We start from the raw sequence: 57,671 nt of genomic DNA, 5'->3' as shown, positions 1-57,671 counted from the left end.
AATATCTGCCCTTCCGGTATCCCGACCGCTTTTCGGTTGTCCTGATAAAGCGGGTTATTATACGGAATCACAGTATTTAGATAATCATTCCCGCCAGTGAGCTGAAGCACCACCAGAACAGGGTCTTTCTGCCCCATCGCCATGACATCGTTCTCCTTTAAGCAAATTGAAATTCTCGAGTTGCCACGATCAGTTGCATCATTTCCGTTGCCCGTCTGGCGGCGGTCTGAGCGTTCTGATCACTATCCCAATTCAACTGACCCCATTGCTTGGCCTGGTCGGTCAGCTCCTTGCGCGTGCCGCTGTTGACTTCGACAGGCCCAAGCAAATCGAGACATCCGGCCACCAACTGCTCAGGCGAAAGCGCGCCGCGATCCTTCAATCGATCGATGATGGCCCGCACCCCCGGTAGTGACTGATTTCCCATCTGCTCAGCCACGAAGTTTATCCGAGCCATCAACGAGCCACTATTGATCCATTCGGAACCCGTGTGCCAGCCTTCGACCGATGGCGGGTTGAGCAAATCCTGACCCATATAGGAAGGCTGCATCGACAGCTCGCCATAGCCCGGCTTCGGCACTTCGTGGCCACCCACAAGGCGCAAGGTGCCGACGACCACCTCGGCCGGCGACTTCAGATGCTTGTTGCGGGCGTTCTTGAAGAAATCGGAGTTGAACAGCATCCGCAGCACCGGTGTAATCTCGTAGTTCGATTCCCGGAACGTCTTCGCCATCGCATCCAGGGCCGCGGGATCGCGCGGCGGTTCAAACGACCAGGCCGGAACTTGCGGCTCGTCGGCAACAAAGAAATTGTATAGATGCCGGCAGATGAAGCGTGCGCATGCGGGTTGCTGGACCACGATATCGATAATGTCCTCGCCGTTTAAATGACCGCGATGACCCAGGAATTCCTTGATCCCGTCGTCATGGTCCTCAGGCCGGTACTCAAACTTCCACGGGAACCTGCCATACGGCAGCCGCGGAATCTTGGTCTCGAACGTCCAGCCGGTGAACGCGCGCGACGCCTCGCGAACGTCCGTCTCAGTATAGTTTCCCGCCCCAAGGCTGAACAGTTCCAGCAACTCACGGCCCCAGTTTTCATTGACTGCGGTGCCGTGATTCTGATTGTTATCAAGCCAAAATATCATCGTCGGATTTCGCGCCATCTTCAGCAAAAGATCGCGATAGTTGCCCATGCCATTGGTGCGGAAAATCTCGATCTGCTCCAGCAACTGATCATAGTTGTCGACTTTAGAGTTGCCGGTGGCAAATACATGATGCCAGAACAGCGCCATTTTTTCCTGCAGCGGTCGCTGCGTGGTCACCAGGTAATACATGTAATTGACGTTGCCCATCGGCGGCTGGCCGCCCGGCAACAGCGCGGCCGGCTGATAACGCAACAGTTCATAAGGGTCGACTGGCGGCCGGCTTTGAGGATCCAGCAGTTCTTCGACGGTCTCCTCGTACCCTGTGGCTGCCCGTGATTCCAACTCATCACGCGAAGCGCCAAAACCGGCGCGGCGCATCAGGTGCGCCATTAAAGCGATATCGTTTGCCATGCTCGGATCTCCCCTTGACACCTATGGTCCTCGGATGAATTAGCTGAGTGTAGCAATGCTAGGCGCGCGGTCGCGTCGAAGGCTGCCGGAGAAGACATAGACTACGACGGACTTGGTCGGCGCCGAGAAACATACGTTTCCAAAGCCGCACATCGACGTTTCCTGTGTCAGAACACATGTGGCAGCTATCAGACGGTGTGCCAGGAAACCCCGTCCGTCAAGTCCATCGGATCACGCCAACGCATCGAGAATCGCTGGATTGCCTCCTCGACATTGGACATCGCCAGGATCTCGCAGACTTACACGAGATGTTGAACCCAAGCCGACGAAGTCACCCCGCGCTCCAAATTCACCCTGAGACCGGTTGCAAAAGGAACCAATCTGGCAGACCGGCAAACCTTGCCCACCGTCCGCTGAAGGATAAACTCGCGGCCAACGACACCAGCAAGGGATATCCGCCATGACCCGCAACCTCAACGTCTCCGGCGTCGCTCTGGAGGTCGAGGAATTGGGCCACGGACGCCCCCTCCTCTTCCTGCATCCGGGCGAAGGGTTGCAGCCGAACCGCCTCTGGCTCGACCTGCTGGCACGGGATTATCGCGTGATCGCTCCGCATCATCCCGGCTTCGGTGGGTCGGCGTTGCCCGACTGGATGGGCACTGTCGAAGACCTGGCCTACATGTATCTTGATCTTGCATCGCAACTGAATCTGCAAGACGTCGTCCTGGCCGGAAATTGCTTCGGCGGTTGGGTCGCCGCCGAGATGGCCGTGCGCAATACGAACCGCTTCGCCGGCCTGGTGCTCGCCGCTCCACTCGGGATCAAGGTCGGCGGCGTGCTTGACCGTGACATCGTCGACATGCACGCCATCTCCCGAGCTGAATTTTTGCGCCTGGCTTGGGCCGATCCTGCCAGCGGCGAGATCGATACCACCAAGCTACCCGACAGCGAACTGGCCGGCATCGCCCGCGGCCGGGAAGCACTCGTCGTGTTCGGCTGGAAACCCTACATGCACAACCCGCGTCTGAAGCGCTGGCTGCATCGCATCGACATCCCCACCCATCTGATCTGGGGTGAGCAGGATGGTATCGTATCTACAGCCTACGGCGAGGCTTGGAAGGCCGAAATCCCAGCTTCCACCATGGAAACGATCCCTGCTGCTGGTCATTTTCCGCACTGGGAGCAGCCCCAAACTTTCGCCTCTCTTGTCCGCGCCTTCACCGCTCGGCTTTAAGGATAATCGTTATGCGCACCTGGTATTTCTCCGAAATGGCATACCACCCAGCGTGGGAGAAAGGCCTCGCCCGCGGTTCGCTGCGGGTCAATTTTCCCAGCGAGAATCTGGACCCGACCGAAGCTGGCAGGTTGCTTAACCGCTATCTTGACGAATTCGCCCTCTGCGATGACGTCGGCCTCGACATCATGGTGAATGAACACCACAGCACCGCAACCTGCATGACCATTTCGGTCCCGATGGCGCTCTCGATCATTGCGCGCGAAACCAAAAACGCACGCTTGCTCAGCCTTGGCAATCCGATCGCGAACCGGCCGGACCCAGTGCGGGTCGCCGAAGAAATGGCCTGGCTGGACTGCCTGTCCGGCGGCCGGATCGAGATGGGCTTGGTTAAGGGCGCGCCGTACGAGATCGCGCCGGCCAACTCCAATCCCGGACAACTGATGCGCCGCTACTGGGAGGCGCATGACCTGATTCTAAAGGCGCTTTCCACGACCACCGGTCCATTCTCTTGGGAGGGAGAGTTCTACCAGTATCGCGCCGTCAACATCTGGCCGCGACCAATCCAGCAGCCAACCCCTCCGATCTGGATGACCGGCATGAGCGTCGGTACCGGCATCGCCGCTGCCGAACGTGGCCACGTCGTCGGCACGCTGCTGTCCGGCGGCCTCGCGAAGCCGATGTTCGAAGCATACCGCAAGCGAGCCCGCGAGCTTGGATGGCAGGCCGGCCCCGACCGCATGGCCTACGCCGCGATCGTCGGCGTGGGCGCCACCCGAGAAGAAGGATTACGTCGCGCCGATATCATCGCCGACTATGTGCGCACCGCGCCGGTGGTTGCGGAACCGTTCACCAATCCACCCGGCTACAATTCGATCGGCGCCAATGTCGCCATGCTGAGGGCCGGCCCGCGCGCCCATCGGATGGTAACCGACCGCAACGGTGTCCCGATCGATCACCGCAAAGCGACAGTGGAACAGTTCATGGATACCGAAACGGTGTTTGCCGGCACGCCCGACGATGTGTTCAATCAGTTGAAGGCATTCAACCAACGCATGGGCGGCGTCGGACACCTGCTGTTCTTCGGCCAAGGCGGCCAACTGACGCATCAAGACGCGAAGTCGAACATCACCATGTTTGGAAAGGAGGTTGCGCCGCGCTTGAGGGAACTCGGCGTGCCTCAACAAGCCGCCGCGGCAGAATAGCTATGACAGATCGACCATTTGAAACAATCGAGACACAGTTCAGCAGCAGAAACCGACTATGCTACTCAGCATCGTAAGTTGCATGAGCAGGAGGTTTGCAATGATCATCACCAAGCGTCTCCGCAGCATGGCCGCGATCGCAGGCCTCGCCGCCATCCATCGCTGCCGCTCCTCACGATGCCAAGACGTGGTGGCGCGGCGGCTGGGGTGGCGGAGTTGCTGTGCCGCCCGTTGTCGCCGCTCCTCCGGTCTATGCCGCCCCCAGATACTACGTGCCGCCGGCGGTCGCCTACGCCCTAGCGCCCGGGCCGTACTATCAAGGTCTGCGCCGCGTATGGATCACGCCGCACTGGCAAGGACCCTACTGGGTCCGAGGAAATTGGTCCTGATTGCCGATCATCAGGGCAACAATTGACGAAGCGGCCAACAGGGTCCACCGCTAATACCCATGTTGCGCCGCTTCGAAGCTCTTCTCGATCCCACCGCCGGCAATCCGGAACCGCCGCCCAACGCCGGAATTAAGTGGTTCTACTGGTTCTACATTCGCCAGGTCACTGGCCTCACGCTGGCGCTGTTCCTATTCGGCGGCCTGGTTGCCATCCTGGACACCATGATCCCGGCCTTCATCGGTCGAGTAGTCAGCCTGGTCTCCGCCGATAGCCCCCAGACCCTGTTTCGCGATCACGGCATGATCTTGCTCGGCATGGCGTCGGTGCTGCTGATCGTCCGTCCGCTCAGTTTCGTGGCGCACAGCGTCCTGGTAAACCAGATCGTCAATCCCGGCTTCTCCAACATGATACGATGGCAAAATCACTGGCACGTGGTACGTCAAAGCTGGACATTCTTCCAGAATGACTTTGCCGGCCGCATCGCCAATCGAGTCCTGCAGACCGGCCCGTCACTCCGCGAAAGCCTGGTCATGGCGTTCGACGCGGCATGGTACATTCTCGTCTACGGCTCAAGCGCCGTCATCCTCTTGGGCCACCTCGACTGGCGCCTGACCCTGCCGATGCTGGTCTGGTTCGGCCTCTACGCGATCATGCTGCTCTACTTCGTGCCCCGCCTGCGTGATCGCTCTCGTCGGGTGTCGGAAATGCGCTCGGCGCTGACCGGGCGCGTGGTGGATAGCTACACCAACATCCTGACCGTCAAACTCTTCGCCCGCGCCGCCGACGAGGACGCCTTTGTTCGCGATGCGATCGACGACCATACCGGAGCCTTCCGCGATCAGACCCGCATGACCACGGCCTATACCTCCGCCCTCGTTCTGATGAACGCCAGCCTGATCGTTTCGATGGCCGCAGTCGCACTTTGGCAATGGTCGGCCGGAAACATCGCGATCGGAGCCGTCGCCACCGCCATTCCGCTGGCCTGGCAGTTGAACAACATCGCCGGCTGGGTCGCCCGCAGCATCACCTCGATTTTCGAAAACATCGGAACAGTGCTCGATGGCATGCGCTCCATCGACGTGCCTCGGCAGATGCCCGACCCGGCGACTGCCGTGGAACTTCAAGTCACCGGCGGTGGAATTCGCATCGAAGACCTACATTTCGATTACGGACGGGTCCGCGACGACGCCGGTTCGCGCTACCCCGCGGTGCTTCACGGCATCAATCTGACTATCGAACCCGGTGAGCGGGTCGGGCTCATCGGCCCGTCAGGTGCCGGCAAATCAACCCTGGTAAACCTGCTGCTGCATTTCTACGACCCAGCATCCGGCAGCATCCAGATCGACGGCCAGGACATCGCCGGCGTTACCCAAGAGAGCTTGCGCCGGCACATCGCGATGGTGACTCAGGACACCTCGTTGCTGCATCGGTCGATACGGGAAAACATCCGCTACGGCCAGCCGCAGGCCACAGAAGCGCAAATCGTTGCCGCCGCCAAACAGGCCCACGCCCACGACTTCATCCTCGGCCTCGAGGACTGGTTCGGTCGCCAGGGCTATGACGCCCATGTCGGCGAGCGGGGAGTAAAACTGTCCGGCGGCCAGCGCCAGCGCGTCGCCCTTGCCAGGGTGATCCTGAAGAACGCCCCGATCCTGGTGCTCGACGAAGCCACGTCGGCCCTCGATTCAGAAGTGGAAGCAGCCATTCAGGAGCAACTCGATGCGCTTATGGAAGGCCGAACCGTCATCGCCATCGCCCATCGGCTATCCACCATCGCTCGGATGGACCGCTTGATCGTGTTGAACGAAGGTCGCATCGTCGAGGCCGGTTCCCACCAGGAACTACTCGATCGCGACGGCGTCTACGCAAGGTTGTGGCGTCGCCAGTCAGGCGGCTTCGATGCGGTTGGCATCCGCGACAGCGTGATCGCCAAGTAGCGTCCTGACCGCCGCCGCGCCATCCGAACCGATCGGGATGACGTGGATCGTGCCGGGCGTCGTCGCGTTCAGCGCCGTAATCCCGTCCTTCGGGCAGACCCCGAGGCACGAGGTCTCCATCACTCGAACCCCTCGGCGCTGTCCAATGTTCCGCAGTTCCTGACGCAAAGTATCTTTGAGAGTCTGTTTCTGCCTCGGCCCAAAGCCGCCACGGCGCTTCTTGCCGCATTTACGGCACAAGATAATGACGTCATGCCAGGGCGTCGAACGCGACAGCGAAGCGGATTTTGAGAACATCGTGCGGATATGGGAGGCCCGCGCGGATTGATAAACCGTGACCGGTGCGGGATGGTGGCTGCACAAACCACGGAGGAACAAATGGTGGGACTGGTTGACGGAAAAGTCGCCCTGGTCACCGGCGGCGGCAACGGCATCGGGCGAGAAGCCGCGCTCGCGTTTGCCCGGGAAGGCGCCCGCGTTGCAGTCGCCGATTTCGAGGCCGAGGCGGCAGCCGAGACGGTTTCCCTGATCAACGCCGGCGGCGGCCAGGCCATTTCGCTATTAGTTGACGTCACCGTCTCGGCTCAGGTCCAGGCGATGCTTCAGGACGCGATCGCCGCCTATGGCCGGCTGGATTGTGCGTTCAACAACGCCGGTATCGCCGGACACCAGGTCGATGCGGCCGGTCAGTTGACCCACGAATGGTCCGAGGCCTCGTTCGATCGCATGATCGAGGTCAACCTTAAAGGCGTCTGGCTTTGTATGAAGCACGAGATATCACTGATGCTGGCGGCAGGTGGTGGCACGATCGTCAACACCGCCTCAATCGCAGGCCTGATCGGGTTGCGCACCTCCAGCGCTTATGTCGCCGCCAAGCATGGCGTGATCGGACTGACCAAAAGCGCTGCGGTGGAGTATGCCGAGGAGCACATCAGGGTGAATGCCGTCTGCCCCGGTTACATCGTCACTCGAATGACCGCTCTCCACCGCCAACAGCGCAGCGAGGCTATCATCGCCCGCACACCGATGCGCCGTTTCGGCGAGCCGCGGGAGATCGCCGAAACCGTGGTCTGGCTGTGCTCTGATCGGGCAAGCTATGTCACTGGCGCGTCCTATGAGGTGGACGGCGGCCTGACCGCCGCTTGACCACGCATCCGCAGATGCACGGTAACGCTGAAAGCAACCGCTCCCGAAGGCGTGACACGATCTGTTCTAAATCTGCCGCGCCAGCTTTCTCGCCAGCAGCCAGCCTGGGATCGCCGACACCGGTGCACCAGGTAGCAACAGCAGCCAGCCCCAGGGCTGATTGTTGACGATCAGATCCAGTCCGATACCCAGCATCATCCCGCCGATCAGACTGCCGGTAACCCCCGCGGAAACGCCGAGCCAGAGAATGTCGCCACGGTTGATCATCGAGTGGTTGCTAACCGCGCGGGGAATGTTTGACAAGCGAGCAGTGCGGCGCCTATACGCCCCGCTCTTCACGGCCGGGAACGTGGACGGATCCCCAGCAAGGCTGGCGTGACCCGCGCCCGTCCATCGGTATGAGACCGACGGGCCTACCGGTGCAACAATATGACGAAAGGGCCAACGCGCCCATGACCAAGCGTGCCGAAAGCAAATACAAGATCAACCGCCGCCTCGGGATCAACCTCTGGGGCCGCCCAAAATCACCCGTCAACAAGCGCGAATATGGCCCCGGCCAGCACGGCCAGCGCCGTAAGAAGCCCACCGATTTCGGCACTCAGTTGATGGCGAAGCAGAAGCTGAAGGGTTACTACGGCAACATCAGCGAAAAGCAGTTCCGGAAGTACTATGAAGAAGCCGTGCGCCGAAAAGGCGATACCTCAGAGAATCTGATTGAAATCTTGGAACGCCGGCTCGACGCAGTCACGTACCGGTTGAAGTTCGCTGTCACACCCTTCGCCGCCCGTCAATTCGTCTCCCATGGCCACCTCCTGGTCAACGGCCGACGCGTAAACATCCCATCATATTTGGTTAAGGACAACGACACGATCGAGGTAAAGGAGAAATCCAAGCAGCTCGCCGTGGTGTTGGATGCGACGCAGAGCAGCGAACGAGACGTTCCTGAATACCTCGAGGTGGATCACCGCGCCATGAAAGGCCGTTTCGCGCGCTCCCCGAAACTGTCTGACGTGCCATATCCGGTGCAGATGGAACCGAATCTCGTAGTCGAATTCTACTCGCGGTAGTTCCAAGCTCTCCTCGCGGTTCTCACCTTCCCAGCCGTCGGATCAATTTGCCACGCCGGCCAAATTTAAGCCTTTCCAACTGCGTCAGCTTGTGGGGCCACGTTACGTCATCTTACTCGGGTCAGGCGCAACCCAAGCACCCGTAGCTCTGTCAGAGCCGACAGCGGCGTCAGGTCACTGATCGGCGTGCCAGTCAGGAACAGCCGCTCCAAATCGATCAAGCGATGCAACGGCGGCAGGTCAGCCGGATCCATTCGCTCCAGCCGAATGTTCTCCGGACTCACTCCGCCGCCAGCAAACGCGGATCGATCAGGTCGGTGGCTCGAGCCAAATCGACCGACAGCAACCGGGACACCCCGCGCTCCTGCATAGTAACGCCATATAGCCGATCCATCCGCGCCATCGTTAGCGGATGGTGCGTCACCACCAGGAAGCGCGTGCCGGTATCCCGCACCATATCCTCAAGCAGCCGGCAAAATCGCTCGACATTGGCGTCATCCAGCGGCGCATCGACCTCGTCCAGCACGCAAATGGGTGCGGGATTGCAGCGGAACACAGCGAAGATCAGCGACAACGCGGTCAACGCTTGCTCGCCACCCGAAAGCAGTGAAAGCGTGGCCAGCTTTTTACCCGGGGGCTCGGCGTAAATCTCCAGCCCAGCCTGCAGCGGATCGTCGGACCCGACAAGCGCCAGATGCGCCCGCCCGCCACCGAACATCCGCGCGAAAAGCTGTTGGAAGTTCTTGTCCACCTCCTGAAAAACCGCTGTCAATCGTTCGCGCCCCTCGCGGTTGAGATGCCCGATCGACCCACGCAACTTGGCGATCGCCGTCGTGAGCTCTTCGCGCTCGGTTTCGATCGTGCCGATATGCTTTTCGACATCCTCGGCTTCTTGCTCGGCGCGCAGGTTGACCGGACCCATCTCCTCGCGCTCCTTCAGCAGGCGCTCCAGCCGCCGCCGCGCTTTATCCTCGCTGTCCTGACTGAGATCCACGGGCGGATCGGGCAGCGCAGGGTTCGCCCCCAAGCGTTCAAGGATCCGTTCGGCGACAACACCCCATGCGTGACTCGCCTGCTGTGCGACACTCTCGGCGCGAATCGCATCCTCTCTCCGACTGGCCAGAGCCGATTCGGCGGCGCGGCCCTCGCGATCAGCCCCAGACGCTCCGGTCATCGCGACCGACAGCGTCTCAGCTGCTCGAGAATGCTCGGCCTCGGCAACTGACAGCGCATCCAGCGCCTCCGCTCGTCTCCTGGCGATCTCCACTGGCCGCGCTTGCAGAACCTGGACAGCGTCGTCGGCCTCGGTCTGACGCGCTGCCAGATCGGTAATTCGGTCGGCGGCATCGCTTGATCGCTCGGTCCAACCGGCGCGTTCGGCAATGATTACTCGACGCCGGCTGACCCGCGCGGAATGTTCTCGGGCCAGTTCGTCCCGCTCGCCGCGCGTGGCGTTCTCCTGCACCCGCGCCGCCGACAGGGCTGTGCGAGCCCGATCGACTGCCGCCCGCAGTTCGGTAACATCGGCAAGCGCGAGGCGGCTTTCGCGGACCTGTGCCAAGGCATCCAGTGCCTCGTCCCGTTCGGCTGCGATCCGCGACAACTGGTCGTCGGCAGCAGCCAGTCGCGCCTTCGCGGTTGTGGCTTTGTTGCGCAAACCGCCAAGCTCGGCGCGAACCCGGTCCAGCGTCTGCTCTAACTCCCGCCGTTGGTTTCGGGCCGCTTGTTCCTCATTCAATGCCGCCTGCGACGCTGTCTCGGCCGCCGTCCGTTCGGTTCGCGCGATCGCCGCGTCTTGTTCGGCCATTGCCACCTGCGAAACCAAACTGGAAAGCCGATTGCGCTGCTGCAGTCGAACTGCCGCCTGCGTTGGGGTGCCAGACCGGATAGAATAGCCGTCCCATCGCCACATTGCGCCGGACCGTGAGACCAAAGACTGCCCGGGCCGCAAATCGGACTGATAAACCGAACCTTCGTCGTCATTCTCAACGAGACCGATTTGCGAGAGCGCGCGTGCCAGCGCCGGCGGTCCCTGCACCGATGCGGCCAACGGCGTTACGCCGGATGGCAAACCCGGCACGGGCTCGAATGCCGGCAATTCCCGCCAATACCGCGCTGCTTCCGGGTCCAACGCCGAGGTCAGTTCCTCGCCCAGAACCCCCCCGAGGGCTGCCTCCAGCCCATCGGCAACAGTCAGCGAATCGATCATGGGTGGCCATTGCTCACCGTCCTTGACCGCCAGCACTTCCCCAAGAGCCTGAGCCTCCGCCGCAAGTCGGGCGCGCACAGAATCCGCGGTCGCCTGACTATCCCGCGCCGAGGCCAGCGTCGCGGCAGCGGAGGTGCGCCCCAGTTCCGCCTGCTCCACCGCCATTCGGACTACGGCCAACGCCGCTTCGACCTGCCGCGCCGTATCCGCCGCGCGAGCAACTACCTCCCCGTCGACCTGCTGCGCGGCGATACGTTCTCGCTCCTCGCCAATGTTGCGGAACTGCTCGTTTAACCGATTTGATCGATGCTCCGCCTGTGCCAAAAGTTGCGACGCCGCCTGGGCACGCGCGTTCGCTTCGGCAGCGGCCTCCGTAGCCCGATTGGTGTCCGCTTCCGCCACACGCATAGCCTCGCTCGCCGCCGTGGCTGCTGCCTCGGCCGCCGCTGCCCGATCGTCATGCCCCGAATCGGCCTGGGCCAATTGGATTTCTTCCGTCGCCAGCCGTTGATCAGCCGCTGCTGCGTCGCGCTGCAGTTGCCTGGCATGACTAACGTCCTCGCGAAGCTGACCCAGCCGCCGCTGGGCTTCACCCAGCGCGATCCGAGCCTGTTCCTCCTCGCCAGAAATCTGCTCCTGCGACACGCGATGACGTTCCAGGGCTGTGCGGGCATTCGCTTCTATTTCCCGCAGCGGGGGAAGCACGGCCATCGCCGCGGTCGCCCGCGCGGTGGCTGCTGTCGCCGCATCGGTGGCCGACGCCACTGCCAACTCGGCGCCATGCAATGCCGCCGCCGCCTGTTCGCGCACCAAACCCACTCGCGCCCGCTGCAGGGACAGCAATTCGGCCTCCGCCGCTCGAATCGCCCCAGAAATGTTGCGATAGCGGCTGGCCTGCCGCGCCTGCCGCTTCAGACTGCCGAGCTGACCTTCAAGCTGAGCGCGCAGATCCTCTGCCCGCGCCAGATTGGCCTCCGCAGCACGTAATTTCAGCTCCGCCTCATGCCGACGAGCATGCAGTCCGGTAATGTTGGCGGCTTCCTCCAAGACAGCCCGGCGATCCTCCGGCTTAGCCCCGACCAATGCGCCAACGCGTCCCTGACTGACCATAGCGGAGGCTCGCGCCCCCGACGCCAGGTCCGCGAACAGCGTCTGCACGTCCCGAGCGCGCGCTTCCCGTCCGTTGATCCGATATGCCGATCCGGTGCCCCGCTCGATCCGGCGGACGATTTCCAGCTCCGCCTGCTCATGCAGCGGCGGCGGAGCGCGGCCCGCCGCTTCATCCAGAAAAACCGTCACCTCGGCGAGGTTGCGTGACGCACGGCCAGCGGTGCCGGCAAAGATGACGTCCTCCATCTCGCCACCACGTAAGCTGCGGGCGCTGCTTTCGCCCATCGCCCAGCGCAGGGCTTCAACGACATTGGACTTGCCGCACCCGTTCGGTCCGACGATGCCGGTCAGTCCAGGAAGAATATCCACGCTCGTCGGTTCAGCGAAACTTTTGAACCCGGAAATGCGAAGACGACGAAAACTGACCGGCAATGGCTGCTCCCAGAAGGTCTAAGCGGGAATCAGCTTGCGAAACGCGTCATAGCTCATTTCCCCAGCGTACTTCTGTCTGTTGATCACAAAGCTTGGAGTCGAGTCGATCTTCCACTCTTCGGTGTCGGCCTTCTGCTGCTGAACGATCCAGTCGCGCAAACCAGTATCGGCTATCGCCTTGTCGAAGGTCGCGCGACTCATCCCCGCGAGGCCGGCGATCTTCCACAATTCCTCGGTCGGGTCGTTACCGCGGCCAAATGCCCAGCGATCCTGGCTGGCAAACAGCGCATTGACGAACGGTTCATAGCGGTCGACCGGCAGGTAGCGTGCTACCATCGCGCCGGTCAGGGCGACCTGATCCAGCGGGTAGTCGTGGAACACCCAGCGCACATCGCCGGTATCAATCAGCTTCTTTTTCACCTCAGGGAACGTCCCCTGGGCGAATGCGGCGCAATGAGTGCAAGTTAGCGAAAAATATTCTCCAACAGTCACTTTAGCGTCGGGCTTGCCGATAAAGCGTTCCGACCTCGGGTCGCTCTCCTCGGCATTTGCCGCGCGTCCCTGCAGGACGAATGGCCCCAGCGCAAGACCGCTATTAGCAACAATTAGTAGCTGGCGGCGAGAAATCGTCATCTTAACCCCTACATCTGGTATTAACGCTTCTTCAAGCGTCGTGTCGAATGTTTGCTGCGGCCGATCACCACTCGGCCCAGCGCAGCCAAAGCGGACTTCAGCTCACTGTCCGGCAGGTCGGCCACCGCCGCCTCAGCCTCGACAATTGCCTCAGGCGGGGCCGGGTTAACCGCCGGCCCGACCTTTGGCATTCCGGCCTGAGTGAATTTCAGCGAATGGACCGGTCGCCCCCCCAGATGCGTATTGATCCGATTGATCACCTCGACACCCATGTAGTGCAAATCCATCGCGGCCGGCCCGGCGCAGGCGATCGTTAGAACCCCGCGGTCCAGCCGGCGCGGCATCGTCATCGAAGCCACCTTCGGACCGACGATGACCTCCCAGTCCGCGACGATCTGGGCCGATGCCGGGTTGTGTTTTCGAAAACTTCGGCGGGCGATGCCGGGCACCACACTTCCCAGGGCGCGTGGACCATAGACGAAGCGCCCTTGCCCGGTCATACCTGTGCGCGTGTCGTCGTCTGCCATCGCCTCAAGTGCCCCCGTTGCCCGTGCCGGTGACCTCCTGCGCTGGTATGACCGCCATCGGCGCCGACTACCTTGGCGCGCCGACCCAGGCGAGGCCGCCGATCCCTATCGCGTCTGGCTAAGCGAGGTCATGCTACAGCAGACCACCGTAACCGCAGTCATACCTTACTATGAGCGGTTCGTAAGCCGCTTCCCGACAATACAATCGCTGGCAGCCGCACCTTTGGACACGGTGATGTCGGCCTGGGCGGGACTTGGATACTACGCCCGAGCCAGAAACCTGCACGCCTGCGCCAACGTGGTAACAACTAGGGGTGGATTTCCCGCCGATTTGGCCGGTCTGCAGGCACTGCCGGGGATTGGCGCCTACACCGCGGCGGCAATCGGCGCGATTGCCTTCGGAATTCCCACCGTACCAGTCGATGGTAACGTCGAGCGTGTCGCCGCTCGCATTTTCGCCATCGATCAACCGATGCCGGCCGCGAAAACCGCCATCCGCCAAGCTGCCGCCCATCTTGGCGCCGATCCGGCCGCGCAGGCTCGTCCGTCCGATTTTGCCCAGGCAATGTTCGATCTCGGGGCAAGCGTCTGCGCACCGGCTGCCCCCGCGTGCGCGGTTTGTCCCTGGATCGCGGCCTGCGCCGCTTGCCGCCAGGGGACCCAGACCCTGCTGCCGCGCAAGACACCCAAAAAGCCCCGTCCGGTACGCTACGGAGTGCATTTCTGGCTGACCGACAATCGCAGGAACGTGCTGCTGCGCACTCGCCCGCGCAAAGGTCTGCTCGGCGGCATGACCGAACTGCCGGGCACCGCTTGGCGCGAGGCGCCCTGGACGCTGGACGAAGCCTTGACCCTCGCGCCCATGCCGCTGAACTGGCGCCCGGCGGGTCAAGTGCGCCACGGGTTCACCCACTTCGAACTCATCATCGATATTCTGGCCGCTCAGACAGCCAAGATCGACGCCGAGGGTTTTGCTCACGCTCTCGATGCCTTGGATGACGCGGCTCTGCCGTCGGTGATGCGCAAATGTGTCCGTATGGCCTCCGGTTGAAACTTGACAGTCTTGCGTTGCGCCGCTCGCGTCGACGCCATATGCATCAATGCGCACCCTGGTAAGAGAACTCGACCCCATGGACCACCCGATCCAACTGACCCGCCTTCGCTCTGGCCTCACCGTCGTTACCGAACGCATGGATCGCGTCGAGACAATTTCGATTGGCGCCTACGTCGCCTCTGGATCACGGAACGAGTCGGAACAAGAGAACGGTGTCTCCCATTTCCTCGAACATATGGCATTCAAAGGCACGACTTCGCGCAGCGCCGCCGCCATCGCCGAGGAAGTCGAGGCAGTCGGCGGCCATATCAACGCCTACACCGCCCGCGAACAAACCGCCTATTATGTCAAAATGTTGAAAGAGGATACCACGCTCGGTTTCGACATCATTGGCGACATCCTGACCCACTCGGTATTCGAGCCCGAGGAACTGGAGCGCGAGCGCAGCGTCATCCTGCAGGAGATCGGCCAAGCCAACGATACCCCCGACGACATTATCTTCGACCATTTCCAGACCACGGCCTACCCCAATCAATCCCTCGGCCGTGCCGTGCTGGGATCGGCCGATGCGATCCGCAACATGCCAAGGTCGGTGCTCACCAGCTACATGGCCCGAAACTACACCAACAACAACGTCGTGATCGCCGCGACAGGGAAGCTTCGCCACGAGGCCATTCTCGACCTTGTGCAAGAGCACTTCGCCGACTTGCCCGGCAACTTGCCACCGTGCTTCGACAACGCCACCTACGCGGGCGGTGAGTTCCGCGAGGAACGCGATCTTGACCAGGTGCATGTCGTCCTCGGGTTTCCCTCGGTCGGCTACGGCGATCCGAACTACTACCCGACGATCCTGCTCTCCACGTTGCTGGGCGGCGGGATGTCGTCCCGGTTGTTCCAGGAGATCCGCGAGAAGCGGGGGTTGGTTTATTCGATCTATTCGTTTGCCGCGCCATTCAAGGATGGCGGCTTGTTCGGGATCTATGCGGGCACCGGCGAGAGCGAAGTGGCGGAACTCATGCCCGTGATGCTCGAGGAGCTGGGCAAGGTCCAGGCTCATATCAGCGAGCCAGAGCTCAGTCGTGCCCGAGCCCAACTGAAAGCGAGCCTGCTGATGTCGCAAGAAAGCACTGGCAGTCGCTGCGAGCAACTCGCGCGGCAAATTCAAACCTTCGGCCGGGTAATCCCAACCGACGAGGTCCTGGGTAAGATCAACGCGGTGACCGAGGCGGATATCCGGCGCGCCGCAATCCTGCATTTCCGCGCGCCTCCCACCCTTGCGACCGTAGGGCCGTCAACGCAGGTGCCAAATTTAGCGAACATCGCCGAGACGCTTGCGGCCTGATCCAACAGGTGCAACCGGATGTGGCCGCCTGAAAAGTTGTCCCGACACGCCACGCCGACCGATTGCCGATAGCCCGCTACGCGAACGTATACACATTCAGCGCATTGTCGCGGAACAACATACGCTTCTCGTCCTCCGTCATTTGAAACTTGAATGCCAGATGAGGATTATCGAAGTCCCAGTGCGGATAATCGCTGGAATAAACCAGCCGATCCCAGCCGATCCACTCGAATACCTGTCGCAGATCGTCGGGGCGCTCCGGTTCCTCTGCCGGCTGCGTGGCAAACCACAGATTTGTCTTCATGTATTCCGACGGCTTGCACTTCAACGGCGCCTCGTCCCGCATCTTCGCCCAATGCGAGTCTAACCGCCACGCGAGCTGTGGCGCCCACGCAAACCCACCCTCGATCAGCACAACTTTCAGGCCGGGGAATGCATCGAACACCCCTTCCAGAATCAGGCTGGCGGCCTGATTTTGCATCGAGTGCACCAGACCATGATGGTCCTCGATATAAAACTGAGGCCATCCGCTGGAACTCGGCGCGCTAGTCTGAGTGCCGCCGATATGCACCCCAATGGACAGATTGCTCGCCTGCGCGGCGGCGAAAATAGGCCAGTAGCGTCGCCGCCCCAGCGGTTCGGATGTCTTCGATCCCAATTGAATTTGCGCGAACCGCCAATCCCCGGCCCGCTTCTCGATCTCGGCGATCGACGCATCCGGATCATCCGCCGGCACCAGGATGGATGCCCGCAATCTGGGCTCGGGATCGACGAATTCGTGCGCCTGCCAGTCGTTCATCGCCCCGCAAAGCGCGGCAGCTTCGTCCAGATTGCGCGAGGTATTGCCACCCAGCAACGGCTCGAGCACGCCGTAGGCAATATTATAAGGATCAAGTAGTTGGTCGCGAATGAAACCAACATCGGATCCAGGTAGACCGCCGCCCGGTGGCCATGCGTCCCGCCGCGAAGTATTTGGCGAGAACCGCGGGTATGTGCCCCGATCCGCGTAAGGTCCGGTGTTGAATTTACCGTAGGTCGCCAAGTGGTTCCGCCAACGCTCCGACAGATACGCGTTCAACGCCCCTGGTTTTGGATAAGGATGGATGTCGCAATCGATCATCCCCAGCCGGCTGTTCGCCGAACGAGCCAACGCTTCGACAGGAGCGTTCATTGCAGAGTTTCCTTCAGCCGGGGATAGGTTTCCAGCGCGTTGTCCACTCGCATTTTCCGTCGCTTTTCGTCGGACAGTCCGGGCGGCAGGATCGCCTCGCCGTCGAACTGCCAATGCGGGTAATCCGAGGCGAACAATAACATGTGGTCCGCGTCGATCTGCTCGACGATTCGCTCCACCGCCGCCTGATCAGGCGCATCGAATGGTTGCATTGTAATCCGAATATTTTCGCGAATGATTTCTGCGGGGGACCGATTGATCCACGGCACCTCCGCTCTCACACCGCGCCAAGTCTTGATCGCCCGCCAGATGAAGCCCGGCAGCCAACTGACGCCGGATCCAATCAGCACGAATTTCAGGTCTGGAAATTTGTTGAACACGCCATTCGAGACCAAGCTTAGCAATTGGTCCTCGAACACCTGTGAGTTTGCGACGTAGTCGTGCAGAAAGTGCGACGGCCACCCGGAGGAGGTCGGAGCGTATCGATACATGCTGCCGGCATGAATGCCGACCGGTAGCCCGTGCCGAGCCGCCGCCGCCCAGATCGGCCAGTAATACGACCGCCCTAACATCATCTCGCATGCGGCCGGCATCAGGACCTGCACAAAACGATTGTCCCTCGCGCAACGATCAATTTCGTCAGCCGCCAGCAACGGTGCCTGCGCAGGCACGACGATAGACGCCCGCAGCCGAGGCTCTCGGTCCAGCCAGTGCTCCTTGATCCAGTCATTGACCGCTGAGCATAGCGCCGCACCCATGCTCTCGCTCACCGCGGCCTGACCACCGGTCAAGGGATTGCAGATCGCAATGCTGATGTCGAACGCATCCAATGCGTGTCTGCGCATAGCTTCCAGGCTGCCGCCCGGCCGCTGGCCCTTCACGCGCCAATCCGGTCGGCAGGCGATTGGCGCATTTGGCGGGTAGGACATCATGTCAAACCCGTCCAGCCCCCGGTTCACAAAGGATTCCCGCCAGAACTCGTCCATGTAGGGCAGCAGGGACTTGATGTCAGGTACGCCCGGATGTATGTCGCAATCGATCGCGCCAGAGTGCATCGTTCTCTCCTGCATCGACTATGCGAGCCGCCCATTTGCGGTGTCAAATGCGCGATCGGGCGCGGATTAGGCAGCTGGTGCGAACAGTTCCTCAACATCGGCCGCAGTCATGCTGAGTGCCCCACCGTGCTCGGCATCCATCACACTCGCGACAATGCCGCGCTTCTTCTCTTTCAGCACTTCCATCTTTTCTTCGATCGTGCCCAGTGTCACCAACCGGTGCACGAACACGTTCCTGGTCTGCCCGATCCGATGCGCCCGGTCGGTTGCCTGGTCCTCCACCGCGGGGTTCCACCAAGGATCGTAGTGAATGACCGTATCCGCCGCGGTGAGATTCAGCCCGACGCCGCCGGCCTTTAGGCTGATCAGAAATAACGGCACGTCACCGCCTTGGAACCGCTTCACCGGCGTCGCGCGGTCCTTGGTGTCACCCGTCAGCTTCACGAAACCGACCCCATCGTCCTCCAGCCGGCCCTGGATCAACGCCAACATCTCGGTAAACTGAGAGAACAGCAATACCCGCCGCCCCTCGGCGAACATGATGCTAAGCATCTCCATCAGTCGATCCAACTTGGCCGAACCGGCCTTCGACTTAGCCACCGATTTCAATTTTAGTAACCGCGGGTCACAGCATGCTTGGCGCATCTTCAGCAGTGCGTCCAGTATGATGATTCCCGAACGGGCTAGACCCTTCTGCGCGATCGCCGCCTGCACCTTGGCGTGCATCGATAGCCTGATCGCTTCGTAGATCGCTCGCTGATTGGATTCCATCTCCACCGGCTCGACGATTTCCGTCTTCGGCGGCAACTCGGTGATGACCTGCTCCTTGGTTCGCCGCAGCATGAAAGGGCGGATGCGGCGCGTCAGCAGATCCTGCCGTTCGATGTCACCGTGTTTTTCGATCGGCGTTCTGAACCGGCTCTTGAAGGACTTCTGGCCTCCGAGAAAGCCCGGTGCTAGAAAGTCGAATAACGACCACAGCTCCCCAAGATGGTTCTGCAACGGCGTCCCCGACAGGCAAAGCCGCTGACGTGCCTTCAAACGCAATGCTTGGCGGGTCGTTTCGGCGTTCGGGTTTTTGATCGATTGTGCCTCGTCCAGAATGACCGCGTGCCAGTTCTGTTCGGAAAGAACTTCATGATCCCGGGTCAGCAGCGGATAGGTGGACAGCACCAGATCATAGTTCGGTATCGACGCAAAACTCGCCTTGCGCGCCGCACCGTGCAGCGCCAACACCGATAATTCCGGCGCGAAGCGACGTGCTTCCGCCGTCCAGTTCGGTATCACACTGGTCGGACAAACGATCAACGACGGCCGATCCATGCGCCCAGCCGCCTTGTCGATCATTAAATGAGCCAAAGTCTGCACCGTCTTGCCCAGTCCCATGTCATCGGCCAGAACGCCACCCAATCCGGCCGCCCCCAGGAATTGCAACCAATCGACGCCTTGTCCCTGATATGGCCGCAAGGTCGCCTGAAACGACTCCGGCACCACCGCTTTCGGCATCCCTCCCGACTGCCGCAACGTCCGACCAAGCTCTCGCAGCGCCTCGCCGCCGCGCCAGACCAGCCCGGCGCGCTCTTCCAGCCCAGCCAGATCGGCCGCATCAAGCCGAGAGAATCCGATCCGTTCCCTGTCAGCATCGACTCCGCCACCCGCCCACAATTCGAGCAGCGCCAGCAGTGTCGGGCGAATCCGCGACATCGGCAGCGACAGCAACCGGCCATCCGGCAACGGCAAAATGAACGGTTTGTCGTCGGATCCGTCTACCAAGGCGGCGGCTTCCGGGCGCGCGATCAGTCGAACCAAAGCCGGGACGAGATCGACTCGCTCCCCATCCACCACCACACCCAAATGGAGTTCCAGCCAGTCGATGCCCGAGCCTTCAATCAGATCCGCCTGGATCTCCGAATCGGCGGACAGAACCTGAACCGGGAACTCCTCATCGATATCGATCGTCCAGCCATCGCGCCGCAGCCGAGGCACCTCTTGTGTCACGATCTGCAGCCAGGTCGGATTCGGCCCGTACTCGCGCAGCACGAAATCATCGGTGTGGGCATGCTGATAATAGACCGGAACCACTTCGTGCACCGATCCAAATCCCAAGCCGGTCAGTTCAGCCAATGCCCTCGCCTCGGCCGCGCGGTCGCGCTCAACCTCATACAGCGTGCCGTCTTGAACCAAGATCCGAGGCATCGGCTTCAGGCTGCGCGGCACGGCAATCGGTCCGTATTGATAGGACGCGCGCGCCAGTGGCACGGCATAGAGCCCCCGCCCCAACAGCCGAGCTGACCCACGGCCGTAGCTCGGGTCGCTTGGCAGGGTCCCGCTGATCAGCCGCAGATGCGGCCGCATCGTCTCCCGGATCGGCTCAGGTGGCCGCAACTCCGCCGGTACCGGCACCTTTGCCGTAGGCATAAGCCGAGATAGCTGCGCCCGCACTTCAGCCGCGGACTCCGGTGGCACCGATGGCGCATTAAGCAGCCGGACGACCACCCGGTTAGGCAGATCGACGCTGACCGGGCCCATCGCTCCCGCGCCAGGATCGACATACCAAGGCGTCGGGACCCGCACCCCGATCAGCCCTTCGTCCAGCGCCAGTGTCGGTTGCTGCGACGCGTCCGCCCGGGTAATCCAGTTGATCTGCCCCTGCCGCTCGGGTCCTTCGGTCAGCACGGGCCCTTGCGCCGTTTCCCATCGCGCCCGCCCGGTCCCCAGGATGCGGCGCAGCGTGTCCAGAGGGTCGTCATCGGCCTGCGGTCCCCGGTAGCCGGTTCGGCGGGACAGCCGGGATAGGATGGTCAGGTCGGATGGTCGCAGATATTTGGCCGGAGTCTGGATCTGGTGCGGCGCATAACGTTTCACGGTACCGATACTATCGTCCTTCCGCAGCGTTACCGTCATCGGGTCGATCCGCACCTGCGGAACGGCCGTCGCCCCCGGGGCTGCATCGATCACGTAAAATACCCTGGTTCGCAGCGACGCAGGATAGTCTTCAGTCAGTTCCTCGTCGTCCCGACCGAACTCGGCCAGCCAAGACTGTATCTGGGTCGGAAGCGCCAAATCGTCGGGTGCTTTTGACGACTGCTGAACACCTAAGTCCTGTTGCCGCGACACCAGCAACTCCTTGCGCTGCGCCGCGATCAGCACCGCCGCGAGATGCTTGCAGCCACGCCCCACAGGGCAAGAACACGCACCCGCAATCCTGATTCCGTCGGCCGACGAGCGACTGATCTTCAAGCTTTGCGCGTAGGGATCGGGTCGGGTTCCCTGCGTCGTCGCAGTGATGATCGCTCCCCGATCGGCTATCTCAAGGTCTTGAACGCGGCCGCGTTGCTCGTACGACCGACCGGCCGTCAGCGTTCCCGGCGGAAAAAACCGCCGGATGTCGCTGTCTCGTATGACCAAACAGGGTTCGATGTCAGGAGCGATGGGCACTATATGCATATATATAAGATGCGTACGTCGTTCGAGTCGTGACCAGAGTCGCCTGCGCGTCTTGCTTACCAACGCTCTGAGAACCGCGGCCGGCCCTTGTCAACGCGGGATGGTCCGTACATGACGATCGACTCGTCGTTATTGCCGCGGGTCCCGGGCGGCGCGGAGTTCGCTATGACAACACAATCAACCCCCCGGCACGGATTGAACATGACAGTGTCATGACGCAACCCTTTCGAGCAGCCGAAGGCGGCCGGATCAATCGCGACCGACCGGTGAATTTCAGCTTCGATGGTCGCCGGTATCAAGGCTACGCTGGCGACACGCTTGCCTCGGCTTTGCTGGCGAACGGCGTTCATCTGGTCGGGCGCTCGTTCAAATACCACCGCCCGCGCGGTATCCTGTCCGCCGGGTCTGAGGAACCCAATGCGCTCGTGACCCTCGACAAAGGGCGGGGGCGGATTACACCGAACCTTCGCGCCACCCAGATCGAACTTTATGATGGGCTGTCGGCTAGCAGCCAGAACCGGTTTCCGTCTCTGCGTCTTGATCTGGCGGCATTGACCGGACTGGCCGCCCCCTTGTTGTCCGCCGGCTTCTACTACAAAAGCTTCATGTGGCCGTCATCGTTCTGGAAAGCGTTCTATGAGCCGGCCATCCGCCGGGCGGCGGGCCTTGGACAGGCACCAAACTTGCCAGATCCAGATCGATACCTGCATCAGCACGCCCATTGTGAACTGCTTATCATCGGTGGCGGCGCCGCCGGGTTGGCAGCGGCTCTGCACGCCTCCGGCTCCGGCGCCCGGATCATTCTGTGCGACGATCAGGCCGAGTTCGGCGGCTCATTGCTGGACGAACCTTGGGTAAAAATCGATGGCTGGACTGCCCCCGAATGGGTCCGCGAAGCGGTCGCCACGCTCACCAAATCAATCACGTTGCTGCCTCGCACCACCGCATTCGGTTGCTATTCGAACAACATGATCGGTCTGCTGCAGCGCGTAACCGACCATCTCGCAAACCCTGCATCAACACTGCCGAGGGAGCGGTTGTGGCGAGTCCGCGCCGAACGCATTGTCCTGGCCACAGGGGCTATCGAGCGACCGTTGATTTTTCCCGGCAACGACCGCCCCGGCATCATGCTTGCTAAAGCAGCAAGATCGTATCTACACAGGTATGGGGTGCAGGTCGGAAGGCGGGTTGTCGTAGCGACCGCCGACGACAGTGCCTACCGCGCCGCGGTCGATCTGCGGCAGGCCGGCGTCGACATCGCCGGAATCGTCGACCAACGTCCGATACCCCATGGCGAGGCCGTACAAGCGGCCCGCGAACAGGGCATCCCGATCCACTCCGGCATGACAGTCGCAAGCACCGAGGGTCGTACCCGGGTCCATTCTGCCAAGCTGGCCAACGGAACCGATATCATTCCATGCGATACCATTCTGACGTCCGGGGGCTGGACACCGTCATTGCATCTATTCAGCCAGTCGCGCCAAAATCTGTTGTTCGACGAGGCTTCGGGGAACTATCTGCCACCCCAGGGTGCAATCGGGGCCTGCGCCGGAATTTTCGACCTCGCCCGATGCCTGCAGGACGGCACCGCGGCAGGGGGCAGCGAATCCCGTACATTTGCCGTCGCCGGGATGCCGGCGATGACTGCACCGGTCCCGCCGATCCCCGCGCCTCCACATCGTTTGGCATTTGTGGATTTCCAGAACGATGTAACAACTAAAGATCTCGCCGTTGCGACCAAAGAAGGTTTTGTCTCAATCGAACATGTCAAACGCTACACCACAACGGGAATGGCGACGGACCAAGGAAAAACATCGAACTTCAACGCTCTCGGCGCCGTCGCTTCGCTGATCGGACGACCGGTCGAAACAATCGGTTTGACTACATTCCGTCCCCCTTACACACCAGTAACGTTCGGCGCCTTCGCTGGCTTGAACCGAGCGGGCCGGTTCGCCCCGGTTCGGTTGTCGTCGATAGCGGCTTCCGACGCCATACTGGAGGATGCCGGCGGCTGGAAGCGACCACGCTGCTTCCCCCGCGGCGGCGAAAGGATCAATGACGCGATCGTTCGCGAGTGTCTAGCTGTCCGCGGCAACGTCGGCATGATCGACGCCAGCATGCTTGGAAAAATCGAAGTCGTCGGACCCGACGCCGCGGCGTTCCTTTCTCGCATCTACACCGGCGACTTGACGACTCTCGCAACAGGGCGTTGCCGCTACGCCATTCTCCTGGGCGAGGATGGTTTCATACGTGACGATGGCGTCATCGCTCGGCTCGCCGCCGACCGTTTTCACGTCACCACCACGACTGGCGGCGCTGCATTCGTCCTGCATCACATGGAGGACTATCGGCAGACCGAGTTTTCCGCCTCGCGCGTGTGGCTCACTTCGGTGACCGAACAATGGGCGGTCATTTCGGTTCAAGGACCAAACGCCGCCCAGACGCTGGAACCTTTCCTGATGGATATCGATCTCGGCATAATGCCGCACATGAGCCTTTGTCAGGGCCATATCGGAGACATCCCGATCCGACTATTCCGGATCAGTTTTACCGGTGAGTCCGGCTTCGAAATCAACTTGCCGCCGCATCAGGCCCAACGCGTATGGAACACATTGCGACAACGCGATGTAACCCCGGTTGGCTCCGACGCGATGAACCGGCTTCGCGCCGAAAAGGGCTACATCATCATCGGGCAAGAAACCGACGGTACGGTCACTCCTGGCGACGTGGGCCTGAACTGGACGATCGGTGGCGGAGATTTTGTCGGCCGACGGTCGCTGTCGCTGCCTGATCTGAAACGACCGGATCGTAAGCAGCTCGTGGGGCTTTTGCCGGCCGACAGAACCGTTGTGCTCGAAGAAGGCGCTCAGGCGGTCGCATCACCCAGCCAATCGCCGCCCGAGCGCTCCGAACCCGGCGACGTCGCCTGCCTCGGACATGTCACCTCTTCTTACCACAGCCCCACGCTGGGCCGCTCGTTTGCCCTGGCGCTGATCTCAGGCGGCCGTTCGCGATTCGGTCAGGAACTGCGCGTGCTGACACGCATCGGCTTCACCGCTGTCGCTATCACCGACCCGACTTTGGTCGACAAATCGGGCGAGCGGCTCCGTACCGGCCCGCCACCGCACCGCTCGATCGATTCACTTGAACCGGCACAAAACCAGACTGCTGTGGTCGCCCGCCCCAGCGGCTCCGTCAACCTGACCTTGCTTGCTCCCACCACGAGACTATCCGTCAAAGCCGCCTCCGCCGCCGCTACCGCGATCGGTCTCGCACTCGGTGTGCTGCTGCCAACCGTCCCCTGCCGATCCGTCATTGCCCGCGACCGTGCCGCGCTGTGGTTGGGACCCGCCGAATGGCTGATTGTCGCCCCGGAAACCGCGTTAGACCTGGCGGCCACAGCGATCAAAGCAGCCGGCAGCCATCCGGCCAGCATCGTCGATGTCTCCCATCAATCGGCGGTGCTGGAACTGACCGGCCCCAAGGCAGCATGGTGCTTGAACACATTTTGCGCCCTGGACCTGGGCATGAACGCGTTTCCGGTCGGGATGTGCACTCGCACGTTACTCGGCCAGGTCGAGATCATGCTGTGGCGGATCGCATCCCAGGTCTTCCAACTCGATGTTGCTCGCTCCTTGGTGGCTTACGTCTGGGAATGCTTGGAGCAGGCGCGGCTAGAATTTACCGAGGCCACCATGATTGATCCTGAGGTTTCTCCGGTACGATGAAAAAAACCGCTGTCCAATCTCGGCCAGGTTCTGTATAACGGTTGAACGGCTGAACTTTTCAGCCGGGGCAAGATCCCTATTTCGCGCCGTTCTGCCTCACCTTAGGGCATTCGGCGCGCCGTTCTCTCCCCAATTGAAAAGTAAGATATCCCGCATGTGCGCGGGATTTGGCCAGTTGCGGAGACTTCACGTGGCTTCAGGTACTGTAAAATGGTTTAACCCGCAAAAGGGTTTTGGCTTCATTCAGCCGGCAGATGGCTCCAAGGACGTTTTCGTCCATATCTCTGCGGTCGAACGCGCTGGGCTCAAGACCCTGAACGAGGGTCAGACGGTCAGCTTTGAATTGGAGCGTGGACAGCAAGGCAAAACCTCCGCCGTCAATCTCCAGGCAAGCTGACAGACCGGGCGGCGCTTCGTGCGCCGCCCTTGATGCCGACGGAGGGACGCTTTTGATCGAATACAAGTTCGCGGCCGGCGATAAGGTCGCTCTGGTTGCTAACGGCTCCAATGTTAACGTTCGACCGGGGATCTACACCATCACCCGGCGGTTGCCGATAACCCAGATTGGCTGCCAATACCGCGCGAAAAGTGCGCTCGATAACCACGAGCGTGTGGTCGACGAAGCGCAACTGCGACGAACCTGAATTTCGCCGCTAACTACGCCCGGATCCACACACCAGCACGCTCGATCCAGGCACGCTCCGGCCGATGGTAGAATTTCCGTTCTCGGCCAATTGGTGTAGCCTTTCTCGCAACGCGAATAATGCAGCGAGGAAGCGATGAATTTTCACGACAAGGTCGCACTCATTACCGGCGCCGGTAACGGAATTGGCCGAGCCACCGCTTCCGGTTTCGCCAGTCGGGGCGCCAGGGTCATCGTCGTCGATCGCGACCAAGCCGCCGGTGAGGCCACTGCCGGTATCCTCCGCCAGCAGGGCGGAGACGCGACCTTTATTTCCGCCGACGTCACCAAATCCGCGGACGTCCAGAACTACGTGAAATTGGCACTCGAAAAATACGGCGCGATCGACTGTTTCCACAACAATGCCGGCATCGAGGGCAGCATCGCCCCAACCCACCAATATGACGAGGACATGTTCGATCGCGTCATGGCGGTGAACGTGAAAGGTGTCTTCCTTGGCCTTCGTCATGTGCTGCCCGTGATGCTCAAGCAGGGCCGCGGCGCCGTTGTCAACACCGCTTCGGTTGCCGGTCTCGTTGCATCACCAGGGATGCCCGCCTACGTTGCCTCCAAACACGCCGTCATTGGCCTCACAAAAACCGCCGCCGGAGAAGTTGCCAGGTCCGGCGTCCGGGTCAATTGCATCTGTCCCGGTCCGATCGATACAAGAATGATCCATTCGCTCGAGTCGATGATCAGCGCCGACGATCCGGCCAGCGTCGGCACCCGATACCAATCCAACATACCAATCGGACGCTATGGCACCGCCGACGAGGTGGCGAACTTGGTAATCTTCCTGAGCTCCGACCTCGCTTCCAACATCACGGGTGCGCAATATGTCGTTGACGGGGGACGGACCGCGACCGGCGGTGCCGTCACCAGTAACCTGGTGCTTTAAGATGCTGCGCCAAACAGCAGGCGGCGGATCCCTGATCGGCGAGAGCATCATCCGCGTGGATCCGCCCGCGGATGGCGACTTTGCATAATGACGCCGCGAAGCATACGCACCCCGGTGCTCGACATCGGCTTCCTGGAATCCGGGCCGGCCTTGGGTCCGACCGTGATTCTGCTGCATGGCTGGCCGTCGGATATCCACGACTATGATGACGTCGCTCCGCCGTTGGCCGAGGCAGGGTTTCGGGTTTTGGTTCCGTGGCTGCGCGGCTTCGGGTCGACCCACTTCCTGAACGCCGGAATCCCCCGAAGCGGGCAGCAGGCCGCGCTGGGCGCGGATCTCCGGGACTTCATCGACGCGCTGTCGATCAAGGCGGCCATCCTGGTCGGTTACGACTGGGGCGGACGAGCCGCCTGCGTCACCGCGGCTCTATGGCCCGAACGCGTCAACGCGCTTGTCGCCATCACCGGCTACGGCATACAGGATATCGTCGGTGCCGCTCATCCGGGTCCAGCGGAACAGGAGTATCGTCATTGGTATCAGTGGTATTTTCACACTAACCGAGGCCGTAGCGGTCTGACAGAAAACCGCGCTGGGATAGCCAGGCTGCTATGGCATCTATGGTCGCCAAACTGGGCGTTCGATGACGCGACGTTCAAGACGACAGCAGCCAGCTTCGATAATCGGGATTTTGTCGGCGTAACAATCCAATCCTATCGACACCGATACGGAAACGCCCCCGGCGATCCCGCCTACGACGTCCTGGAAGCCGCACTCGCCAAACAACCGCCCATCGGCGTGCCAACAATCGTCCTGCATGGCGAGGCCGATGGCGTTGGCCCCCCAGCCGGCTCGATCCCGCGAGATCGCCTGTTTACCGGCCCGATGGAACGTCGGCTAATCCCGCGCGCGGGACACTTCCTGCCGCGCGAGAACCCGCAAGACGTCGTAGCCGCTGTCAAACGTCTCGCCGTTGTCGACTAATACAATCCTTCTGACTCAAGGTCAGGGAGATACGACCATGCAAATCATCCCAAGCGGCCAGACACTCGGCGCCCGTATTGAAGACATCGACCTTGCCGCCGCACTATCTGACGGCGCTCTACGCACAGTACTGACCGCGCTCGGCAAGTACGGCGTTCTCTGCTTCCCCAATCAGACCTTCGACACCGCGGCCTTCGCCGCGTTTGCTAGGCGATTCGGCGACCTGGAGGTCAACGTCGCCAACCGGTTCCACGAGCCCGATTTCCCCGAGGTCATGATCCTCTCCAACCAGATCGGTCCCGACGGCAAGCCGATCGGCCTGAACGACGCGGGGCAGGGCTGGCATACCGACATGTCATACAGCCAGGACATCGCGCTCGCCAACGTACTGCACGCGCAAGCCGTGCCGATGCGCAACGGAAAACCGGTCGGCGAGACCCAGTTCCGCAACATGCACGCCGCCTATGATGAATTGCCCGATCAGGTGAAGCACAAGATCGAAGGGCACACCGCCACCCACGACTTCGAGAAATTCTGGGAAGTCATGCGCCTCCGACCCGGTTCTCATCGCGACAAGCTGACGGACGAACAGAGGCGCAAGAAACCGCCGGTCTCGCAGCCTTTGGTGCGCACCCACCCGCTGACCACGCGCAAGGTGCTGTACGCCAACCCCGGCTACACCATGTGGATAGATGACATGGACCGAAAGGAAAGCGACACCATCCTGGATTACCTGTTCCGTCACCAAGAGCGTGCCGATTTTCTTTATGCCCATCATTGGGCGGTTGGCGACCTGCTGATGTGGGACAACATCGGCACCGTCCATAACGCCGTTGCCGACTACATGGCGAACGAACCGCGCTACATGCGCCGAGCGCAGGTGATGGCGACGCTGGACTACACGTCGCTGCTGGAGCCTGGCCGCGCTGAGCGGTTCGTTTACAGCGCGTGAATCGTGCGATCAAACAAGGAGTTAGGCCATGTCCGGCATGCACTGTCATGCTGAAATTGGCCTAGCCTGATATGACGTCGGCTTTCACCGGCAAACGCATCGTCGTCACCGGCGGGGCGGGCGGCATCGGCATCGAAACGGTGCGCGCCTTCATGGACCATGGCGGCCACGTGATCATGGCCGATGTCGACGAAGCCGCCCTGTCGCGCGCCCAGCAAACACTCGGTCGCGTGCGCCTCGGCACCATCGCCTCGGCCTTGGAAACGCCGGCGGAATGCGCGCGGGTCATACAGGCCGCCGGCGCGCCGGTTTACGCACTGGTGCACCTCGCCGGCCTGTTCGAGCAAGATCAACTCGACCCCGACGACCACAACGTTTGGAACCGCGCGATCGCCGCCAACCTTACCAACGCCTACGACATGGCAGTGGCATTCTCCAGGCGGTTCGACCAGCGTGAACCGGCGCGCATCGTGCTGACCAGTTCCGTCGCTTACCGCCGCGGCAGCGCCGACCGCGTGCCCTATGCCGCGGCCAAGGCCGGCATCGTTGGCCTGACCCGGGCCCTGTCGCGGAAGCTGGCGCCGGACGTGCTGGTGAACGCGATCGCACCAGGCGTCATTGAGACCAAGATGGCGGACCCGGTCATCGCCGAACGCGGAGAGGCGTATCGAATGGAGATCCCGTTGCGGCGCTTCGGCAAGCCGGCGGAAATCGCCTCGGTGATCCGCTTCCTCTGCTCACCGGACGCGTCCTACATAACCGGGCAGACCATCACGATCGATGGGGGAATTACCAACGCCTGATCGCCGATCGACGAGTCCGCCTGCGCATCCTGGGCTGATTGGTCTATCCGACGCGGGCGATTTTGCCGGTATGCGGGTCCATCGTAAATTTTGCCACTACCGAACCATTTTGCGTTGCCAGGTTGAAGCCGATCGGACCATCTGTCGTCGGTGCGACATCAGTTACTTTCCAGTCGTGATTACCGTTCCACAGCAAGAACCCCTCGACGATTTTCTGCACGTCGGCAGGCGAAAGTTCACGGTCCGGCTGACGATAGATCAGCGCGAACGGCCGCATGCCACCATGATGGTGCATCCAGGGGCGTCCGTCCGGACCGGGATGCTCCCAACGGCCCGGCCCGCGATCCTGGGACGCCGAAACTCGATCCAGTTGCTGCGTCGGCGGCGGAGTCGGCTGTGCTTGCGACAACACCGCCCCTGTGGCGATGCCGCCTGAAATAAACGCCGCCGCGGCGACTAGAATGGTTCGGCGCATCCGATAACTCCATGATTGCGACCACCGCTACTTGGAGCGCCCATCCGCGTCATATCCGCGACAAATTGCAATAAATTGCAACGGTCGTTTCGGACCGGCCGTACACGGCGTATGTAACAGAACATGGACCAGACCCCACACATCCTCGTCATCGACGATGATCGAGAAATTCGCGATCTCCTGGGCCGATTCCTGGAAAAGCAACGCATCCGCGTGACCGCCGTCCGCGACGGCAAGGAGGCGCGCCGAGCTTGGCTCAACGGCCACTACCAACTCGTAGTGCTCGATCTGATGCTGCCCGGCGAATCAGGACTAGATCTTGCGCGCTGGCTGCGCGGGCAGTCGGACATCCCGATCGTGATGCTTACCGCGATGGGTGAGGAAACCGACCGAATCATCGGTCTGGAACTTGGCGCCGACGACTACATGCCGAAACCGTTCAACCCGCGCGAACTGCTGGCTCGCATCCGCGCTGTGTTGCGCCGCTCCGGCGACCAGGCTGAGACCCGCCATGACCCCTCCGTCCGCGGCTATCGATTCAACGATTGGACCCTGGACCCCGCCCGCCGTCGGCTGCTCAACCCCGAGGGGGTCGAGGTCGCGCTGACCGGGGGCGAATACGACCTGCTACAGGCACTGGTCGAGCGAGCCAATCGCGTGCTGACCCGCGACATGCTGCTCGACTTGCTGCGCGGACGCCAGGCAGGTCCGTTTGATCGGGCGATCGACGTCGCCGTGTCCCGTCTTCGCCGCAAGCTGGAGGATGACGGACGAAACGCACAGCTTATCAAGACCGTCCGCGGCGGCGGCTATGTCCTTGCTGCCACGGTAGAGCGGGCATAGGCGCTCAAGCATGATCGAACGACGCCACGTCCAAGTCCCGTGAATCATGCTTGAAAACAGAGAGTTAAAGGCTGTCCAGCCAGCCCGCCAAAGCTCTGGCGCCGAGCGGCATTCCCGATCTACCATTAAACCGAAGGCATGCATCCACGCCACGGAGCGCGCATGAGATTTCGCCCCTGGCCCGGCAGTCTGGCTGCCCGCACGGCGTTTGTGCTGTTGCTGGGCCTGATCATCGTGCAGATTGCTGGGCTGACCATTCATGCGCTCGATCGGCTGGACGTGCAGCGGCTAAGTCAGGCCCGCGACATCGCCGTTCGCGTCGTCAGCCTCTATCGCACCATCGCGTTGACCGACCCGCCAAACCGCGCCGCCGTCCTGGCCGAACTGCATCGCGGCAACGATCTGTCACCCACGCTGAGCGCCTCGCCGCCCGAGGTGGATTTGCCGGAGATGCCAATCCCCGAGCAGCGCCTCATACGGGTAAACATGAACCTTGTCCCGCTCGGAGGTCCGAGGCTTCGCTGGCAGCAGATCGCGATCTACGGCGGCCATTCCTGGCATCAGGCGGTTATCGGGATGCGCCTGCCGGACGGCGAATGGCTTAACGTCAAGGCGGCGCTGGAACCACTGCGACCCTGGCATTCGCCGACCTTCTTGGCGGCGTTTGTGCTGATGACGGTCACCGCGGCGGCGCTGACCCTGTGGGCGGTGCGGCGCCTGACCGCGCCAGTCCGCACCCTTGCCGAAGCCGCCGAAGCGCTTGGCCGGGATGTCAATGCATCCCCATTGCCCGAGAATGGACCAACCGAGGTTGCCATCGCCGCCGTGGCGTTCAATACCATGGCCGCGCGTATCCGGCGCTTCGTCCAGGATCGGACCGAGTTGCTGACCGCCATCGGGCACGATCTGCGCACACCGATCACCCGCCTGAAGCTGCGAGCCGAGTTCGTCGAGGACGACGAGCAGCGCGCCAAGATCCTCGCCGACCTCGAGGAACTGGAGGCCATGGTGTCCGCCACGCTCGCGTTCGGGCGGGACGCGCGTACCACCGAACCCGTCAGCCAACTCGACCTGGCCGAGTTGTTGCGAACTATCCTGGATGAGGCAGGGGACGCCCACCCCGATGTGCTGGACAGGTTGAACTACGAGGGGCCGCCCCACCTGACGGTGCAGGCGAGATCGCTGGCGTTGAAGCGAGTGTTCGTCAATCTTGTTGCCAATGCGGTCAATTATGGCGGCTCGGCAAGGGTGCGCCTGCTCCAGGCCGAACACCGGGTTGTCATGGTGGAGGTCGAGGATGACGGTCCGGGCATACCGAGCGGCGATCTCGACCGGGTGTTCGAACCGTTCCATCGCGGCGAACCGAGCCGTAACCGGGAAACCGGCGGCGTTGGTCTGGGACTGCCGATCGCACGAAATATCATGCGCGCCCACGGCGGGGATGTGACCATCACCAACCGTCCGTCCGGCGGTGTCAAGGCGATCGTGACCTTGCCGGTTTAGCGAGCTTTTCAAGCATGCATCGCCACCAACCCCGTCATCAATCCGACGCCTTCCGTTTAGCCAGCCATGCCTCAGCCGCGTCATCCGCGCCGGATGGCAGAGCCGCATCCGGATGGTTGATCCACGCCAGGATATCGTCGATCGGAGTCCCACGATCCTTGTCGCGCAGCAGCAGGTGATAGCCCGCCGGATAGAAAGCCAGTACAGCACCACCCTTGCCGACACGCGGCAGGGCCCGCCACATGGCGGCGGTTGCCTTCGGCGGCACCAGTTCGTCATGGCCGCCATACAAGAACAAAGCCGGCGCGCTGAAATGCGCTGCCGCGGCCAACGCCTGATCCATCAGGTCCACCAGCCCCTTGATCGCATCCACCCGGGTTGCCCGCAGTGTCAGCGGATCGGTTGACAGCCTGACCAGCGCCGCCCGGTTGTCGCTGGCGGTAACCTTGACAACGCCTCCCCCGGTCACCTTCATGCCCGGCACGGTATGATCAGCCAGCCACAACGACCCCCGCAGCAGGATGTTCATCTTCGACCGTCCCCATACCGCGGGTGCGATCAGCACATAACCATCAACCGGCGGCGGGTCCGGTTCGGTCGCCATGACCATCATCGCCGCGGCCCCCATGCTTTCCGCCATCAGGATCAGTTTGGCCCGCGGATAGCGTGACCGCAGCAGGCGGACCATGACCCGGGCGTCATCGATCAGGCCGGCGGTGCCCGGCCAAAGACCGCGCGTCCGGGTCGCGCCGAAGCCGCGCTGATCCGGCGAAAATACCGCCATTCCGGCGGCCGCGAAGTCGGGCGCCGGACACTCCCACGCATCGCGGCTGTCGTTCATGCCGTGCAGCGCCAGCACGACAGTACTGGGGAAACCTTTTGGCAGCCACACCCGGTAGGGCAGGACGGTGCCGTCCGGCATTACGAACACATCATTTGTCTCCGTCGGTTTCTCCACCGCCGGCCCAGGCGGGGCGATCCGGCCGACGCATCCGGTCAGCACCGTCGCCAGCAGCACCAGGACCAGCAGCATGCCGGCGCGCAGCGGTTTCAAGGGAGACTGGTTGAAAGCATTCGCCGCATCGCTATCATCACCCCGCGTTCCAGACCAGACAGAGGATCAACATGCCGGACGGCGCCGCCCCGAATACTGCCCTCCCAGCGACCCCGACCGAGATCATCCATGTCGACTCCCGCACCGCGGCCTGCGACGGTGGCGACGGCGCCCTGGGCCACCCAAGGGTCTTCCTGCGCATCCCAGGTGAGCAGGTGATGTGCCCCTATTGCTCACGTCTCTATGTCCTGAACCCAGGAGCGGATCACGCCAGCGGACATTGACATCGCCGTCCCGGCGGAGACCGAGGTCGCAACCCGAAAACTGCACCTGATCCTGATCGACGGATCCGGCTTCATCTTCCGCGCCTTCCACGCCCTGCCGCCGATGACCAGACAGGACGGCACGCCGGTGAACGCGGTGTTCGGCTTCACCAACATGCTGGCCAAACTGCTGAAGGAGCACGTCGGCACCCACATAGCCGTCATATTCGACGCCGGGCGTCTGACCTTCCGCAACCGCCTGTATGACGCCTACAAGGCGCACCGGCCGCCCCCACCCGACGAGCTGATTCCGCAGTTTGCCTTGGTCCGGGAAGCCACCGAGGCGTTTGGCGTCCCGGCCGTCGAGCTCCCCGATTGGGAGGCCGACGACCTGATCGCCGCCTACGCCCAATCGGCCGTCACCGCCGGCGGCCAAGTCACCATCGTCTCCTCCGACAAGGACCTGATGCAATTGATCCGGCCCGGCGTGGACATGCTGGACCCGATCAAGCAGAAGCCGATCGGTCCGGCCGAGGTAATGGAAAAATTCGGCGTCACACCGGACAAGATGATCGAGGTGCAGGCGCTGATCGGTGATTCGACCGACAATGTGCCCGGCGTGCCGGGCATCGGCCCCAAGGGCGCGGCGCAACTGATAAACGAGTACGGCGACGTCGAAGCGGTTCTGACAGCGGCACCCACCATGAAACCGTCCAAACGGCGCGATATGCTGATAGAGCACGCCGACAAGGCCCGTATCTCGCGCGACCTGGTCCGACTAAGGCTGGACACCCCACTCCCCGTGCCGGTCGAGGCCCTGGCCCAACGTGACGCCGACAGGATGGCGCTGTCCGCATGGCTAACCCGCCAAGGCTTTCGCAGCGTCGCCGCTCGGCTAGGTTTGGATGCCGAGACTGGCGCCAAACCAACCGCTGACCTGCCGCAATCATCGTCCGAGACAGCGCAGTTTCCCACCCCCTCAACTCGACCGGCCGGATTGCAGCCCGACCTGGGTCTCACCCCGCCGCCCACCGAGAGCGGGTTTGGCCCTTACGACAGCGTCACCACCGCCGACACTCTGCGTGAGTGGGTCGGTGACGCCCAAGCTGCCGGTCAGGTCGCGATCGCCATCGCAACCGACCGCTCGGACGCAATGCGTGCTCACCTGATCGGGCTGTCGCTGGCCGTGACACCGGGACGCGCTTGCTACGTCCCCCTGGCACACGAGGTGTTGGGCGAGCAGATCGGAATAAACCAGGCAATCGAACTGCTGGGGCCGCTGCTAACCGATGTTTCGGTGCTGAAGATCTTCCCGGACGCCAAGTTCGCCATGATGGCGTTGTCGCGAGCCGGCTTCCCGATACCTGTTCCGATCGACGACACGATGCTGATCTCTTACGCACAGGACGCCGGTCTGCACGGGCATGCGCTGGACGATCTCTCCAGGCTGCACCTGGGTCACACGCCGCTGAGCTTTGACGACGCGACCGGCACCGGCCGCAACCGGGTGCCGCTGGCGCAGGTTCAAATCGATCGGGCAACTGCCCCGGCGGCCGAAAATGCCGATGTCACGCTGCGTCTGTGGCAGACCTTGCGGCCTCGGCTGCGATTGAACGGTGGCCTCGCGCTCTACGAACAGACCGAACGCCGCCTGGTGCCGGTGCTGTTGGGGATGGAGCGGGCCGGCATCAAGGTCGATGCCGACGACCTGCGACGCATGTCGGTCGACTTCGACGCCCGCATGGCGGTCATGGAGCAGGACTGCCACCGCCTGGCCGGCCACCCATTCAACGTCGGCAGCCCCAAACAACTGGGTGAGGTGCTGTTCGACGAACAGCAACTGCCAGGCGGAAAACGGATGAAGACCGGCGCCTGGGGAACCGATTCCTCGGTGCTGCAGAATTTGGCCGAACAGGGGTTGGAACTGCCCACACGCATCCTGGAGTGGCGGCAGTTGGCGAAGCTGAAGTCGACCTACGCCGACTCGCTGGTGAATGACATCAACCCCGACACCGGGCGGGTGCATACCTGTTTCGCGATGGCGGTCGCTTCGACCGGGCGGCTGTCATCCAACGATCCCAACCTGCAGAACATCCCGATCCGCACCGACGAAGGCAGCCGCATCCGTCACGCCTTCATCGCCGAACCGGGCCATGTGCTGGTCAGCGCCGACTACTCACAGATCGAACTCCGCCTGCTTGCCCATGTCGCTAATTTACCGGTGCTGCGAGACAGTTTTGCCAACGGCGAGGACATTCACGCCCGCACCGCCAGTGAGGTGTTCGGGGTGCCGATGGCCGGCATGGACCCGATGACCCGCCGACGCGCCAAGGCCATTAACTTCGGCATCATCTACGGCATCTCCGGCTTCGGCCTGGCTCGGCAGTTGGGTATCTCACCGGGCGAGGCCAGGCTCTATATCGGGCGTTATTTCGAGCGCTATCCGGGTATCCTCGCCTACATGGAAGAGACCAAGACACAGGCCAGGGCCAACGGCTACGTCGTATCGCCATTCGGGCGACGGTGCTGGGTCTCCGGCATAGCTGACAAAAACGCCGCCCGCCGCGCCTATGCCGAGCGTCAGGCGATCAATGCGCCGTTGCAGGGCGGAGCCGCGGATATCATCAAGCGGGCGATGGTGAGACTGCCCGCGGCCTTGCGTGAGAAGGGGCTTCGGTCCCGGATGCTGTTGCAGGTGCATGATGAGCTGCTATTCGAGGCGCCGGCGCACGAGGCCGAGGAATTGGCCGCGGTGGTTCGCAGGGTCATGGAAAGCGCCGCGGTTCTGTCCGTGCCCTTGGTGGTCGAGACCGGGGCAGGGCGCACCTGGGCGGCCGCCCATTGATGGTGGTCGGAGCCCAACAGCGTATCGGCACTAGCGATACTTCTCGCCTTTACAACTCATACACGACGAGCGCCCCGGGTTGCCCGGATTGGGCTTGCCGCGAGATCGTGTTGAGAGTTCACAGCCGTTATCTCGTCGGGATCGGCGCCGGCTCGACCGATCGTTTCCAGAAAGTAGTTCGACTTCGGTCTTTCTTGGCCGGATGCGGCATAGTCCGCCGCCATCAGAGCCACAATAGTGGCAATGCCGGTCGAAAGGTGCCTTTCCATTGCAACGTACTTCACTCAATGGATCGTTTCTGCTTCCGCCGTCGGCTCATCAAGCGCCGGATCCGTCGCGGGCGCTCGTCTTCTGCGGAAAAACATTCCCGCTTCACCCAACAGTCCTGCCAGATCCAACAGCGGATCGAGGGCGCCTGCCGCGCCTTCCGCCGAGAGTAGGGCCGCCCGTAACGCAGTCTCCGCCAGATGGTCATGACCGCTTTGCGCAAGACTAGCCGCATGCAGGAGGCGCTTTTCGTCGTTGGACAGATGCCGACAGCTCGGGCGGTGAATGCTCATCGGTTGCACGGCGCTGCCGGCAACAGCGGTCATCAACCGGCCAACGGAAAACGCAGCATCAGACACCCCGGCCGCGTCAAGACTCTGGCAAAGCCGGGGCATTGGATCTTCATCCTGACGATAGGCGTCGACCCACGAGCGGACGGCAATCAGCAAAACACTCTCCGCCGGGTCCAGAGCCCCCGAATTATCGGGATATCCTGCAAGACGGACGGGTAGCCGGATAATCTGGCCCATGCGAAGCGCTCCAAAGTTGACCGAGCACTGACTACTTCAGTTGAGAACGCGTCGCAATAGCGAGTAGGAGTGCGACCGTTAATCCGCTCTTCCGGCAACAGCAGAGCGACGCGGACCGCGGATCATCGGAGGCTGGAGGAAAACGCTGCCCAGACGATGTTCGTCTAGCCCAGTATGGGCATTAAGGCCTGGAGCATTTCATTTTTTAGCCGCAGCCGCAGCCGCAGCCGCTTTAGCGGAAACCTGCGTCAATACTTGGGGTCGAGGCACCGTCGTCGAGACAACTTATAGCTCAACCGCGCGGGACCTCCGGGGGAACAGGCAGGAAGTGCCGCGACCCAAACGCCACGGCCCGCCCGATCTTGAGCCTCGGAATCGCGCGATCCCGGACTACCCCACCTCCGACGCCAGTCTGTTCAGATAGTAAGCGGGATCCCCGAACAGCCGTTCGATAACCATGCACCGCCGGAAGTAGTGTCCCACCGCGTATTCCTCAGTCATCCCAATCCCGCCATGCATCTGCACCGCGCTCTGCGACACATACCGACCAGCCTGCCCGATCCCCACCTTCGCCAACGCGATATCCCGCGTCCTCGTCGCCTGATCCGGGTTGTCGATCGACATCGTCGCCAGCATCGCCATGCTGCGGCCTTGCTCCTGCGCCATGAACATGTCGGCCAACCGATGCTGCACCACCTGATATGACCCGATCGGGTTGCCGAACTGCACCCGGGTCTTGCTGTATTCCAGGGTTATTTCGTTCATCGCTTCCATCGCCCCGACCGTCTCGCCCGCACTGGCAGCGATCCCGGCTTCCACAATGCGCTGGATGATCGGCAACCCGTCGCCGACCGCGCCCAGCACGTCTTCATCGGAAACCTGAACGTTGGACAGGGAGATATCCGCTGCCCGCGTGTCGTCGCGGCTGACATAGCCACGCCGGGCAACCCCCGACGCACCGGCATCGATCAGAAACAGCGTGATTCCATCAGCATCATGACGATCCCCGCCGGTGCGCGCGCTAACGATGATGCGGTCCGCCGCCTCGCCATGCGCAACCACCGTCTTCGACCCATCCAGCACCCAGCCCGACCCGTTCCGCTTGGCAGTCGTCACCACATCCGTCAGGTCATAACGAGCCTGCCGCTCGCCATGAGCAAACGACATCTTCAAACGACCCTCGGCAATCGCCGGCAGCACAGAAGCCTTTTGCTCCGACGATCCGGCAACGTTCAACCCAGTCCCCGCCAGCACCACCGTCGAAAAATACGGCTCCAACACCAGCACCTGGCCAAACGCCTGCATCACCAGCATGACTTCCTGCGCGCCGCCGCCGAAGCCGCCATACTCCTCCGCGAAAGGCAAGCCCAGCAGCCCCTGCTCCGCAAACTGCGACCACACCGACGGAGAGTAACCCTCGGCCAACGACATGTAGCCCTTGCGTTGAGCGAAACTGTATGCCCCGCTCAACATCCGCGTGACGCTCTCGACCAGTAGGCGCTGGTCGTCGGATGGTTCGAAATCCATTACAGCCCCAATACCGCTTTGGTCAGGATATTCTTCTGGATCTCGTTAGTACCGCCGTAGATCGAGGCAGCACGCAGCATCAGGTACCCGCCGGTCCCGGCACTGCTGGCCTCCAGCATGTCGTCCGGCTCGTTCAACGCCTCTAGTTCCTGCGCCCAGATCGGCGTCGCCAACGGCCCGGCGACATCGACCGCCAATTCCGACGTCGCCTGCAGCAACTCGGTCCCCTTTACCTTCAGCACCGACGACAGCGGATCGGGTTTGCCGGCGCCCTTCGCCTTGTCATACGCCGACACAACCCGATACTGCGTAATTTCCAGCGCTTTCATATCCACCTGCAACTGAGCAATGCGTTGGCGGAACGTCTGGTCCTGGATCAGCGGCACGCCACCAAAATTCACCTCTTTCGCCATCTCGACGGCGGAGGTGACCCGTTCACGCGATTTGCCCAGGCGTGCAATGCCGGTGCGCTCGTTGCCGAGCAGGAACTTCGCCACGTCCCAGCCTTTGTTCTCCGCATGGATCCGCATTTCCACCGGAACCTTCACATCGTCGAAAAATACCTCGTTCAGGTGGTGTGCCCCATCGATCGAAATGATCGGCCGTACCGTGATACCCGGCGTCTTCATGTCCACCAGCAGAAAAGAGATGCCCTCTTGTCGCTTGCGCGCATTCGGATCGGTGCGAACCAGCAAGAAACACCAATCCGCGTTGTGTGCGGTCGAGGTCCAGATCTTCTGCCCGTTCACCACGTAATGATCGCCGTCACGCTTCGCCGCCGTTTTAAGCGACGCCAGGTCGGACCCCGCCCCCGGCTCAGAGAACCCCTGACACCACCAATCATCAAGATTGGCCGCCCGCAGCAAAAAGCGCTGCTTCTGTGCGTCGGTGCCAAACTGAATCAGCACCGGACCCAGCATGGTGATGTTGAAAGACAATAACTCCGGCGCCGGAGCCATCAGGTTCTCTTCCAAAAAGATCATCTTCTGGATCGCCGTCCAGCCTGGTCCACCCCATTCCTTCGGCCAAGACATCGCGGCCCAACCCTTCGCGTTGAGGATCCGCTGCCAGCGCACGGTGTCCTCCTTGCGTGGCGGATGCCCCAGCTTCATCCGGTCTCGGGTATCTGCCGGCAGACTTTTGCCAATGAAGGCGCGGACCTCCTCGCGGAAGGCGAGTTCTTCCGAAGTGAATCGAAGATCCATGGATTGTCCCTCCTACTGGCCGGTATGTTTAACCGTGCCTACGGCGCTGCGCAATCCGGGCAAACGGACCAATGCCGCCGTTCCGCGGCGCTGACCGTTATCCACCAGAACCGGACGCCGGGGTGATGCTGCATCGGTCCCCAGCCCGGACCAACAAGGTACCGGTTTTGCCGGCGTTCACCGGATCCGGAAAACTGATGACTGGACGACCGTTCACCGGATCTCCCAGAACGTCGACCGAACCGGCGCCAACCAGGACATCGCTTCCGCCGCAGCTTACCGAAAGCGTTGCGCCAGGTTTGTTGTTGCCGCCACATCCAGGCAGGAGAATTGGAAGGCATAGCCAGACAAGCTGCCAAAGCCGCATTCAGATCTCCATCTGGTCAGTCCCGCGGTCCAGCCGCGTGAGTCCGCCGGCAGAGACACATCGGAGTCACCGGCCTCGAAGCACCCGAAGCATTTCGCGATACTGCCGATCCCGCTTGTCGTCGTTGACCACGAGCACAGCCCAGATCGCCGCCGGAATCCATCCCAACACGGTGAGTTGCAGCCCCAGGCACAACAAGGCCTGAAAGAAACGCCTGCTTAGAAGCAGCGCAAGCCACGGCAGCAAGACGGCAACAGCAATCATCGACGATCCTTGTGGACGCCGTGGCAGCTCGAGGCAACCCACGGGGCATCTCGGCAAGATCATAACAGATCGGCCAACCCAGACGGAAACCCTCGACATCGTGAGCCCGATCCGATGTTGCAGCTCCCCACCGTCGCGCTTGACGCGAAAGGCGCGGCGAGTCACCGGCTGGAAAAGAGATTCGGTCGGCGCCCTATTTTTGACACAGCCCGAAAATCTTGCGACAAATCCCGGCGGTCAGCTTGGTATCATCGCCTCGCCTCGCCGGCCGCTTCTTCCGATCGCGGCAAGAATCGCAGGCGCCCGTCAAGGCCGCGCGTCGCCGAACCCCGTCTGCCGGCATGACTCACGGATCGACGCAATGACCCAGAATATCTACGACGAGTCAGCGTTCTTCGAGAATTATAGCCAACTCAGACGCTCGGTCGAAGGGTTGGCCGGCGCCCCGGAGTGGCCCGCTCTGCAATCGCTGCTTCCCAACCTCAATGGCCTGAAAATCGTCGACCTCGGATGTGGCTTCGGCTGGTTTTGCCGCTGGGCGCGCCAGCAGGGCGCCGCTCAAGTTCTCGGACTGGATATATCCGACAAAATGCTTGCGCGGGCCACCGCCGCCACATCCGACACGACCATCATCTACGCCAAAGCTGACATGGAAAAGCTTAACCTGCCGCGCGCGTCGTTTGATCTCGCCTACAGCTCACTTGCTCTCCATTACGTCGAGGATCTCGCTGGCCTTATGGCCAATGTGCACGACGCCATCCTTCCCGGTGGCCGGCTGATATTTTCGATCGAGCATCCGATCTATATGGCGCCCGAAAATCCGCGCTGGCTGGTGGGGTCCGATGGCCGGAAAATCTGGCCGCTCGACAGCTACCTGAACGAAGGCCGGCGCATCAGCGATTGGCTTGCCAAAGGGGTCATCAAGCAGCATCGCACCATCGGAACAACGCTCAATATGCTCATACACACCGGGTTCACGATTACTCATGTCGAGGAATGGGGCCCGACGGCCCGGCAAATCGACGCCATGCCGGAACTCGCCGAAGAACGGGAGCGGCCGATGTTCATGCTGATTGCGGCGCAACACTGAAACCGGATCCCGGCTTCGGCACAGTCAGCCGAAAACTTCGGCCCAGGGCTGCCGGCCCGCAACATTGTTGCCGTAACGTTGCTACGGCCACATCCGATGGCTCGGGCGGTAGGATTCGAACCTACGACCAATCGGTTAACAGCCGATTGCTCTACCGCTGAGCTACGCCCGATCAGACCCTCGGCAACGGCCACCGAGCGCGCCTTCTAGTGTCCCCGCCGGGCCGGGTCAACCGCGCAAAAGCGACGGACTTGCCGTCGCGTCAGACATTGCCGGCTCCCCCAATGGAGCTTCCGCGGATCAACCACCGATCAGCACGGTGAGACAGTAAGTTGTCCCGGCCATGCGATGCTGTATTATAGCTCCGTAAGCGAGAGTGGCGGAACGGTAGACGCAGTCGGCTCAAAATCGACCGCCCTTCGGGCATGGGGGTTCGAATCCCCCCTCTCGCACCATATCGACCGCAACAGCGGGCGCTTAACCTGCACCGTTGATCTGGTATTCGATCGTTATTTCGCCACATCCGCGAATTCGGCTCCAGTCAACCGCCCCAGGTCACTCGGCGTTAGCTCAAACACCGATTTCGTCGATCCTCCGGCAGCCCAGATCGTTGGAAACAGCTTCAGATCGCGATCCAGAAACACCACCGGCGCGACCGTATGCCCGACCGGCGGCACAGCCCCCACCGCAAAGCCCGTCTTCTCCAGCACGAAGCCCGGGTCCGCTCGGCTTATTTTCTGTCCGACCAGCCCAGCGACCTTCTTCTCATCGACCCGGTTGGCACCCGAAGCGACCACCAGCACCGGCCGTCCATCCGCCGTCTTGAACAGCATCGACTTGGCGATCCGCGCCAAGTCGCAGCCGACCGCCGCCGCCGCCTCGGCCGACGAGTGGGTGCTGTCCTCGAACTCCAGGACACGGAACGCTTCCCCCAGAACGCTCTGCACACGCATCGCGCCATCACTGCTGGCTGGCCGCATCATCGCCCTCGTATCTCCGGATCGCCAATTCCCGAACCGCTCATTCCCGAAACCTTGGTCCGAACGTCCGGTCGAACGAAGCCGTCCCACGCGAACGCCCACCCGCGGATCCGGGGACGCGCCCGCAGCACCGGATTCTCCACGAAGACGTGCAGTAGCCACGCCAGCGGTATTGTCACGCCGATCGAGGTTACCGCACGCGCGGCGATCATCAGGTATGGCGACATCGGCGGCAGCGAGTTCAGGAACGGCTCCACCTCCAGCAACCCGATCAGGTGCGTCAGGTAGAACGGGTAACTGATCGCCCCCAGGAACAGCGGCAAGCGCCAGCGCAGAAACGGCAGTTGCCCTTGACTGACGGCGCCCACCAACGCCGCTGCCGCACCCATCTCCACGCAGCGATCCACGCCGCCATGGCCCAGCAACACGTTGGTAAACAGTAGCGCAAGAATTGCGGCCGACAGCAGAGACCGGCTGTGCCAGACCCACTGCGGGATCGAGGTCACGCCGGCGCCAAGGATGAACGCCGGCAGGAACATGATCAGCGGATTGCCGCGGCAAAATGGCAGCGCCGCGATTGACACCGCAAGCCCCACCAGCATTTTCCAAGTGCTTCCCTTGGTCAGCCCCCAGAGCAGGAACAACATTCCACTGGCAACGACCTCGGCTTGTAGCGACCACAGCACGCCGTTCAGGCTGTGGCTGAACAACAGCATGTTCCGCGCCAGTTCATAGCCCGGGGCGCTGGTGAAGAATCCAAGCAGCAAGCCACTGGCGATCGTCAGGGGCAGCAGTCGGTAGAGCCGGGCGGCGGTATATTCCGGCAGATCGCGGAAAAACAGCATGTCCTTGCGGCGGAAGGATTCCCAGAGCACGTGGCCGCTCAGTGCGAAGAACACCATCACCGCGGCATCGCTCGGAAACAACGCTTCAAGGATACGCATGACGACCTGGGACGTCGGCCTGGTCGGGAAATTCTTTAGGCTGGTTCCCCACAGCCCGAGGCCGGTAACCTGCTCGTAGCAATGGCCCAGCGCGACCGACAGGGCGGCGATACCGCGCAGTCCATCAAGGTCTGGATTGCGGATTGCCCCGCTGGCACTTTTGCTCAAGACGGGCCGCCCGCCAACACTCGACGGGCAATCCCGATGATCCGATGCGCCTCCGACCATAAGCCATACGGCTCAAGCGCATCCAGCGGCGCCCAAACCGCGGCGGTCACGTCGGTCGCCGCCACCGGCTCGCCGGCCACCCAGCGTGCGGCGAAATCGAGGATTGTGTAATGGAACCGCACCCGGCCATCGGCATCCCGCCGGATCGTATCGACATGGGCACAGAAATGCAGCTCGCCCACAACCAGCCCGCACTCCTCCATTAGTTCGCGCCGGGCCGCTTCCTCGCACGTCTCGCCGACGTCCTGAGCACCCCCAGGCAGTGTCCAGCTACCCAGATTCGGTGGCTTGCCCCGCTGGCACAGCAGTACGTGGTCGGCCTTGATCACCACGATCCCGATGCCGACGAATGGTCGGGTCGGATACTCCCGGTTCACTTGCCGCCCGCATCGGGCGTCTTCGGACTGGCGATCCCTGAACTAGCCGTCCCTTGACCAGCATTCCCCGGACCAACCACCCCTGCGTTCGGCGCGCTCGAACTGGGCGCCCCCGAACCGGGCCCCGAACTGGGCGATGATGGCTTCGCCGGTTCCTCGGCCTTCAGGTCAGCCATCGAGGGCACCAGCGATTTCTCCTTCCAGGAACCAATCTCATACGACCATCCGGCCAGCCGCCCATTCATTCGGTCCGCCTCGACCTTCGTCTTGTCCGACGCAGCCGAGGCCGCAAAACGGGCCCAAACATGACTACCAGCGTGGAGCACCGTGACCTTCACCGCAAGCCCGTCGTCGGTCGTGAACACCGAGTGTCCGGCTTCCGACCCTGGCGCATCGGCATCTGCTTTGACCTCCTGGAACGTCAACAACTCCAGGCCGCGGGCAACGTCGTCCACTTTGTAGTCTTCCAGTTTCGGATGGTCCGCCGGCTGCGTCAGCGCGAATTTACCGTCCCGGCGCGTAAACGTCAGCGCCTGATCGCCGACTACGACCGAAGCGATCCGCTCGTGCGATATGTTCATCACATTTCGATCCAGCCAAAGCGACGCGTCGGCATCCACCTGCAGGCCGCCCTCGGCGAGCCACGACTGGTTCTCGCCCGGGCGACGAACGTAGACCTCCTCCGGTACGTCGGCCTGGCTGCGGATCCGCCGATGCCCAACAATAAGCGCCGCGACCGGTTTATTAGAAGCGTCCACCAGCCGTAGCAGATCGGCACTGGAAGACGCCCCATTCGGGTCATCCACGCCCAGCCTGCTGAACTCCGCCGGGTCACTCGTCCTCGGCTCCGCCAACCGTAGTTCGGTCAGTCCGGTCAACATGCCGCGCAACTTGGCTTCCTGCACTGGGTAATCGTGCATTGAAGCCACCCCCCAGCCTCCATCCGGCCGTTTCTCGATGACCGTCTGCTTCGCTTGATGGGTAATCTCGATCCGGGCGACCTGGCCTAGCTTGGGCGCCAGATCGGGAAACATCAGCTTGCCCCGAGCGACGGTGGTTTGTTCACCTGGCGTCAGGCGAGTGCCAAAATACCAGCCGCCTAGTACGGCGACGACACCCAGTATCACCAGTGTCCCGACGCCGCGCGCCCTCATCGCCGCGCCCTCGCGCGTCGGCGCCGTTGCACGATACCCATGCCGATCGCCAGCATGGTCATCAACGCCGGCACCAGAACGATGGTGAATATCCGCATCTCGTCCTCAAGTCGCGAGATGTCGCGGTTCAACTCCAACTGCACCGTCCGTAGCTTCTGCCTGGTCTGCAGTACGTCCTGCCGAGCCGCGCTGATAGCGGCCCGCTGGTCGGGCGTGATCACCGCCTCGGGCTTGGCATTCTCGCCGGCGCCGCCGGATCGCAGCGTGCGAAGATGCTTTTCCACATCGTCCAGATGCTGCTGCAACGCCTGCTGGGTCTGGCGGAACCGCGCCTCGGCGTCGCTCTGCATCGCGGCCACCAAGGTGAACGGCCGGTTGGTATCGCCGCGGGACCGCAGCCCGATCAGCGCGTCGCTGCCAGCCAGCGTTCCGATCAGGTTGGCGACGAACGGTCCGTTGTCCGAGAATGGCGTCGCGCTCTGCTGGCCGAAGAAATCCGAAGTCTGAACCCAGAACCGATCGGCAAGAATATCCGAGTCCGCCACCACCACCATGTTTGCCGGACCGTCGGTCCGCGCCTTGAACGGCGGAAACCCATTTGGTCGCTTCTGCCCGCTTGGCAGCGGGGGCGGCCCAGTGAAAGCCGATTTCAGCACTCCATGCACGCGCGCCGCGATCACCCGCGGACCGCCCTCGGGCTTGAAGCCGGCCAGCACCTTTGCCGGATCCGGGGTCTTGACCTCGTCCACCGGGATCAACCCGCTGTGGTCGCTGCTGCTCAGGATCGGCACGAAATCGATCGACGCGCTTGGCGCCTTCGAAAGGAACCCCGAAGACGCTACCGTCACCTGCTGCAGATCCGCCGTCGCCGGATCGTCGTGGTTGATACCGTCGCGAATGTTGAACCAGGCAACGTAGTTCACCGCCTGCGCCGCATCGTTTCCAGCCGCCCGCACCCGCCATGCGCCCGTCAGATCGCCGACAACCTGTTTGGGATCGAACACGATTCCCCACGCGTCGAACAGCTTCTTCAGGTCCGAGTGGGCATCCCGCGGCGGCATCCCCGAAGGCGACGGCGTCGCTGCCATCGCCTCGCTCCACGGATCGACCATCGCCATCAGCTTGCCGCCCCGCATCACGAACTGGTCGATCGCATACAGCGTGGCCGGCGACAGATTCTGCGCTTCTGCCACCAGCAACACCTTGATGTCCGGATCGATCACCTGCGCATCCGTCGGCACGGTCTTCACCGTGTTGGTCTGCCGCAATAATACTGCGGATGCATAAGGCTGCCCCTCCGGCCCACGTCCCTGGGTCATCATCATCGTGTGCGGATCACCATCCAGCGGCAGCGACGACATCACGCCGACCACCGGACGCTTAGGGTTGGACAGCTCATAGATCAGCTTGGTCAGGTCATATTCCAGAAATCGCTCGCGCTCCGCCTGAAAGAACGGGATGGTCCGCTCGTCGTCCTCCATGTTGCTGCCGGCCAGACCGAAATAAATCTTTGACCCGCCCTGATCCAGCGGCACCCCCTGCAGGCCATATGCCATAGCTCGGTCCTCGGTCTCGCTGAACGGTTCGGGATCGTAAAACTCCAGTCGGACTTTGCCGTTCGACTCCGACGCATAGTCCCGCAGAATCTCCCGCACATGGTCGGCATAGCTGCCATAGGCCGGCACGGTAGTGCCCAACTGCCGCGAGTAGAACAGCCGCAGCGTTACCGGCTCCTTCAGCCCCGCCAGGATCTGCTTCGTCCCCGGCGAGAGTGTGTAGATATGACCCTGCGTCAAGTCGATCTGCGTGTTCGCCAATCGAGCGTCGGCGAACATGTTGATACCGATGGCGATCGCCGCGGCGGCGATGACGCCGATGATAGAAAAAGACAGTCGGCGCATAGAGCTCAGTCCGCTTTTCGCTGATCGACCAGGACAGTATTCAAGAATAGAAAGAAGCCGATGAATGTGGCGAAATAGATCAGGTCGCGCAGTTCGATAACGCCGCGGGTGAAATCGGTGAAGCGATCGATCACCGCGATTCGCCGGGTGAATTCTCCCAGTGCCGGCACGTTATGGGCCAGAAAATCGTTTACGATCGGGTTGGATGCGACGGCGAAAATAAAACAGATCGCCACAGCCAGCACGAAGGCGATCACCTGATTCCGCGTCACCGCCGACATCGCCGCGCCAACCGACAGAAACGCCCCCGCCACCAACAGGCAACCGACGTACCCTGAAGCGATCACCCCATTATCCGGCGACCCCAGGATGTTGACGGCTATGACGAAAGGAAACGTCAGAACCAGGGCGATTGCGCAGAACGCCCAGGCGGCAAGGAATTTCCCCAACACTGCCTCGCCCTGCCTGATCGGCAAGGTCAGCAATAGTTCGATTGTCCCAAGTCGGCGTTCCTCGGCCCATAGCCGCATGGTGATCGCCGGGATCAGCAGCAGAAAGACCCACGGAATGAAGGTGAAGAACGGATTGAGATCTGCCTGCCCGCGGTCGAAGAATTGCCCGAGGTTGAACGTCAGCGCGCCTTGCAGGACTAGGAAGATAACGATGAACACGGTGGCCACCGGTGTGGCAAAATAGCCGCGCAATTCCCGGCCTGCGACAACCATCGTATTCGTCATGTCGGTTGCCTCGTTACTATGCCGGCCAGCGATGACACCGTTGGATCGTAATCGCCCGGCTCAGGAGAATGACGGCAAAATGTAAGCGTCACGATCACGCGGCCTCCGGCATCGTCAGCGCCCGGAACACCTCCTCCAACCGTCCCGAGGGAGCCCGCTGCGCTAATTCCGCAGGCGTCGCGTCGGCCACGATCCGGCCGTCGGCGATTATGATCGCCCGCGAGCACACCGCATCGACCTCTTCCAGAATATGGGTCGAGATGACGATCGCCTTGTCCGGCGCCATTCGCTCGATCAGGCCGCGCACCTCGTGCTTCTGGTTCGGGTCCAGACCGTCGGTCGGTTCGTCCAATACCAGCACCGGGGGGTCGTGCAGCAGCGCTTGCGCCAGTCCGACCCTGCGTTTGAAGCCCTTTGACAGGGTCTCCACCGGCTGCAGCCTCACACCTTGCAACGTTGTCAGCCCCAATGCGTGATCCACTCGGTCCGCAAGTTCAGAACCCGCATAGCCGCGCACCCGAGCGCAGAACCGCAAAAACCCCTCGACCGACATCTCCGGGTAGGTCGGCGCGCCTTCCGGCAGAAACCCCAACAAGCGCCGCGCCGCCACGCTGTCAGTCTGTACGTCATGGCCCCGAATCCGAGCGGTGCCCGCGGTCGGGATCATGAAGCCGGCCAGCATCCGCATCGTCGTCGATTTTCCCGCGCCGTTCGGGCCGAGGAACCCCAGCACCTCGCCGCGTCGCACCGCAAACGACACATCGTCCACCGCGGTGAACGCACCGAAACGCTTGGTCAATCGTTCGATCTCGATCAAGGCCGGTTGGCTCGATGCCTCCTCGATGCGAGTCGCCACGCTGCGTTCCCTTGCATTCCCCATTGAGCGGCGGACATACAAGAAATGCCAATCAATGCAACCAGGAAGCCGGATGTATGACGGGATATTAACTTAACGAAAAGTTAGGCTGTCGTTGCCTCCAGTCGTCGGCGACCCGGCCGCACGTTTGAGCAACAAACTGTCAGGTCCGGCATGGCGACTATATGTGGTGGCGCCAACCGCGATCGCGATCAGGCACAATCGAATAGCGAATCCACAGCGTCCTGCCCCAGGTCCGGATTGCACCGGTGATGCTCCGAGGTCAGTGCGCCAGCGTTATTGTACGGTGCACTGACCATGACGCGCTCAAACGCCGGCGCCTCTTCACCCGGCGCCAACTCGGTCAGCATACTTTCGACCTGCTGCAAGTGCTGGATCGCCCGCCGGATTCGCTGTCCGGTAACGTCTTGGAACGAACAAGCCTCGAAGATCGCATTGACCTTCTCGTTGACCACGCCCATCGAGGCGGAATCGTGTTTCCCCTCCCGCAGCCAATCGCCGATTGCCTCGGCGGCTTCCATGATTCGGTTGGCTGCTTCTTCGGTCGCCTGGACCACCGCCTCAAGTTCCAAACCACTGTTGCGGGTGGCGAACGTGGGTAGCGCGACTACACTCGCCACTTGCTCACGAATGTCCGACAATTGCCGTGACAAGTTGGTTTCGCTGAAATCCATCAAGTCCGAGGTCGCGTGAACCTCGGCGCTCAGTTCGGCGATGCGTCGGTCGACAAAGCTACGCAACGCGGCGATTTCAGTCCGGATCGTCGCGCACACAACCTGCTGGATCTGGTCTGCCTGGTTCGCCACTGTGCCCGCCCGCGTTGCGATCGACTTCTGGAAACGGGCATCTGAGCCTAGTGGGGTTAACATTCGGTAAATGGCACCACCATGCAGGGTGGTCCAGCCAGCCGGCTTCGTGCAGGTCAGGAGCCACGTATGGATTGGGCTCTTTATCAATGGTTTTCGTTGACGGTCGTACCGTGAGGGCGTCACCTCACCTGCCTTAAGTGCGGCTTTCGGCTTTGCGAAATCACTCGCGCCGCAAAACCGCGGTCTCGGGTCGCCCGACCGCCGGGCCTGTATGACGTCGCGGCGTCCCTATATATGGTCCCAGCCCAACTGAAACGGAGCGACATCGATGAGCACAACGCAGGAATCCGCCACCCTGGGTGGTGGCTGCTTCTGGTGCCTCGAGGCGGTTTTCAAGGACCTCCGCGGCGTCAACTCGGTCATGTCCGGCTACGCCGCCGGTCACCTTGCAAACCCAAGCTATAAAGCCGTCTGCGGCGGCCGCACCGGTCACGCCGAGGTGGTGCAGGTCAAGTTTGATCCAAGTCAACTGGCCTATGCCGACCTGTTGCGGGTGTTCTTTTCCATCCATGACCCAACCACAAAGGACCGCCAAGGCAATGATGTCGGCTCGCAATACCGCTCGATCATCTTGACCCAGTCCGATGCCCAGGTCGAAACCGCCCGCGCGGTCATGGAAGAGATCGCCGACGCCCGTATTTGGCCCGCCAAGCTGGTGACCGAGATCGAGCCGCTCACTCAGTTCTACGAAGCCGAACCGGAACACCACGATTACTTCGCTCGCAATCCGTGGAGCGGATATTGCCAGGTGGTCGTCGCTCCGAAAGTGGTGAAATTCCGCAAGCAGTTCGCCGACCGGGTGAAACGCGAGGCAGCCGAATAGGCTGTCTTCGCGGCTGCATCGGAGGTACGCGGGCGCTACCGACGGGCTCCCAAGCCGCCGGAACGGCGCTACGTTGTCGCCGGTTGCCGTAATTGACGAAGGCCACTCGCCGCTATAACGAATCGCAAGCAGGAGCGCGCCATGGACCTCAACTTCACCCCAGAAGAAATCGCCTTCCGCGACGAAGCTCGGCACTTCTTCCGCAGCGCGGTCCCAGAATCCATTCGAGCCAAGGTCGCGGAAGGCGAGGGTCTCACCCGCGACGATATGATCAACGCCCAGCGTACCCTGCACAAGCGCGGCTGGGCCACGGTGAACTGGCCGGTTGAATGGGGCGGCCAGGACTGGACCCCGATCCAGGTCTATCTTTATCAGGACGAGATGCAGCAGGCCAACGTGCCCGCGCCGATCGCTTTCAACGTCTCCATGGTCGGCCCGGTCATCGCCCAATTCGGCAATCAGGCGATGAAGCAGCGCTTCCTGCCCGCCACCGCCAATGTCGACATCTTCTGGTGCCAGGGCTTCTCCGAGCCCGGCTCCGGCTCCGATCTGGCGTCGCTGCGCACCAAGGCGGAGAAGCGCGGCGACAAATACGTGATCAATGGCCAAAAGACCTGGACCACGCTTGCCCAATACGCCGACTGGATATTCTGCCTCTGCCGCACCGATCCCGCCGCCAAGGCGCAGGAAGGGATTTCCTTCATTCTGATTGATATGAAGACCCCCGGCATCACCGTCCGCCCGATCATCACCATGGACGGTGGCCGCGAGGTGAACGAGGTGTTCTTCGACGACGTGGAAGTCCCAGTGGAGAATCTTGTCGGCCAGGAGAACAAGGGCTGGGACTACGCCAAGTTCCTGCTCGGCAACGAACGCACCGGCATCGCCCGCGTCGGCGCATCGAAGGCCAAGATCGCCCGCATCAAGCAACTCGCCGCGCTGGAATTCGCCGGTGAGCGCCCGCTGATCGAAACCCCGCGGTTTCAGGAAAAGCTCGCCGCCGTGGAGGTGGAGCTGAAAGCCTTGGAGATGACCCAACTCCGGGTCGTTTCGGACGAACGCAAACTGGCCAAGGGCCGACAAAACCCAGCCTCGTCGATCCTGAAGCTGAAAGGTTCGGTCATCCAGCAGCAACTGACCGAAATGCTGATGGAAGTCGTCGGCCCTTACGTCATGCCCTACCAGCGCGACTTCGAGGGCAACAACGAGCCCATCATCGGCCCCGATTACGCCTCTGAGGCCGCGCCGATGTATTTCAACTACCGGAAAGTCTCGATCTACGGCGGATCGAACGAAATCCAGCGCAATATCATCGCCAAAGCTATATTGGGGCTGTAGCAAAAATGGATTTCGATCTGTCCGACGATCAGCGTCTGCTGAAAGACAGCGTGGACCGCCTGGTCGCTGATCACTACCAGTTCGAGCAACGCAAGAAATACCTCAGCGAACCCGCTGGATACAGCTCAGCGATGTGGGATCGCATTGCTGAAATGGGTTTGCTCGGCCTGTCGTTCGACGAAACCCTGGGTGGCTTCGGCGGCGGCGCGGTCGAAACCGCCATCGTCATGGAGGCATTCGGTCGCGGCCTCGTGCTCGATCCGTACTTTGCCACCGTCATTCTCGGTGGCGGTCTGCTGCGCCGCGCCGCGCCAACTGCCTTGCTGACCGCCTTGGCGCCGAAGGTAGCCGCCGGCCAACTAAAACTGGCATTCGCTCATGTCGAACGACATTCCCGCTATAATCTCGCTGACGTCAGCACGTCGGCGCAAAAGGACGGCCACGGCTATATCCTGGACGGCGCCAAGAGCGTCGTCATTCACGGTGATAGCGCCGACCGTGTTTTTGTCACCGCCCGCATCGACGGCGAGCAGCGCGCCCGCAACGGCATCGGCCTGTTCCTGATCGACCCCGCCGCCCAAGGTGTGACCCGACGCGGCTACCCGACCCAAGACGGCCTCCGTGCCGCCGAACTGACCCTGACCAAGCTGCGAGTTTCCGTCGACGACCTGCTCAACGACAACGCCCTGCCCGTGATGGAGCACGTCATAGACGAAGCCATCGCTGCCCTCTGTGCCGAGGCGGTCGGTGCCCTGCAGTCGCTTCAGGACCTGACTTTGGAATATCTGAAAACCCGCAAGCAATTTGGTCGCCCGATCGGATCGTTTCAGGTCCTGCAGCATCGTTCGGTCGACATGCTGGTCGCGCTTGAACAGGCCCGCAGCATGGCCATGTTCGCCGCCGTAATGGCCGCCGAAGAAAATCCAATCGAGCGCCGCCGCGCGATCTCCGCCGCCAAGGTCCAAATCGGCCGATCCGCCCGTCACGTCGGTCAGGAGGCTATCCAACTTCACGGCGGTATTGGCATGACCAACGAATATGCCGCCGGCCACTATTTCAAGCGCGCGACAATGATCGATCAGCTCTACGGTGATGCCGACACCCACCTGGCCTATTTGGCCGCAAACGGCGGTTTGTTCGGCAGGGTCGCTTAAGTTTGGCGTGCGCCGGAGCGGTCCTGCTCGATCTCGACGGAACGCTATCAGACTCCCGTCCCGGCATTGCCGCGTGCTTCCTTCATATGCTGGCCGAACTCGGTCACGATCCGGCGGCGGTTGGAGACGTCACATGGGCGGTCGGGCCGCCGATCGCCGTTTCGATTCGGACGCTGTTGGCAAATTATGGCGACGATCGCGTCGATCTGGGCGTCACCACCTACCGGGCCTGCTACTCGAAGACCGGCCTTTACGGCTGTTCGGTCTACCCCGGCATTGTGGAAATGCTTACCGCGTTGTCCCACGCGGGCCGACCTCTCTGCGTCGCCACATCCAAACGCCGGGACTTCGCCGAACGCGTCGTCGAATACCTGAAACTCCGGTCTTTTTTGCCGAAAATCTACGGCGCGCTTCCCGGCGGTGGCCTCGATGACAAAGTGGATTTGCTGGCCGAGATCCTCAGAGCGGAGGGCTATGACCATTTCAACACCGTCATGGTCGGCGACCGTCTACACGATATCGCAGCCGCCAAGGCCAATAGCCTTCGCTCGATCGGCGTCCTATGGGGCTATGGCGGTCAGGCCGAACTTCAGACGGCCGGCGCTGACGTAATCGTCACCCGCCCTGCGGAGGTCATGAGCCACCTCTCCTGAGCGGTGCCGGCAGACCTACCCGTTTCAACCGGTTCATTTTTCCCACCAGCGCCGGGCCCGAGAACCCCTTGGCTAAGTTCCTGCCAGGGTCGGTTTCGCCCATGACGCCGAGGCTGCTCCGGTAGGCTGGTTGCCCCGCGCCAAAGCCCGCGCCAGATGCCTCGATATCCGCCGCGAGGCGAAGCCTGCACCGTAGGCGAACCGCATCATCGGCCCAAAACTGTTCGAGGCCGCGGTGCCGACGAAATACAGCCCAGGCACCGAACTCTCGAAGCAGCGCGACAACCGAGGCGTCTGGTTCACGCAATCCAGCCGATCCAGCACCTCCGGCCCAAGGAATGCCAGGCGCCGCATATCCACCCGATAGCCTGTTCCGGCGATGACGTGGTCCGCGGTCACGATCTGCTTCTTGCCACCGCGAAGATCCAATTCCAGGCGCACGCGACCACCCACCGCATCCGCGCGAGCGATCGTCGCGCCCACAACGACGGGAACAATGCCGTCCACCTGCGGCTGCAACGTCCAGCCGGGTGCCGCTGGCAGATGCTTGCGCACAATCATCAGCCGGAACGCCTCAGGCATGGCGTGGAACACCGACGGCATGGCACAGCATGCCCACGACCGCCAGCCTGTGCCCAGGCCGGACTCAGGCTCCTTAATGCGATCCAACAGGGTCCGCTCGGTCGGCGGTCCACAATAATCAATGACCGGGCGACGGGCGATCAGGGTTGGTTTTGCCCCTACCTGCATCAGCACCGGCGCCAGGTTGAGCGCCGAGGCACCCCCTCCAATGATCGCCACCTCACGCTCAGCGAATTGACCGACCTTCACGTGCCGCGCGCTGTGGGTGGCCAATTCGCTGGGAAGATCAGCAAGTTCCGGTGGGGTGTATTCGTAGGAGCGGATTCCCGCGGCAACGATCAGGCGGCGAGCCTGTGCCACCTCGCCATCATCCAAATAAATGTCGAACCCATACGATGTTGGCATCACATTGGTCACTTGGCGATCTTCCAGCCGCGGCACGAAGCGCTGCTGGAATGCGATGCCATAGGCGATAAAGGTCGAAAGCGGGATCGGGAAGCCAATGTCCTCGTAGGGCAACCCGCGGTCAGCACAGAACCGAGCCAGCGTCATCTCCTGCGCGGGATCGTAAATGTCCGATCCGTTGCCTTCCGATTTCAGCACCATCGATTCCGGCATCGATGTCCGCCAGGTGTGCATGGGGCTGCCGAAAATACGGAAGTCCACATTCTGACCGGCAAGGTGAGCGGCGATCGAGAGCCCATAAGGACCCGCGCCGATAATCGCGACATCGACGATCTCAGTCATGACACCCGCTACGTTAGGAACAATTATGTTGTCGGAAATTACATCCAAATCGACAACACAATTCAAAGAGAGGACGTTGGCTTATGAGAAAGGTAATCTCACGTTCCAACACACAAAATCGCTGTTTCATCGCCCTCGGCTGCTGCTTTTTGACAAACGTCTGATAGCCGAAACCATAGCCTACAGTGATTATGTCGGCGAAGCGCGGTCAAACGCCAATAAACTCTGAGTGGTGGCAAAAGCACCCTTATTTCCCGCTGTCACGGCAATCCCACGCCTTCGCTGAGATCGTTCCCACAGCCCACAAAAAAACTTCCGCAAATGGAAGTTGCGACCCGCAAAGCACCTCGCCCACGGACTTCGGTCAGGAACGCATCAAAAATCCCGTCGAACGACACGTTTACCCGGCCCGCCAGGCCGCCGACGCTAACGGTTGCCGCCCTCGCGCGAAACACGTCAATTTGCGCCGGTGCAGCAGCGCGTGAGCCTTACAAGCGCATGAACCCACAACGACCGATTATGCGAACGCGTACTCCTCCACGACGCAGTAACGAATTGATCAAAGAACCGAAACGCCGACATACCACTCAGGCCGAATGGCATCGGCCACCAATCAATCAAGCGGGCTCGGGACCACGCCAGTCTTGACCGGTCACCGTGGTGGCATACGCAACGCGCCGTCCAATCGGATCACCTCGCCGTTCAAGAATCTGTTGCGCACGATGTGCTCCACCAGTTCGGCATATTCCGACGGCCGCCCCAGCCGCGCGGGAAAAGGAATTCCAGCCGCCAGGGTCGTCTGCACGTCCAGCGGCAATCCGTCCACCATCGGCGTATGGAATAGCCCGGGCGCGATCGTCACCACCCGCACGCCGGTCCGAGCCAGTTCCCGCGCCGCCGGCAGCGTCATTCCCACCACGCCGCCCTTGGACGCGGCGTAAGCCGGCTGTCCGATCTGGCCCTCATAGGCCGCGATCGACGCAGTGTTGATGATCACCCCACGCTCGCTTTCGTCCAGCGGGTCCGAATCCGCCATCTGTGCCGCCGCCAGTCGCAGCATGTTGAAACTGCCGATCAGGTTGACGCGGATGACACGCTCGAATACGTCCAGCTTCAGCGGACCGTCGCGTCCAACGATCCGGCCCGAGGTGCCGATCCCGGCGCAATTGACAAGCACCCGTACCGGCCCATGCGTCGCGCGCGCCGCCGCGAATACCGCCTCGCCCGAGGCCGCGTTCGCAACGTCGCATGCGATGCCAATTCCGCCGATGCGCGCCGCGTGAGCCTCGGCCGCCGCCTGATTGATATCGGCCACCACCACCTTGGCACCCAAGCCGGCGAGATGGGCCGCCGTGGCTGCACCCAGGCCCGAACCGCCGCCCGTCACCACCGCTGCTAAACCATTGATCTGCATCAGGTTGCCCTCCACCGTCGCTGACCAACAACCACCTGCCGGCGGCGCATGCAAGCCTGTCCTGGGCACCACCAGGTCCCGGGCCGATCGACGCCAGTGACGCTTTCGCAGGGCCCCGGCGGGCCGAGGCAATCGGCCACCCTCACGACCAAGCAGTTGGCCCTATGGCATATCACTCAACACCACGCCGGATGCGATAGACATCGGCACATGCACCGCCGTGTCGAGGCTCCAACCCGGCCCAAGGTCGGCGACGATGTTCCAGCCGGTTGGCGGCGTGACCATTGAAAGATTGTCGGTGACCGAATTGCCGCGGCCCATCATTCCGGTGCCGTAGGGGTAGAACAGCCGACAAGACGCACTCGGATTCGCCAGCGGACGTGTCAGTGTGATGCGCAGTTGGGTGGTATTCAGCCGAACGCAGGCCGTCGCGGTAACGATCGTGCCGGGCATGGCCACCGAACCTCCGTCCATTACCGCCCATCCAACGCCAAGCGCCGCCTGCGTGGCCGGGACGATAAGGTCGGTGCCGCAATCGTGCCGCACCGTGATGACCAGGCTGGTATCACTCTGGCGATAAACGTTTGTCACCACCGGCCCCCCTGCACTGGGAATGCCCTGTGGGATAACGGCGAACGCATCTCCGCCCTCGGACGCCAGGACGGCGCGCGCCACCAGCGGCGCCGCCAGCATGCCGAAACGCCGATTGTCCGGAATGTCGCGATGCAGCGGGTCACCGCCGCTCCAGATCCCGGTCGTCGCATCGTAGACAAGCGCCGGTCCGCCGATGCTGCGCGGCAGGCTGTCCGAGGTTTGCGGCAGCACCACGGTCACGTTCTGCGTTCCATCCGCCGCCATGGCGGCGACAACTTCGCGTTGCATCTGTGTGCCAGGGTCGTTGCCATCGTAATCAAATGGTATCGCCGACCACCAGACCTGCGGCAGGCTCGCGACCGAGCGCGATAGTATGCCGCGCTCGAGGGACAGAAACCGCCGTGCCGCGGCCCCGTAGGTTGCCTTCTCGCTGTATTGGCGTGTGCTGTCGTCCTCCGACCACGGCCACAGGATCACCGCGATGTCGGCGGCATCCTCCGCCTTGG

The 57,671-nt window shown here is 62.1% G+C and carries 52 protein-coding genes and 2 tRNA genes (2 of these 54 running past the window's edge); 24 read left to right on the top strand and 30 right to left on the bottom strand.

The window, feature by feature from the left end; genetic code table 11:
• Positions 1-143, bottom strand: the start of a protein-coding gene (locus ACQY4Y_RS24540) for a DUF1501 domain-containing protein (RefSeq protein WP_428493192.1). Its footprint begins 988 nt before the window's first position; 143 of the gene's 1,131 nt are visible here — the first part of the coding sequence; the start codon lies at positions 141-143; its stop codon lies beyond the left edge, outside the window.
• Between the two features lie 14 nt (positions 144-157).
• Positions 158-1,558, bottom strand: coding sequence for a DUF1800 domain-containing protein (locus ACQY4Y_RS24535; RefSeq protein WP_428493191.1), 1,401 nt, complete (start codon positions 1,556-1,558; stop codon positions 158-160).
• 460 nt (positions 1,559-2,018) lie between these two features.
• Between ACQY4Y_RS24535 and ACQY4Y_RS24530 the strand changes: the two genes are divergently transcribed.
• The 3 genes from ACQY4Y_RS24530 to ACQY4Y_RS24520 all read left to right on the top strand — a co-directional run bounded on the left by ACQY4Y_RS24530 (position 2,019) and on the right by ACQY4Y_RS24520 (position 6,323).
• Positions 2,019-2,792, top strand: a complete 774-nt coding sequence (locus ACQY4Y_RS24530; RefSeq protein ID WP_428493190.1) for an alpha/beta fold hydrolase — start codon at positions 2,019-2,021, stop codon at positions 2,790-2,792.
• Between the two features lie 11 nt (positions 2,793-2,803).
• Entirely contained in the window at positions 2,804-3,997 is a 1,194-nt protein-coding gene (locus tag ACQY4Y_RS24525) for an LLM class flavin-dependent oxidoreductase (protein WP_428493189.1), read from the top strand.
• Positions 3,998-4,445: 448 nt separating this feature from the next.
• Positions 4,446-6,323 (top strand): ABC transporter ATP-binding protein, encoded by a 1,878-nt coding sequence (locus ACQY4Y_RS24520; RefSeq protein WP_428493188.1) that lies wholly within the window; start codon positions 4,446-4,448, stop codon positions 6,321-6,323.
• Here ACQY4Y_RS24520 and ACQY4Y_RS24515 read toward each other — a convergent pair.
• Complete coding sequence (locus ACQY4Y_RS24515) at positions 6,273-6,443, bottom strand: hypothetical protein (RefSeq protein WP_428493187.1); 171 nt, start codon at positions 6,441-6,443, stop codon at positions 6,273-6,275. The two genes, ACQY4Y_RS24520 and ACQY4Y_RS24515, sit on opposite strands and share 51 nt — an antisense overlap.
• A gap of 258 nt (positions 6,444-6,701) precedes the next feature.
• Between ACQY4Y_RS24515 and ACQY4Y_RS24510 the strand changes: the two genes are divergently transcribed.
• A complete protein-coding gene (locus tag ACQY4Y_RS24510) occupies positions 6,702-7,469 on the top strand; it encodes a glucose 1-dehydrogenase (RefSeq protein WP_428493186.1) in 768 nt (255 codons plus the stop codon).
• A gap of 66 nt (positions 7,470-7,535) precedes the next feature.
• On the opposite strand, the gene ACQY4Y_RS24505 is transcribed toward ACQY4Y_RS24510, so the two are convergent.
• Positions 7,536-7,736, bottom strand: coding sequence for a hypothetical protein (locus tag ACQY4Y_RS24505; protein WP_428493185.1), 201 nt, complete (start codon positions 7,734-7,736; stop codon positions 7,536-7,538).
• A gap of 185 nt (positions 7,737-7,921) precedes the next feature.
• Between ACQY4Y_RS24505 and rpsD the strand changes: the two genes are divergently transcribed.
• The gene (gene rpsD, locus ACQY4Y_RS24500) at positions 7,922-8,536 is read left to right on the top strand and encodes a 30S ribosomal protein S4 (RefSeq protein ID WP_428493184.1); all 615 of its coding nucleotides are present in this window, start codon (positions 7,922-7,924) and stop codon (positions 8,534-8,536) included.
• A gap of 107 nt (positions 8,537-8,643) precedes the next feature.
• On the opposite strand, the gene ACQY4Y_RS24495 is transcribed toward rpsD, so the two are convergent.
• Genes ACQY4Y_RS24495 through ACQY4Y_RS24480 form a run of 4 tightly spaced genes read right to left on the bottom strand, consistent with a single transcriptional unit; the run spans position 8,644 to position 13,447 of the window.
• Positions 8,644-8,790 (bottom strand): hypothetical protein, encoded by a 147-nt coding sequence (locus tag ACQY4Y_RS24495; RefSeq protein WP_428493183.1) that lies wholly within the window; start codon positions 8,788-8,790, stop codon positions 8,644-8,646.
• Positions 8,791-8,816: 26 nt separating this feature from the next.
• Positions 8,817-12,287 (bottom strand): chromosome segregation protein SMC, encoded by a 3,471-nt coding sequence (gene smc / locus ACQY4Y_RS24490; RefSeq protein WP_428493182.1) that lies wholly within the window; start codon positions 12,285-12,287, stop codon positions 8,817-8,819.
• Between the two features lie 18 nt (positions 12,288-12,305).
• Positions 12,306-12,920, bottom strand: coding sequence for a DsbA family protein (locus ACQY4Y_RS24485; RefSeq protein WP_428493181.1), 615 nt, complete (start codon positions 12,918-12,920; stop codon positions 12,306-12,308).
• A gap of 20 nt (positions 12,921-12,940) precedes the next feature.
• Positions 12,941-13,447: a DciA family protein gene (locus ACQY4Y_RS24480; RefSeq protein WP_428493180.1), complete on the bottom strand. Its 507-nt coding sequence runs from the start codon at positions 13,445-13,447 to the stop codon at positions 12,941-12,943.
• Here ACQY4Y_RS24480 and mutY point away from each other — a divergent pair.
• Both mutY and ACQY4Y_RS24470 read left to right on the top strand, forming a co-directional pair.
• Complete coding sequence (gene mutY / locus ACQY4Y_RS24475; RefSeq protein ID WP_428493179.1) at positions 13,425-14,498, top strand: A/G-specific adenine glycosylase; 1,074 nt, start codon at positions 13,425-13,427, stop codon at positions 14,496-14,498. The genes ACQY4Y_RS24480 and mutY overlap by 23 nt on opposite strands.
• 79 nt (positions 14,499-14,577) lie before the next feature.
• Positions 14,578-15,843 carry a M16 family metallopeptidase gene (locus ACQY4Y_RS24470; protein ID WP_428493178.1) on the top strand — a complete coding sequence of 422 codons (1,266 nt, stop codon included), beginning with the start codon at positions 14,578-14,580 and terminating at the stop codon, positions 15,841-15,843.
• Positions 15,844-15,919: 76 nt separating this feature from the next.
• On the opposite strand, the gene ACQY4Y_RS24465 is transcribed toward ACQY4Y_RS24470, so the two are convergent.
• The 4 genes from ACQY4Y_RS24465 to ACQY4Y_RS24450 form a co-directional block, all read right to left on the bottom strand.
• Positions 15,920-16,963, bottom strand: a complete 1,044-nt coding sequence (locus ACQY4Y_RS24465; RefSeq protein ID WP_428493177.1) for an amidohydrolase family protein — start codon at positions 16,961-16,963, stop codon at positions 15,920-15,922.
• 47 nt (positions 16,964-17,010) lie between these two features.
• The gene (locus tag ACQY4Y_RS24460; protein ID WP_428493176.1) at positions 17,011-18,069 is read right to left on the bottom strand and encodes an amidohydrolase family protein; all 1,059 of its coding nucleotides are present in this window, start codon (positions 18,067-18,069) and stop codon (positions 17,011-17,013) included.
• A 66-nt stretch (positions 18,070-18,135) separates the two neighbouring features.
• The gene (locus ACQY4Y_RS24455) at positions 18,136-21,219 is read right to left on the bottom strand and encodes a DEAD/DEAH box helicase (RefSeq protein ID WP_428493175.1); all 3,084 of its coding nucleotides are present in this window, start codon (positions 21,217-21,219) and stop codon (positions 18,136-18,138) included.
• A gap of 353 nt (positions 21,220-21,572) precedes the next feature.
• Positions 21,573-21,866: a hypothetical protein gene (locus tag ACQY4Y_RS24450; RefSeq protein ID WP_428493731.1), complete on the bottom strand. Its 294-nt coding sequence runs from the start codon at positions 21,864-21,866 to the stop codon at positions 21,573-21,575.
• Between ACQY4Y_RS24450 and ACQY4Y_RS24445 the strand changes: the two genes are divergently transcribed.
• The 7 genes from ACQY4Y_RS24445 to ACQY4Y_RS24415 all read left to right on the top strand — a co-directional run bounded on the left by ACQY4Y_RS24445 (position 21,783) and on the right by ACQY4Y_RS24415 (position 29,560).
• Positions 21,783-25,244 (top strand): sarcosine oxidase subunit alpha family protein, encoded by a 3,462-nt coding sequence (locus ACQY4Y_RS24445; RefSeq protein WP_428493708.1) that lies wholly within the window; start codon positions 21,783-21,785, stop codon positions 25,242-25,244. The genes ACQY4Y_RS24450 and ACQY4Y_RS24445 overlap by 84 nt on opposite strands.
• 190 nt (positions 25,245-25,434) lie before the next feature.
• On the top strand, positions 25,435-25,641 hold the full coding sequence (locus ACQY4Y_RS24440; RefSeq protein ID WP_428493174.1) for a cold-shock protein: 207 nt from the start codon (positions 25,435-25,437) through the stop codon (positions 25,639-25,641).
• 52 nt (positions 25,642-25,693) lie between these two features.
• Positions 25,694-25,888, top strand: a complete 195-nt coding sequence (locus ACQY4Y_RS24435; RefSeq protein WP_428493173.1) for a hypothetical protein — start codon at positions 25,694-25,696, stop codon at positions 25,886-25,888.
• A 135-nt stretch (positions 25,889-26,023) separates the two neighbouring features.
• Positions 26,024-26,824, top strand: coding sequence for an SDR family NAD(P)-dependent oxidoreductase (locus ACQY4Y_RS24430; protein ID WP_428493172.1), 801 nt, complete (start codon positions 26,024-26,026; stop codon positions 26,822-26,824).
• Positions 26,825-26,911: 87 nt separating this feature from the next.
• Positions 26,912-27,805, top strand: a complete 894-nt coding sequence (locus ACQY4Y_RS24425; RefSeq protein ID WP_428493171.1) for an alpha/beta fold hydrolase — start codon at positions 26,912-26,914, stop codon at positions 27,803-27,805.
• Between the two features lie 37 nt (positions 27,806-27,842).
• The gene (locus ACQY4Y_RS24420; protein ID WP_428493170.1) at positions 27,843-28,757 is read left to right on the top strand and encodes a TauD/TfdA dioxygenase family protein; all 915 of its coding nucleotides are present in this window, start codon (positions 27,843-27,845) and stop codon (positions 28,755-28,757) included.
• 71 nt (positions 28,758-28,828) lie between these two features.
• On the top strand, positions 28,829-29,560 hold the full coding sequence (locus ACQY4Y_RS24415) for an SDR family NAD(P)-dependent oxidoreductase (RefSeq protein ID WP_428493169.1): 732 nt from the start codon (positions 28,829-28,831) through the stop codon (positions 29,558-29,560).
• 43 nt (positions 29,561-29,603) lie between these two features.
• Here ACQY4Y_RS24415 and ACQY4Y_RS24410 read toward each other — a convergent pair whose 3' ends face one another.
• Complete coding sequence (locus ACQY4Y_RS24410) at positions 29,604-29,855, bottom strand: hypothetical protein (protein ID WP_428493168.1); 252 nt, start codon at positions 29,853-29,855, stop codon at positions 29,604-29,606.
• Between the two features lie 303 nt (positions 29,856-30,158).
• Here ACQY4Y_RS24410 and ACQY4Y_RS24405 point away from each other — a divergent pair, with 303 nt between their 5' ends.
• Together ACQY4Y_RS24405 and ACQY4Y_RS24400 are read left to right on the top strand one after the other, a co-directional pair.
• Positions 30,159-30,878, top strand: a complete 720-nt coding sequence (locus ACQY4Y_RS24405; protein ID WP_428493167.1) for a response regulator — start codon at positions 30,159-30,161, stop codon at positions 30,876-30,878.
• A gap of 162 nt (positions 30,879-31,040) precedes the next feature.
• A complete protein-coding gene (locus tag ACQY4Y_RS24400; protein ID WP_428493166.1) occupies positions 31,041-32,381 on the top strand; it encodes an ATP-binding protein in 1,341 nt (446 codons plus the stop codon).
• A 37-nt stretch (positions 32,382-32,418) separates the two neighbouring features.
• Here ACQY4Y_RS24400 and ACQY4Y_RS24395 read toward each other — a convergent pair whose 3' ends face one another.
• On the bottom strand, positions 32,419-33,435 hold the full coding sequence (locus tag ACQY4Y_RS24395) for an alpha/beta fold hydrolase (RefSeq protein ID WP_428493165.1): 1,017 nt from the start codon (positions 33,433-33,435) through the stop codon (positions 32,419-32,421).
• A 71-nt stretch (positions 33,436-33,506) separates the two neighbouring features.
• On the opposite strand from ACQY4Y_RS24395, the gene ACQY4Y_RS24390 reads away from it, so the two are divergent.
• Entirely contained in the window at positions 33,507-33,719 is a 213-nt protein-coding gene (locus ACQY4Y_RS24390; protein ID WP_428493164.1) for a zinc-finger domain-containing protein, read from the top strand.
• A 1-nt stretch (position 33,720) separates the two neighbouring features.
• Entirely contained in the window at positions 33,721-36,543 is a 2,823-nt protein-coding gene (gene polA / locus ACQY4Y_RS24385) for a DNA polymerase I (RefSeq protein ID WP_428493707.1), read from the top strand.
• A gap of 284 nt (positions 36,544-36,827) precedes the next feature.
• Here polA and ACQY4Y_RS24380 read toward each other — a convergent pair whose 3' ends face one another.
• From ACQY4Y_RS24380 to ACQY4Y_RS24365, 4 genes are all read right to left on the bottom strand, one after another.
• Positions 36,828-37,340: a hypothetical protein gene (locus ACQY4Y_RS24380; protein ID WP_428493163.1), complete on the bottom strand. Its 513-nt coding sequence runs from the start codon at positions 37,338-37,340 to the stop codon at positions 36,828-36,830.
• A 390-nt stretch (positions 37,341-37,730) separates the two neighbouring features.
• Positions 37,731-38,867: an acyl-CoA dehydrogenase family protein gene (locus tag ACQY4Y_RS24375; RefSeq protein WP_428493162.1), complete on the bottom strand. Its 1,137-nt coding sequence runs from the start codon at positions 38,865-38,867 to the stop codon at positions 37,731-37,733.
• Entirely contained in the window at positions 38,867-40,072 is a 1,206-nt protein-coding gene (locus tag ACQY4Y_RS24370) for an acyl-CoA dehydrogenase family protein (RefSeq protein ID WP_428493161.1), read from the bottom strand. The genes ACQY4Y_RS24375 and ACQY4Y_RS24370 overlap by 1 nt, the downstream gene beginning before the upstream one ends.
• A 433-nt stretch (positions 40,073-40,505) precedes the next feature.
• Positions 40,506-40,703 carry a YqaE/Pmp3 family membrane protein gene (locus ACQY4Y_RS24365; RefSeq protein ID WP_428493160.1) on the bottom strand — a complete coding sequence of 66 codons (198 nt, stop codon included), beginning with the start codon at positions 40,701-40,703 and terminating at the stop codon, positions 40,506-40,508.
• 361 nt (positions 40,704-41,064) lie between these two features.
• Here ACQY4Y_RS24365 and ACQY4Y_RS24360 point away from each other — a divergent pair, with 361 nt between their 5' ends.
• Positions 41,065-41,793: a class I SAM-dependent methyltransferase gene (locus ACQY4Y_RS24360; RefSeq protein WP_428493159.1), complete on the top strand. Its 729-nt coding sequence runs from the start codon at positions 41,065-41,067 to the stop codon at positions 41,791-41,793.
• Positions 41,794-41,890: 97 nt separating this feature from the next.
• Here ACQY4Y_RS24360 and ACQY4Y_RS24355 read toward each other — a convergent pair.
• Positions 41,891-41,965, bottom strand: a tRNA-Asn gene (locus ACQY4Y_RS24355).
• A gap of 198 nt (positions 41,966-42,163) precedes the next feature.
• On the opposite strand from ACQY4Y_RS24355, the gene ACQY4Y_RS24350 reads away from it, so the two are divergent.
• Positions 42,164-42,248 (top strand) — tRNA-Leu (locus tag ACQY4Y_RS24350).
• 54 nt (positions 42,249-42,302) lie between these two features.
• On the opposite strand, the gene ACQY4Y_RS24345 is transcribed toward ACQY4Y_RS24350, so the two are convergent.
• From ACQY4Y_RS24345 to ACQY4Y_RS24310, 8 genes are all read right to left on the bottom strand, one after another.
• Entirely contained in the window at positions 42,303-42,776 is a 474-nt protein-coding gene (locus ACQY4Y_RS24345; protein ID WP_428493158.1) for a YbaK/EbsC family protein, read from the bottom strand.
• On the bottom strand, positions 42,773-43,885 hold the full coding sequence (locus tag ACQY4Y_RS24340) for an acyltransferase family protein (RefSeq protein WP_428493157.1): 1,113 nt from the start codon (positions 43,883-43,885) through the stop codon (positions 42,773-42,775). Before ACQY4Y_RS24340 ends, ACQY4Y_RS24345 begins: the two co-directional genes overlap by 4 nt.
• Positions 43,882-44,322 (bottom strand): NUDIX hydrolase, encoded by a 441-nt coding sequence (locus tag ACQY4Y_RS24335; protein WP_428493156.1) that lies wholly within the window; start codon positions 44,320-44,322, stop codon positions 43,882-43,884. Before ACQY4Y_RS24335 ends, ACQY4Y_RS24340 begins: the two co-directional genes overlap by 4 nt.
• A complete protein-coding gene (locus ACQY4Y_RS24330; RefSeq protein ID WP_428493155.1) occupies positions 44,319-45,476 on the bottom strand; it encodes a DUF4340 domain-containing protein in 1,158 nt (385 codons plus the stop codon). Before ACQY4Y_RS24330 ends, ACQY4Y_RS24335 begins: the two co-directional genes overlap by 4 nt.
• On the bottom strand, positions 45,473-47,377 hold the full coding sequence (locus ACQY4Y_RS24325) for a Gldg family protein (RefSeq protein ID WP_428493154.1): 1,905 nt from the start codon (positions 47,375-47,377) through the stop codon (positions 45,473-45,475). The genes ACQY4Y_RS24330 and ACQY4Y_RS24325 overlap by 4 nt, the downstream gene beginning before the upstream one ends.
• 5 nt (positions 47,378-47,382) lie before the next feature.
• Positions 47,383-48,114, bottom strand: a complete 732-nt coding sequence (locus ACQY4Y_RS24320; RefSeq protein ID WP_428493153.1) for an ABC transporter permease subunit — start codon at positions 48,112-48,114, stop codon at positions 47,383-47,385.
• Positions 48,115-48,208: 94 nt separating this feature from the next.
• Entirely contained in the window at positions 48,209-48,970 is a 762-nt protein-coding gene (locus ACQY4Y_RS24315) for an ABC transporter ATP-binding protein (RefSeq protein ID WP_428493152.1), read from the bottom strand.
• 212 nt (positions 48,971-49,182) lie between these two features.
• Complete coding sequence (locus ACQY4Y_RS24310) at positions 49,183-49,947, bottom strand: hypothetical protein (RefSeq protein ID WP_428493151.1); 765 nt, start codon at positions 49,945-49,947, stop codon at positions 49,183-49,185.
• Positions 49,948-50,128: 181 nt separating this feature from the next.
• On the opposite strand from ACQY4Y_RS24310, the gene msrA reads away from it, so the two are divergent.
• From msrA to ACQY4Y_RS24290, 4 genes are all read left to right on the top strand, one after another.
• Positions 50,129-50,683, top strand: a complete 555-nt coding sequence (gene msrA / locus ACQY4Y_RS24305) for a peptide-methionine (S)-S-oxide reductase MsrA (RefSeq protein WP_428493150.1) — start codon at positions 50,129-50,131, stop codon at positions 50,681-50,683.
• Between the two features lie 141 nt (positions 50,684-50,824).
• Positions 50,825-52,021 carry a pimeloyl-CoA dehydrogenase large subunit gene (gene pimC, locus ACQY4Y_RS24300; RefSeq protein WP_428493149.1) on the top strand — a complete coding sequence of 399 codons (1,197 nt, stop codon included), beginning with the start codon at positions 50,825-50,827 and terminating at the stop codon, positions 52,019-52,021.
• Positions 52,022-52,026: 5 nt separating this feature from the next.
• Entirely contained in the window at positions 52,027-53,175 is a 1,149-nt protein-coding gene (locus ACQY4Y_RS24295) for an acyl-CoA dehydrogenase family protein (RefSeq protein WP_428493148.1), read from the top strand.
• Positions 53,176-53,177: 2 nt separating this feature from the next.
• Complete coding sequence (locus ACQY4Y_RS24290; RefSeq protein ID WP_428493147.1) at positions 53,178-53,828, top strand: HAD hydrolase-like protein; 651 nt, start codon at positions 53,178-53,180, stop codon at positions 53,826-53,828.
• 72 nt (positions 53,829-53,900) lie between these two features.
• On the opposite strand, the gene ACQY4Y_RS24285 is transcribed toward ACQY4Y_RS24290, so the two are convergent.
• From ACQY4Y_RS24285 to ACQY4Y_RS24275, 3 genes are all read right to left on the bottom strand, one after another.
• The gene (locus ACQY4Y_RS24285; RefSeq protein ID WP_428493146.1) at positions 53,901-55,157 is read right to left on the bottom strand and encodes an FAD-dependent oxidoreductase; all 1,257 of its coding nucleotides are present in this window, start codon (positions 55,155-55,157) and stop codon (positions 53,901-53,903) included.
• 652 nt (positions 55,158-55,809) lie between these two features.
• Complete coding sequence (locus tag ACQY4Y_RS24280; protein WP_428493145.1) at positions 55,810-56,571, bottom strand: SDR family NAD(P)-dependent oxidoreductase; 762 nt, start codon at positions 56,569-56,571, stop codon at positions 55,810-55,812.
• A gap of 162 nt (positions 56,572-56,733) precedes the next feature.
• Positions 56,734-57,671, bottom strand: the final stretch of a protein-coding gene (locus ACQY4Y_RS24275; protein WP_428493144.1) for a hypothetical protein. The gene runs 1,090 nt beyond the window's last position; only the last 938 of its 2,028 coding nucleotides appear in the window; the start codon falls outside the window, past its right edge; its stop codon occupies positions 56,734-56,736.

This window comes from Rhodopila sp. (assembly GCF_965277165.1).
Lineage (GTDB): Bacteria > Pseudomonadota > Alphaproteobacteria > Acetobacterales > Acetobacteraceae > Rhodopila.
Note: the sequence above shows the minus strand (reverse complement) of the source record. Positions and strands in the feature narration are given on the sequence as shown.

What these genes read in the sequence shown, in the direction of transcription:
- ACQY4Y_RS24535 (WP_428493191.1), bottom strand. Translation starts at nt 1,558, where the DNA reads ATGGCAAACGATATCGCTTTAATGGCGCACCTGATGCGCCGCGCCGGT.
- ACQY4Y_RS24530 (WP_428493190.1), top strand. Translation starts at nt 2,019, where the DNA reads ATGACCCGCAACCTCAACGTCTCCGGCGTCGCTCTGGAGGTCGAGGAA.
- ACQY4Y_RS24525 (WP_428493189.1), top strand. Translation starts at nt 2,804, where the DNA reads ATGCGCACCTGGTATTTCTCCGAAATGGCATACCACCCAGCGTGGGAG.
- ACQY4Y_RS24520 (WP_428493188.1), top strand. Translation starts at nt 4,446, where the DNA reads ATGTTGCGCCGCTTCGAAGCTCTTCTCGATCCCACCGCCGGCAATCCG.
- ACQY4Y_RS24515 (WP_428493187.1), bottom strand. Translation starts at nt 6,443, where the DNA reads ATGGAGACCTCGTGCCTCGGGGTCTGCCCGAAGGACGGGATTACGGCG.
- ACQY4Y_RS24510 (WP_428493186.1), top strand. Translation starts at nt 6,702, where the DNA reads ATGGTGGGACTGGTTGACGGAAAAGTCGCCCTGGTCACCGGCGGCGGC.
- ACQY4Y_RS24505 (WP_428493185.1), bottom strand. Translation starts at nt 7,736, where the DNA reads ATGATCAACCGTGGCGACATTCTCTGGCTCGGCGTTTCCGCGGGGGTT.
- rpsD (WP_428493184.1), top strand. Translation starts at nt 7,922, where the DNA reads ATGACCAAGCGTGCCGAAAGCAAATACAAGATCAACCGCCGCCTCGGG.
- ACQY4Y_RS24495 (WP_428493183.1), bottom strand. Translation starts at nt 8,790, where the DNA reads ATGGATCCGGCTGACCTGCCGCCGTTGCATCGCTTGATCGATTTGGAG.
- ACQY4Y_RS24485 (WP_428493181.1), bottom strand. Translation starts at nt 12,920, where the DNA reads ATGACGATTTCTCGCCGCCAGCTACTAATTGTTGCTAATAGCGGTCTT.
- ACQY4Y_RS24480 (WP_428493180.1), bottom strand. Translation starts at nt 13,447, where the DNA reads ATGGCAGACGACGACACGCGCACAGGTATGACCGGGCAAGGGCGCTTC.
- ACQY4Y_RS24470 (WP_428493178.1), top strand. Translation starts at nt 14,578, where the DNA reads ATGGACCACCCGATCCAACTGACCCGCCTTCGCTCTGGCCTCACCGTC.
- ACQY4Y_RS24465 (WP_428493177.1), bottom strand. Translation starts at nt 16,963, where the DNA reads ATGATCGATTGCGACATCCATCCTTATCCAAAACCAGGGGCGTTGAAC.
- ACQY4Y_RS24460 (WP_428493176.1), bottom strand. Translation starts at nt 18,069, where the DNA reads ATGCACTCTGGCGCGATCGATTGCGACATACATCCGGGCGTACCTGAC.
- ACQY4Y_RS24450 (WP_428493731.1), bottom strand. Translation starts at nt 21,866, where the DNA reads ATGAACGCCGTTCGCCAGCAAAGCCGAGGCAAGCGTGTCGCCAGCGTA.
- ACQY4Y_RS24430 (WP_428493172.1), top strand. Translation starts at nt 26,024, where the DNA reads ATGAATTTTCACGACAAGGTCGCACTCATTACCGGCGCCGGTAACGGA.
- ACQY4Y_RS24425 (WP_428493171.1), top strand. Translation starts at nt 26,912, where the DNA reads ATGACGCCGCGAAGCATACGCACCCCGGTGCTCGACATCGGCTTCCTG.
- ACQY4Y_RS24420 (WP_428493170.1), top strand. Translation starts at nt 27,843, where the DNA reads ATGCAAATCATCCCAAGCGGCCAGACACTCGGCGCCCGTATTGAAGAC.
- ACQY4Y_RS24415 (WP_428493169.1), top strand. Translation starts at nt 28,829, where the DNA reads ATGACGTCGGCTTTCACCGGCAAACGCATCGTCGTCACCGGCGGGGCG.
- ACQY4Y_RS24410 (WP_428493168.1), bottom strand. Translation starts at nt 29,855, where the DNA reads ATGCACCATCATGGTGGCATGCGGCCGTTCGCGCTGATCTATCGTCAG.
- ACQY4Y_RS24405 (WP_428493167.1), top strand. Translation starts at nt 30,159, where the DNA reads ATGGACCAGACCCCACACATCCTCGTCATCGACGATGATCGAGAAATT.
- ACQY4Y_RS24400 (WP_428493166.1), top strand. Translation starts at nt 31,041, where the DNA reads ATGAGATTTCGCCCCTGGCCCGGCAGTCTGGCTGCCCGCACGGCGTTT.
- ACQY4Y_RS24390 (WP_428493164.1), top strand. Translation starts at nt 33,507, where the DNA reads ATGCCGGACGGCGCCGCCCCGAATACTGCCCTCCCAGCGACCCCGACC.
- ACQY4Y_RS24380 (WP_428493163.1), bottom strand. Translation starts at nt 37,340, where the DNA reads ATGGGCCAGATTATCCGGCTACCCGTCCGTCTTGCAGGATATCCCGAT.
- ACQY4Y_RS24375 (WP_428493162.1), bottom strand. Translation starts at nt 38,867, where the DNA reads ATGGATTTCGAACCATCCGACGACCAGCGCCTACTGGTCGAGAGCGTC.
- ACQY4Y_RS24370 (WP_428493161.1), bottom strand. Translation starts at nt 40,072, where the DNA reads ATGGATCTTCGATTCACTTCGGAAGAACTCGCCTTCCGCGAGGAGGTC.
- ACQY4Y_RS24365 (WP_428493160.1), bottom strand. Translation starts at nt 40,703, where the DNA reads ATGATTGCTGTTGCCGTCTTGCTGCCGTGGCTTGCGCTGCTTCTAAGC.
- ACQY4Y_RS24360 (WP_428493159.1), top strand. Translation starts at nt 41,065, where the DNA reads ATGACCCAGAATATCTACGACGAGTCAGCGTTCTTCGAGAATTATAGC.
- ACQY4Y_RS24345 (WP_428493158.1), bottom strand. Translation starts at nt 42,776, where the DNA reads ATGATGCGGCCAGCCAGCAGTGATGGCGCGATGCGTGTGCAGAGCGTT.
- ACQY4Y_RS24330 (WP_428493155.1), bottom strand. Translation starts at nt 45,476, where the DNA reads ATGAGGGCGCGCGGCGTCGGGACACTGGTGATACTGGGTGTCGTCGCC.
- ACQY4Y_RS24325 (WP_428493154.1), bottom strand. Translation starts at nt 47,377, where the DNA reads ATGCGCCGACTGTCTTTTTCTATCATCGGCGTCATCGCCGCCGCGGCG.
- ACQY4Y_RS24320 (WP_428493153.1), bottom strand. Translation starts at nt 48,114, where the DNA reads ATGACGAATACGATGGTTGTCGCAGGCCGGGAATTGCGCGGCTATTTT.
- msrA (WP_428493150.1), top strand. Translation starts at nt 50,129, where the DNA reads ATGAGCACAACGCAGGAATCCGCCACCCTGGGTGGTGGCTGCTTCTGG.
- pimC (WP_428493149.1), top strand. Translation starts at nt 50,825, where the DNA reads ATGGACCTCAACTTCACCCCAGAAGAAATCGCCTTCCGCGACGAAGCT.
- ACQY4Y_RS24295 (WP_428493148.1), top strand. Translation starts at nt 52,027, where the DNA reads ATGGATTTCGATCTGTCCGACGATCAGCGTCTGCTGAAAGACAGCGTG.
- ACQY4Y_RS24285 (WP_428493146.1), bottom strand. Translation starts at nt 55,157, where the DNA reads ATGACTGAGATCGTCGATGTCGCGATTATCGGCGCGGGTCCTTATGGG.
- ACQY4Y_RS24280 (WP_428493145.1), bottom strand. Translation starts at nt 56,571, where the DNA reads ATGCAGATCAATGGTTTAGCAGCGGTGGTGACGGGCGGCGGTTCGGGC.